This is a genomic window from Acetomicrobium sp. S15 = DSM 107314, from assembly GCF_016125955.1.
Lineage (GTDB): Bacteria > Synergistota > Synergistia > Synergistales > Thermosynergistaceae > Thermosynergistes > Thermosynergistes pyruvativorans.
Genome location: NZ_JADEVE010000415.1, coordinates 173015 through 230311 on the forward strand (window position 1 = coordinate 173015; position 57297 = coordinate 230311).

The window sequence follows — 57297 nt, forward strand, 5'->3', positions numbered from 1 at the left end:
TGGCCGGCGCCATGGCCGGAGGCGGACTGCTCGCTGTGCTGAACGAGCGCCTCGCCTATCGGAAGCTTCGTCACAGGAACGCCCCCTCCCTTTACCTCATGATCTCGGCCATGGGGTGCTCTGTCTTTCTGGAGAACATGGTCTATGTGACCATAGGCTCGCGCTTCTACGCCTTCCCAGAATTTTTCACCCGCCGAGTGGTCACGTTTTTGGGCTCCTCTGTGAGCGTGATGGACCTCTTTGCTCTCGCCTTTTCGCTCTTAGCGATAGGGGCTTTGGGGCTCTTTTTGGCCCGCTCTCGCACCGGGATAGCCGTAAGGGCCGGCGTCTGCGATATGACTATGTGTTCCCTCATGGGGGTGGACACAGATAGGCTCGTGGCCCTCGTTTTCTTGCTGGCGGGGGCCCTTGGGGGTTTGGCGGGGACGTTCATGGGGGTACGGTATCTCGTCTACCCGACGATGGGGTGGATCACGAACAAGGCCTACATCGCCGCCGTCATCGGCGGCTTGGGGAGCCTCTTGGGCGCCATCGTGGGCGGCGTCATCCTGGGCGTAGTGGAGACGTTCATATCTGCCTATGTGTCGAGCGTCCTCCGCGACGTCTTCAGTTTTACCATCCTCGTAGCGCTCCTCGTGTGCATGCCGAACGGCCTCTTCGGGAAGAGCATGGAGGAGAGGGTTTAAAATGAGCTACATCCTCTCCATAACGACCCTCGCCTGTATAAACATGATCGCTGTCTTGGGCCTCGCAATATTCACGGGCTTTACAGGGCTCTTTTCCTTCGGGCACGCGGCTTTCATGGGGATAGGGGCTTATGTCTCGGCCATACTTACGTACTATTACGGCGTCCCTTTCCCTTTGGCCCTCGCCTGCGGCGTCGCCGCCTCTTCGGCTGCCAGTCTCATCATAGGCATACCCACGCTGAGGGCGCGCCTGCGCAGCGACTACTTCGCCATCGCCATTTTGGGTTTTGGCGAGGCGTTGCGGGTGATCTTGGAAAACCTCTCCATAACTAACGGGGCCAGAGGGCTCCCCGGGATTGCGCCTTATACCACTCTCCCCGTCGTGGTATTGTGCCTGGGCCTATGCGTAATCGTGGCCAGAAACTTCCTGCAGTCCCGATATGGCGCCGCCTGTATAGCCGTCCGTGAGGATCCTGTGGCGGCCGAAATGTCGGGGATACACCTCTTCAGGACGCGCCTGTTGTCCTTGGCCTTGAGCGCCGCATATTGTGGCCTCTCGGGGGGACTTTTGGCCCATTATCTTTCCTTCATCCAGCCCGTAATGTTCACCCTCGTCCAATCGACGCAGATACTGGCGGCCGTTATAGCGGGAGGGCTCGGGAGCATATCGGGGCCGCTTGTGGCCTCATTTCTCTTTATAGCGCTGCCCGAGGCTCTGCGGGTGGCCCAGATGTGGCGTCTCGTGGCCTACGGCCTGATACTCGTGCTCATCATGCTTTTCCGGCCCCAGGGGCTTTTAGGACACCAGGAGATCTCTCGCCTGTTCAAAAGGCCGGCAGGTGAGGACCATTGACGGAGGTCCTGTCCCTTAAGGGAGTCAGCAAGCGTTTCGGCGGCATTGTGGCGGCTTCCGACGCCTCCTTTGACGTAGAAGAGGGGGAAATATTGGGCATAATAGGGCCGAACGGAGCCGGCAAGACGACGATTTTTAACGTCATAACTGGAGTCTACCCGCCCGACGGCGGTTCGCTTTCATTCCGCGGCGTGGCATTGAACGATAAGAGACCTGACGAGATCGTGAGGATGGGGATTGCCCGCACCTTTCAGAACATCAGGCTCTTCTCCAACCTGACATGCCTCGCAAACGTGATGACGCCGCTCTTGCAGCGAAAGCGTTACGGCGTATGGCCTTCGCTTTTGCGCACACGTGCTGTGCGAAGGTGCGAGAAAGAGTCTGAGGAAGAGGCATTTTCCCTTCTTGAGGCGGTTGGGCTTTCCTCCTTTTCTCATCAAAAGGCTTCATCTTTGCCTTACGGGCTTCAGAGGAAGCTCGAGATAGCCCGTGCCCTTGCCACAAAGCCGACGCTTCTGCTTCTGGATGAACCGGCTGCCGGCATGAACCCGGAAGAAGCGAGGGCGCTTTCCGGGCTCGTCCGCGAGATCCACGGCAAATTTTCCCTGACAGTGATGCTCATAGAGCATCACATGGATGTGGTGATGAGGCTCTGTTCCAGAATCCTGGTCATGAACTTCGGCGCCGTCATCGCTCAGGGTAGGCCGGAAGAGGTTAGAAGGGACGAGAGGGTGCTTTCGGCTTACTTAGGGAGGAGGGCGTAAATGATGCTGTCGGCGAAAGACCTCCACGTGCATTACGGTAAGATCCACGCCGTCAGGGGCGTTTCGTTTTATGTGGAAGAAAAGGAGATCGTCTCCATTGTAGGGGCGAACGGAGCCGGCAAGTCGACCATAATGTGGACGCTGGCTCGCGTCTTGAAACCCTCGTCTGGAAAGATATTCTTTTTGGGCCTCCCGCTCCCGGAGAAGCCCCACGAAGTCGTGCACAGCGGCATGTGCCTGGTGCCAGAACGCAGAAGGCTCTTCGGCGCGCTCACGGTGAGCGAAAATCTCGTCATGGGGGCATACATGAGAAAAGACGCCGAGGGCATAAAGCGCGACATGGAGCGGGCTTTTGAGCTCTTTCCGGTCCTCAAAGGGAGACTGAATCAGATAGCCGGGACGCTCTCAGGCGGAGAGCAGCAGATGCTCGCCATAGCGAGGGCACTCATGAGTTCACCGCGCATGATGCTTTTGGACGAGCCGTCTTTGGGGCTGGCTCCCATCTTGGTAGATCGCCTTATGGACGCCATCGTCGCCCTGAGGGAGTCAGGCATGACCATCCTTATGGTGGAGCAGAACGCCGATAGGGCTCTGGAGATCTCCGACAGGGCCTATGTGCTGGAAGTGGGCGCCATCATCATGGAGGGCCCAGGCAAAGACCTTTTGGGCGATCCCGTTGTGCGCAAGGCCTACCTCGGCGAGCTCGCCTAACCCGGCTTCCGCATCACTCATCATTCATCACTCCTCACTCCTCACTCCTCACTCATCACTCATCACTCATCACTCATCACTAATCACTACTCATCCACTCTCACATCCACATTCACTTTATGTGCTAAAATGAAATTGCAAGAGGGGGTGCTCCCATGAGCGTATTGCAGGACGTGCAGGAACTCCAGGAAACCAGAAAAGAACATGAGCTCAGGCTCGCGAAGCTGGAAAAACTGATGGAAGCCTCGATCTTGGATACCCAGCAACTGAAGCTTGAGATGCGACTCTTCAGGGACGAAATGCTGGCCTTCAAAGACGAGATGCATGCCTTCAAAGATGAAATGAAGGATTTCAAAGACGAAATGCGCACCTTGAAGGACGAAATGCTGGCATTCAAGAACGAGATGCGCACCTTCAAGGACGAAATGCTGGCATTCAAGGACGAAATGCGCACGTTTAAGAATGAGATGAATCGCCGCTGGGGAGAGCTGGCCAACAAAATGGGCACTCTGGTGGAAGACATCGTATATCCTGGACTGCCCTTTGCCCTGAAGCGCCGCTTCGACCTCGAGGTGGATATCATCACTCACAATGTGTCGATCAAGGACCCCGAGACCGGCAGCAAGCAGGAGTTCGACGTGGTGGCCATCTGCGGCGACCGGGGCTTTGTGGTGGACGTAAAGTCCACATATAAGTTTGCTCACCTTGAAAACTTCATCGAAAGGATACTTCCTAAGGCCGCTCGCCTGATACCGCTGCTCGAGGGCAAGTGCCTTCAGGGGATCATCGCCTCCTTGAGCTTGGGTGAGGACGTGATAAATGCCGCCACCAAGCGCGGGGTTCTGGCGATGACGATGTCCGGCGATTACATGGACATCGTAAACCCGGAGGCTTTCTCCAAGTAAAACTATCCTTAATTAGTTGGCATAACTTAGTCGACATAATGTAGATCCGCAGGCATCCTGGATATCAAAAGGAGTGGGACGATTGCAGCTCAAAATTTTAGGGGCAGCCGGCGAGGTGACCGGTTCGCTTTACCTGCTGGAAGCCGGTGCGAGCCATGTTTTGGTCGATTGCGGCACCTTTCAGGGCAGAGACGAGGACAGGCGCAACGCCGAAACTTTCCCATTTGATCCGATCGGTATCGACGCCGTGCTTTTGACCCACGCACACCTCGACCATTCGGGTCGCATCCCACTCTTGGTAAAACGCGGCTTCCACGGTCGTATATACGCCACATCACCCACGGTGGAGCTGTGCGATGTCTTGTGGCGCGATTCCACTCGCCTTATGAAGGAGGAAGCGGAATGGCGCACCAGGAAAAACCGCCGCCGCGGCCTCCCTGCCGTATTCCCTCTGTATGACGAAGCGGATGTAGATCAGGCGATGGTTTTGTTTCAACCCACTACCTATGACGACGTCTTCGACGTAGCGCCAGGAATTCGCGTTCGCTTTCGAGACGCGGGGCATATGTTAGGCAGCGCCATACTGGAGGTGTGGCTCAAGGAGAACGACGAAGAGGTCAAGGTCGTATTTTCTGGAGACCTCGGGCAGCAGGAATCCGTCCTCGAGCGCGACCCTGCCGTCGTCGAAGACGCTCATTTTGTGGTGATCGAGTCTACCTACGGCGACCGCAGGCATAAAAGCTGCGCCGAAACGCGAAAAGAATTCGCATCGATCATGGGAGAAGCCCTCGGCGATCGCTCGAAGGTTTTAATCCCCACGTTTGTCGTAGAGAGGGCGCAGCGCGTGCTGTACGAGCTTTTGCTCCTCCAGGAAGAGGGGGTATTGCGAGACAACGTTCCCATATACTTAGATTCCCCAATGGGCGTAACAGCCACGGAAATCTATCGCAAATATGCCTCTCTGCTCTCCGCTGAGCTTCAGGGGAGGCTTTTAAAAGGTGGAGACCCTTTTGCGCCGAAACAGCTAAAAAAAGCGATCACGCCACAAGAGTCGCGGGCCATCAACGATGTGCGCCACGCTGTAGTCTTGGCGGGAAGCGGCATGGCTAATGGCGGAAGGATCGTCCACCATTTAAAACATAGTTTGTGGGATCCCAAAAGCCACGTGATATTTGTGGGCTATCAAGCTACCGGCACGCTGGGACGTCGCATAGTGGAGGGTGAGTCTTATCTGCGCATTGCCGGCGAGGAGGTGCAAGTCAAAAGTCAAGTGCACACGGTAGGCGGATTTTCCTCGCACGCCGACAGAGGCGATCTGCTTGCGTGGGCCTCTAACTTCAAAACGTCTCCTCTGTTTTTGGTCACACACGGGGAAGCGAAGGCGTCGGAATCGCTTGCCTCAGGGCTTGAGGAGTCGGGTTTTAAAGCCCTCGCGCCTGTTGCGGGTTATACCATCGCCTTGGCGCCTGAACGCAGGGAGATTCCCATCGTGGCCACCGCCACGAAAAGGGTCAGCGACGATGCGCGGCAAGCTTTACGGGACGTAAATTCGCTCGTGGCGTCCCTCCTTGGGCAATTGAACGGCACAGAGGATTTAGACGACCTGCTTCCCCTCTTAATGGCAGCGAAGACCCTGCTTGAAACCGCCAACGCCAAGCTCTTAACCCGTTAAACGTAAGCCAGTCGAACCCCCGGTGGTTGACAGGGGGAGGGTGCATGGTATAATTGGCTCTAACATAGCTTTGGGGGTAAGAGCAGTGGCGTTGTGCGGCCGATTGAGACGAGCCAGACGAATAAGACCTGAGCTTCCCGAGTTCGTTCTTTTTAACGAAGGGCGATGAAGGGGAAGAGTAGGTTTTGTGGCTCGTTGACAGAGAGGGAACGCCGCGGCTGAAAGCGTTCCTCAATTGGCACAAAGCTGAATAGAGCCCCTGAGCCGGCTTCCGAAGAAAGGCCAAGGCCAAGTAGGAGCCCGGGCGGTCTTCCGTAAAAAGACCTAAAAGAGAGTGGGCAGACCTTAAAATCTTAAGATCTGCCAACAAGGGTGGCACCGCGGGTTAAAGCCCGTCCCTTTTGACGAAGGGGCGGGCTTTTTTAATGGGAACACAAAAGATCACAAAATAGTTAAGCAGGAGGGAGTATAAATGGCAAAGGAAAAGGTGGTATTGGCTTACAGCGGTGGGTTGGACACGTCGGTTGCGGTGAAGTGGCTCCAAGATCAGGGATATGACGTGATCACGTTTACGGCCGACGTGGGGCAGGGCGCAGTGGATCTGGCTGCCATCAAGGAGAAGGCGCTTAAGACCGGCGCGGTCAAGGCTTACGTGATGGATCTCAAAAAAGAGCTGGTGGAGAACTACGTTTGGCCAGCTCTTAAGGCCAACGCGATGTATCAAGGCGCTTACCCCTTGAGCGCGGCTCTGTCTCGCCCTCTCATAGCTGCTCATTTGGTCGAGATCGCCGAGGCCGAAGGCGCCGTGGCGGTGGCTCACGGCTGCACGGGCAAGGGACAGGATCAGGTGCGCATCGAAGTGTGCGCCAAAGCCTTGAAGCCCGATATAGAGGTAATTGCTCCCGTGCGCGATTGGCACTATACGAGGGAGCAGGAGCTGGAGATCGCCACCAAACACGGCATACCCGTGCCGCGCGCCGATTCCGGCATCTACAGCGTCGACGAGAACCTCTGGGGGCGCTCCATTGAGTGCGGACCTCTTGAGGACCCCTGGAACGAGCCGCTATCGGACGCATTCACTATGACGAAGGACCCGTGGGAAGCGCCTGATAAACCGGAGTATGTGATCATATCCTTTGAGAAGGGTATCCCCGTTGCACTTGATGGAAAGAAGATGGACGGCGTGGATCTCATTCAGAAGCTGAACGCCATAGCCGGGGAGCACGGCGTGGGCAGGGTCGACATGATAGAAGATCGGCTCGTGGGCTTCAAGAGCCGAGAGGTCTACGAGTGCCCTGCGGCTATTACACTGATCCAGGCACACAAAGCCCTCGAGAACATGACGCTGTCCAAAGATGTCTTGTCGACCAAGGCGGGACTCGAGAGCAAATACGCGGAACTGGCCTATGTGGGATATTGGTTTTCTCCCTTGAAAGAGGCGCTCGATGTCTTATTTGACCATATTGAAGGGCATGTGACAGGCGATGTGAGGGTGAGGCTCTATAAGGGGCAGGCAGTCGTGGTGGGCCTGAAGTCGCCAGAATCGCTCTACAGCCTTGATTTGGCGACCTACTCGGAAGGGGACGCCTTCGATCATGAAGCCTCCGTCGGCTTCATCACCATATGGGGGCTGCCCATAAAGACGTGGAGGCAAAAACACCCTGCTCCTTCGGCCAAGGCCTCTAAGTAGCAAACGATAGGCTGAGCTTTCTTTTGCGTAAGTGCCCGGAAGAATCCTCTTCCGGGCATCTAATCTCCTAAATTAACTCTCGCTTAGCGCCAATAGGCGCCGCTCTATGCGAGCCACTGCGCGGGCTTTGTCCGCCACCCACAGGGGGGCGACGAGGCGTGGTGGCTTCGCATCGGCCGTGAGGCGCTGGATGATCGCACCCTCAGGCAAGCTCGCGATGGCCGATGCCACGATCTCCGCATATTCGTCGAGCGTCAACGGAGCAAATCGCCCGGCTCGGTATTCCTCTTCCAGAGCCGTCCCGCGGAGCACGTACAGAGGGTGAAATTTGAACGCGCAGACGCCCCAGCTGGCCAACGCGGCGGCAGACCTGGCCAGTTGCAAATCGTCTTCCCCTGGTATGCCGGCGATGAGGTGGGCGCAAAGGAAAAACTTTCTGTCACGGCAGCGCTTTACGGCTTCTTCTACACAGCTAACGTCATGTCCGCGCCTTAGCCAGCGGAGGCTCTCTTCCGACAACGACTGGACGCCTATTTCGACCCATACGTCGAGCCCCTCGCCGGCGAGGTCGTCGAAATAGTCGAGCGCATCTTCGGGCAGGAGATCCGGCCTCGTGCCGAAGGCCAATCCGACGATCCTGGCGTGTCTTTCGGTGAGCCTTATCGCTTTTTCCACTTCTTCTGCAAGCCTGTCTAAGGGGAGGTTCGTGGCGGAGTAGCTTTGAAAGTAAAGGATGAGGGCCTGCGCTTTATATCGCGCTCTGATGGCCGCCGCGCCGCTTTTTATCTGCTCCTCGAGCGGTATGCCGGCCAGCGCCGCGCCGCTTCCGCCGCCTCGCTCGTCGCAGAAGATGCATCCTCCCCTTGAGAGGCCCTCTCTGTGGGGGCATCCTGCACCGAGGTCCAGGCACAGCTTGTGGACTCTTTCGCCGAACCTCTCCCGCAGGTAAGAAGACCAACTGCGATACGTTTTCATGTTAATGCCCCGGTCAGCCGGATGCTTTAAGTAAGTGCCTCAGTCAAATGCCTCGTCGGGGGCTGCGGGGAGGCCTTCCAGAGAAGAGCGGGCGCTCTGCACATCGCCGCTGGCCCGCGCCACATAAGAGTTGAGGCGCTCCCTCAACGCTCCGTCGCTCAGGGACAGTATGCGGGCGGCCATAAGCACCGCGTTTTTTACCCCCCCTATGCCCACCGCGGCCACCGGCACGCCGGGCGGCATTTGGGCCACAGAAAGCAGCGCATCTACCCCCTTTAAGGCTCCGGCCTCGAGTGGAACGCCTATCACCGGTATCAGTGTATAGGCGGCTATTGCGCCTGGAAGCGCAGCAGCGAGGCCAGCCATCGCGATTATTACGCCTATCCCGCGCTCCGCAGCGCGCTTGGCGTAAGATGCCACATCGTCGGGGGTCCTGTGAGCAGAAGCTATGGTTATTTCGTAAGGAATCGCCAGCTCCTCGAGCAGCTTTGCGGCCTCTTTTCCTCGCTCGAGGTCGGATTTGGATCCGATGACGATTCCCACCTTGGCGCTCATCGTGCATCTCCTCCTTTGCCTGGTGTTTTGGGCGACAGCGCCTGCCAGGCTATGTCGCGCCTGTAATGCGCTCCTTCAAAGCCTATGGCAGATACGCCTCTGTATGCCTTGGCGCGTGCCTCCTCGAGCGACGAGTCCAGTCCGACCACGGTCAAGACCCGCCCACCGCTCGTGACCAACTTCTCGCCGTCCCTTTTCGTGCCGGCGTGGAAGATCAGGACCCCTTCTGTCTTGCGGGCCTCCTCCAGGCCGCTTATCTCAAAGCCCACGTCGTAACGGTCGGGATAGCCCCCGGAGGCCATCACCACTCCAACGGCGCAGTCCTTTGCCTTGATGGCGTTTAACGACTCGGATTTTGCCACCGATAGCATGACCTCACCCCAATCGACGTCGCAGATCGGCAAGACCACCTGCGCCTCCGGGTCGCCGAACCGCGCGTTGTATTCCAGGACCCATGGCCTTTCGTCACGGTCCACCATTAGGCCGAGGTATATGACGCCTCGGTAGTCTATGCCTTTTGCTTTCAACGCGCGAGCGGTGCCATGGGCGATCTCTTCGATGCGCCCGATGAGGGCTTTGCTCGCCCAGGGAACCGGGGCATACGCGCCCATGCCACCGGTGTTGGGCCCTTTGTCACCATCGAGGGCGCGCTTGTGGTCCTGGCTTAAGGGAAGCAGGCCCGTATTTTTGCCATCTATCAGGAGCATCGCCGTTATTTCTCTTCCCGCGATGTAATCTTCGACGACAACGGTGCGGCCGGCTTCTCCCAACGCCCCTTCCTCTAAAAGCGAACGACACAGGCGCATCGCCTCGGCGAGCTCTTCTACCACGAAGGCCCCTTTGCCGGCGGCCAAACCGTCGGCCTTCACGACGAAGGGCGGGTGACGCAGGGACAGCGCCTCTTTTGCTTCGGCCACGGTGCGGCATATGTGAAAGGAGGGGGTGGGTATGCCGACGTCGAGCATGAAGGTTTTGGCGAAAGCCTTGCTACCCTCGAGGCGCGCCCCGTCAATTCCCGGACCGAAGACGGGGATACCCTCGCGCCTGAGTGCGTCCGGGACGCCCGTCATGAGGGGCGCTTCCGGTCCCACTACGACCAGGTCTGCCGATATCTTTTTGGCCAAGGCCAAGACATCATCGCCCTTTGTGGGGTTTGCCCCGTGCAGGTAGGCGACCTCGGCGATGCCGCCGTTGCCGGGCGCAGCGTGGATTTCGTCGAATGCCTTGGAGCGGGAGAGGGCCCACGCGATGGCGTGCTCCCTCGCGCCTCCTCCCAATATGAGGGCTTTCACGGCTTTACCTCCTTTAAGCTTTAAGCGGTGGCTTGGACTAATGGCGGAACGTGCGCCAGCCGCTCAAGAACATGCTCACGCCCAGGCGAAGGGCCGCCTCTTTGACTTCTTCGTCGCGCACGGAACCGCCGGGTTGGATTATGGCCGCTATGCCGGCCTGCGACGCCAGCTCCACGCTGTCTGCGAAGGGGAAGAAGGCGTCTGAGGCGAGCACGGCTCCGCGCGCCTTCTCGCCCGCCCTTTCGAGTGCCCAACGCACCGCATCGACACGGCTCGGAAAGCCGCATCCTATACCTACAGTGCCTCCGTCCTTGACGACGGCTATGGCGTTGCTCTTTCCGAGGCAGGCCGCCTTCCAGGCCAGGATCAAATCGGGCCACAGGTCGTTTCGCGGCTTGCCCACCCATTCGCCCGCCTCGGGCCTGGGGAGGGGAGGAGGGGTGTCTTCCTGAGCGAGAATGCCTCCCCACGTGCCCACCAGTTGGAGATCGTATGCCCGCCCGCCATTCCAACGGAGGAGGCGCATGTTCGGCCGCTTATCCTTCAAGAGCGATAGGGAGTCGGGTTCGAAGTCCGGCGCTATCGCGATTTCAAAGAAGCGCTCGCTCAGCGTTTCGGCCAGGTCTGTCGTCACGCGGCGGTTTAAGCCCACTATACCGCCGAAGGCGGAGACGGGATCACATTCCAGGGCTTTCGCGTATGCCTCTTTGAGGTCTCTTCCGCAGGCCATCCCACAGGGGGAGGTATGTTTGACGATGATGCAGCCAGGTTGGTCGGAGAGGAGCGCGCACCCGCGCAGCGCACAATCGGCGTCGAGGATGTTGTTGTAGGAAAGAGGTTTGCCGGAGAGGACCTCCCAGGGAAGGTTCGACAACGGCGGGAGGTAGAGGGCCGCAGCTTGGTGGGGGTTTTCGCCGTAACGCAGGTCGAGGACTTTATCCATCGCCAGAGGCAGTGCTTGAGGAAGCCCCGCCTTCTCTCCGAGCGCTTCGCAGAGGCCGGCGTATATGACCGCGTCATATCGCGCCGTATAGGAAAAGGCCTTGAGTGCCAGGCGTTCCCTCGTTGGCAAGGTGACGTTGCTTTCTGAATCGATTTCGTCCAGCACGAGCTTGTAGTCGGACGGATCGGTCACGACGACGACGTAGTGATAATTCTTGGCCGCCGCCCTGATCAGCGTCACCCCTCCGATGTCTATGTGTTCTAACAGTTCGTCCAGGTTCGCTCCCTGGCGCGCCTTCTCTTCGAAGGGATAGAGGTTGCATACTACGATATCTATGAGGGGGATGCCGTATCGCTCGACGTCGTTCAAGTCCTCCTCGAAGTGGCGTCTGGCGAGGATGCCGCCGATTACCGCTGGGTGCAGCGTTTTTACCCTTCCTCCCAAGATGTGGGGATATCCTGTAAGGTCGGCCACTTCCTTGACGGGGACCCCTGCCTTTTCAAGGCACCTCGCCGTCCCCGAAGACGAGAGGAGCTCCCACCCCCTCTGGGATAACCCCTTGGCGAACTCCTCTATGCCGTCTTTGTTCCATACAGACATGAGCGCTCTATGTTCGATCAAGCTTCATGCGCCTCCCTTCTTTCTTGTAACGGCCCGCGAAGAGGTCTTTGAGCGTCCTCCAGTAGATGTCGTGTTCTACTTCGTGGATGCGCTCCTCGAGCTCTTCCAGCGTCTGGCCTTCATCTATGGGCACGCAGCGCTGGGCCAAGATCGGGCCGTGATCCATCTCCTCGTCGACCAGATGAATGGTTACTCCGGTGACTTTGACGCCGTAATTCCAGGCTGACGCTATCGCCTCTGTGCCGGGAAAGGCAGGAAGCAGAGCCGGGTGGATGTTCACAATTCTGTCCCTGAAGCGGGATATGACGCGAGGGCTCAAGATGCGCATAAATCCGGCCAGCACCACCCACTCGACGCCCTTTTTCTCTAAATGCTCAAGGAGCAGCCCTTCGGCCTCGTCTTTGCCCTTCTCTCGGTAAGGCAGCACCAGCGTGGGCAGCGAAAGCGCTTCAGCGCGGGCCAAACCTTCAGCGTCAGGGCGGTCGCTGCCGACGAGCCGGATATCGGCGTCGAGGTCGCCCGAGGCGATCCTGCGCGCCAGCGCAACCATATTCGTGCCGCGCCCGGAGAGCATTATGGCTATCTTGGGCATGATGCGACCTTGCCTATGATTATCGCCTTCTCTCCCGTCTCTTCGAGCGCGCGCCTCACGGCGCTTTCGTCCTCGGGCGAAACGACGAGGACGAAACCTATCCCCAAGTTAAAGACGCGCCGCATCTCTTCCTCTTCGACGCCGGCTTCGGCGATGCAGCGGAATACGGGAGGTCGCTTCCAGCTTGAGAAGTCTATCTCGGCCCTCATGCCCGACGGGAGGGAGCGATTTATGTTCTCCTCGAGCCCGCCGCCCGTTATGTGAGCCATGGCCTTGACGGCGCCAGTCGAAGATGCCTTTAGGGCCTGGCGGACGTAAAGCCTCGTGGGGCGCAACAGAACGTCGGCGGCCGGCTCTTTTAGGGCCTTTTCCAGCCCTTCCATTCCCCCTGGCGGACCAAAAAATAGCCGACGGACGAGCGAGTAGCCGTTGCTGTGGAGCCCGGAGCTTTCAAGGCCGACGAGCAGGTCTCCCTCTTTGACTCCTTTCCCGTCGACGAGCGCCTGAGGGCTCACCGATCCGACCGCGAAGCCGGCCAAGTCGAACCCTCCCGGTGGATAGACGTCGGGCATCTGGGCGGTCTCGCCGCCCAGGAGGGCGCAATCGCAGGCCTTGCATGCCTCTGCGACCCCTTCCAATATCTCGCCGAAGACGTCTTCGTCCAAGGTGCCGCAGGCGATGTAGTCGAGGAAGAAGAGCGGCCTCGCCCCGCAGGTGACCAAGTCGTTGACGTTCATGGCTACCAGGTCCTGGCCGAGGCCCTTGTAGCGCCCGAAATGCCTCGCCACCTCAAGTTTTGTCCCCACGCCGTCGCAGCATCCCGCCAACAGCTCGCCGTCAGAAAATTTATAGAGGCCGCAAAACCCGCCTATTCCTTTGGCAACGTTAGGGTCTCCGTCCCCGATCACGGCTTTTATGCGCTCCACCCAAGAGTGGGCCTTCTTCAGGCTCACTCCCGACTCCTCATAGTTCAAAGCCACCCTCGTTTCCCTCCTCTAAATATTCCCCGTTGAAGCAGGCCAGGCACAGCTCATCCCGCGGCATTCCTATTGCGGCGACGAGGTCGCTCTCTTTCAGGTATGCCAGCGAATCGACTTCTATCGAACTCTTCAAGTCTTCGAGCGAGGCGAAGCGCGCCGCAGCGAGCTCTTGACGAGTCGGCGTGTCGATGCCATAGTAGCAGGGAAAACGAACCGGGGGTGAGGATATGCGCATGTGGATCTCCCTCGCTCCGCACTTGCGCATCATCGACACAACCTTGGCCACCGTCGTCCCCCTCACGATGGAGTCGTCCACCACTACGAGGGGCTTACCGTCTATCACTTCTCTCATGGGGTTGAGCTTTATCTGCACGCCCAGCTCTCGCACCTTTTGCGTCGGTTGAATGAATGTCCTTCCCACGTAGCGGTTTCTCACGATGGTTCTTTCGTAGGGCAGGCCGGAAGCGTCTGCGTAGCCTGTGGCGGCTATGGTTCCGCTGTCGGGCATGTCCGTCACGAGTTGAGCCCGTGAACATGGGGAAGCCGCGGCGAGCCGCCGCCCCATCTCCTTGCGCACGATGTAGACGCAGCGCCCGTCTATTATGCTGTCGGGCCTGGCGAAATAGACGTATTCGAAGGAGCAAAAATAGTGCCTTTTCGCCTTCAGGGGGATGCGAAGGCTCGAGAGGCCGCCGTCGTTTATGACCACTACCTCTCCCGGTTCTATGTTGCGAATGACCTCGGCTCTGATGAGGTCGAGGGCACAGCTTTCCGATGCCACATAATACGTATCGTCTCGCCGGCCCAAGACGAGCGGACGGAACCCCCAGGGGTCGCGCGCCGCCACGAGCGCGTCTTTGAAGAGCACGGCCAGACTGTAGGCCCCGTTCAGGCGCTCGAGCGCGTCTATCAAGGCATCGAGGGGGGCTTTGTGCGATTGATGTGCCATGAGATGTATGATGACCTCTGTGTCGGTGGTGGACTGAAATATCGCACCTCTGTTTTCTAAGTTAAGGCGGATGCCCTCGGCGTTGGTTATGTTGCCGTTGTGAGAAATGGCCACCGGTCCCTTGGCGTAGTTCGCCGCCAACGGCTGAGCGTTCGTTATGATCGAGGCTCCGGATGTAGAGTAACGGACGTGGCCTATGGCCCCGCGGGCCGCTATCTGAGACAGCCTTTTCTGGTCGAGAGCCTCGTGGACTAAACCCATGCCTTTGAAACTCTGCAACATCCCATCGGGGCCTATCCAGGCCACGCCTGCGGCCTCTTGCCCCCTATGCTGCAGAGCGAAAAGCCCCAGATATATGTCTTCGAGCAACAACTTGTCTTTTTGAGCGAAAGCGCCGAATACGCCGCACATTACGGTCTCCTCCAGGCTCGAATGAGCTTTTCTAACCGGACCTTGAAGAGGCCGTTTACGGATAACTCGCTCCCTCCGACCTTGCCGATGTGGCTCACGGGGAAGCCCTGCCATATATGGCAAAAGGCGGCCGCTTTATCCGGCGGGATGGCATATATGGCCCTCGGTCCCCCTTCGCCGAAGAGCAAGAGCTCCGGCTTCGCTTCCGCATCAAAATTCACTTGCGCTCCCTTGCCGCTTTCTATGGCTTCCTTCGCCAGCGCCAGGGCCAACCCTCCCCCTGCAAGCGCCAGGGCGCTTTCAGCCACCCTGCTTTTGGCCGTCTTTGCAGCGCGCTCGAGGAAGGACTTTTCCTTTTGTGCATCGAAGGGGACCGGCACGCCGCGCGGCTTTCCGGAGAAGACGTGTTGGTATGCGCTTCCGGCCAGCGAGCCGCCGGGCGAACCGACGAGGAAGAGGCGGTTCCCCTCTTTCCAGCGCCCAGATGGGAGGAAATCCTCCAGCGAGTCGACGAGGCCTACGATGCAGGCGAGGGGCGTGGGCAGTATTTTGGACTTCGACGTCTCGTTGTAGAGGCTGACGTTGCCCGAAACCACGGGGCAGGCCATCTCGCGGCAGGCCGTCGCCATTCCGCGCACAGCCTCCTCCAGCTCCCAAAACTGGTCCGGCTTTTCCGGCGAAGGGAAGTTAAGGCAATCGGTCATTCCCAACGGCACGGCTCCGCATACGGCCAGAGCCCTCAGGCCTTTGGCCACGGTCTCTGCCCCTCCCGAAAATGGGTCGAGGCGGCATTTCCACGGGTCGCTTTCCATGACCAACGCGAGGAATCGGCCGTTCGGCTTTATGCGCAACAGCGTTACGGGCGAACCCGGGCCGACGATCGTGTTTATCTGCACCATGTGGTCGTATTGCTCGTATATCCACGACTTATCCGCCCAGTTGGGGTGAGAAAGCAGAGAAACGATCGCGTCTTCCCATCCCTTGGGAGGTTTTGTCTGCTCGGCGCCAAGGCATTGTCTATCGTTTAAATCTTCGGGAGGCAGAGAAGGCCACGATATTTCGGGACACCCCCCTCCCAAGAGGGAGGCTGGCACATCGGCGACCACGTTGCCTTTATACTTGAGGACGAATCTGTCGCCAGGCGTCGTCGTGCCTATCGGTGCGCAGTTCAGCCCCCACTTGGCGGCGACGCTCTCCACGAGTTCCATGTCTTTTTTCTGCACTATCAGGAGCATGCGCTCCTGCGACTCCGAAAGCGCTATCTCCCAAGGAGCCATTCCCTCTTCTCGCAGGGGGACTCTGTCGAGTTCTATGTTTACACTGACGCCGCTCTTTGCGGCCACTTCGCTGGCGGAGGATGTGATACCGCCGGCCCCCATGTCCTGCATGCTAACTACCGCGCCGAGCCCGACGAGCTCCAGGCAGCATTCGACCAACAGCTTCTCCGCGAAGGGGTCGCCGATCTGGACCTGCGGGCGGCTGCTTTTCGTCTCATCTGCCAGTTCCACGGATGCGAAGGTGGCGCCACCGATGCCGTCTCTGCCCGTGGGGGATCCGATCAGGACCGCCACCTGCCCCGAGGCAGCCGTGGAGGACTTGATGACGCGGTCCAGCCGCACCAAGCCCAGGCAGAAGGCGTTTACGAGGGGGTTTTCGTCGTAAGAAGGGTCGTAGGCCGTCTTGCCTCCCACCGTGGGCACGCCCACACAGTTGCCGTAATCGCCGACCCCCCTTATGATCCCGTCCGAGAGCCGCCTCGTGCTTCGTGCGCCCTCTCGACCGAAGAACAGCCCGTCCATGGAGGCGGTGGGTTGCGCCCCCATCGCGAGTATGTCCCTGATTATTCCCCCTACGCCCGTGGCCGCCCCTTGATATGGCTCGACCGCGGACGGGTGGTTATGGCTTTCCACCTTGAAAGCCGCACCCCAACCGTCTCCCACGTCGACGATGCCGGCGTTCTCTCCGGGGCCCTGGACGACGCTTTTACCCTCTTTGGGGAATAGGCGGAGGAGGCGGCGCGTCGATTTATAGCTGCAGTGTTCTGACCACATGACGGAGAACAAGTGCAGCTCGGTCTCGTTGGGCTCTCTCCCGAGCCCTTCTACGATGGCATCGAATTCTTCGTCTCGCAATCCCAAGGTGCGATGGTTCAATGTGCACCACCTCCTTTGATCCATTCGCTTATGGATTGCCACATGAGCGCGCCATCTACGGAGCCGAGGACGGGCTCGCTCGCTCTTTCGGGGTGCGGGATCAGCCCGAGCACGTTGCCGCCCTCGTTCACCATGCCGGCTATGTTGTTGAGCGCTCCGTTCGGGTTTGCCTCGTCGGTCGCCTCGCCGGTCGGCGTGGCATATCTGAATACCACCTGGCGCCTTTTCTCCAAGGCGTCCAGCTCATCTTTGTCCAGATAATACAAGCCTTCATGATGGGCTATGGGGAAGTGCACCACCTGGCCGATCTTGTAGCGCAGCGTGAAAGGCGTGTCGTCGCGCTCAACCCTGAGCGTGCAGGGCCTGCATATAAACGACAGCGTGCGGTTAGGCAGGAATACACCTCGCAGCATTTTGGCCTCCGTCAAGATCTGAAAGCCGTTGCATATGCCCAAGACCAAGCCCCCCGAAGAGGCGAAGCGCTTTACGCCCTTCATTATCGACGATCTAGCCGCCATAGCTCCGCACCGCAGGTAGTCGCCGTAGCTGAAGCCGCCGGGCAATATCACGAGGTCTGTCCCGGCAGGTAGGGATTCGCTCGCATGCCATACCATTTCGACGGATGCCCCGATCGTGACCTCGACGGCATGAGCCACATCGGCATCGCAATTGCTCCCGGGAAAGACGACCACAGCGACCTTCATTTCCCTTCTTCCTCCACCACCAGAGAATATTCCTCTATGAGGTCGTTGACCAACAGATCGCTGCACATCGCCTCCGCTCGTCGGCGTGCGGCGCTTTCGTCGGCGGCCTCGAGGGTGATCCTCAGATATTTCCCCACGCGCACGTCCTGGACTTCGCCGTAGCCGAGATCGTGAAGCGATCGCAATATTGTCCTTCCCTGAGTGTCGAGGACGCCCTCTTTTAGGTATATTAGCAGGCTGGCTCTGTATCTCATGTCTATGCCTTCATTTCTTCGAGGCGACGCCAGATCTCTTCGTAGGCCTCTAAGACGTTGCCCATGTCCTTGCGGAAGCGATCCTTGTCCAAGCGGTCACCGGAGGTGCGATCCCAAAGCCTGCATGTATCCGGCGATACCTCGTCGGCGATGACGAGGTTGCCGTCTCTGTCCTTGCCGAACTCCAACTTGAAATCTACCAGGAATATGTTCAGCTTTTCGAATAGCTCCGACAATGCCTTATTCACGTCGAGGGCCAGCTTTTTCATTTGCTTGAGCTCCTCTTCCGTGGCCCATCCGAAGAGGAGCGCGTGATCTTCGAGCACCAGCGGATCGCCCAAGGCATCGTTTTTGAGGTAGAACTCAACAAGAGGCCGTGGCAGCCGCATCCCCTCTTGGACGCCCAGCCGTTTGCATATGGAGCCCGTGGTCAGGTTTCTAACCACCAACTCCAACGGCACGATAGTGACCCTTTTGACCAGCTGGTTCAGCTCGTCCAGCCGGCGGATGAAATGGGTGGGGAAGCCCAAAGCGCTCAGATGCTCAAATATTTTGGAGCTTACGAGGTTGTTGAGCTTTCCCTTTCCCGCCATGGTGGCTTTCTTCAGCGCGTTGAAGGCGGTGAGCTCGTCTTTGTATTCCATTATGCACAGCGCAGGGTCATCCGTAGCATAGAGCTTCTTGGCTTTCCCTTCGTAAAGAAGTTCCCCCTTCGTCATAGCCTTGCCTCCTTATGATCCTTCGGATATGCATACATTATTGCCAATGTGGGCATCCAGGTCAACGATGCGCCGGCACGATCATTTGTGGCGCCTAAGCGTTACAATAAATTATAGCGAGTCTATGATGTAAATTATCATTCATCGGGGGGTTGACGACCATCAAAACGCCTTGGAGAAACCGATTGAAGGGTCTATTCTACGGCTGGAAACTGGTTATCGCGACCATAGTGATCCTCTTTGTAGCTTACGGCATCAGGGGCTCCTTCGGCCTCTTTGTGCGCCCTCTTTGTGCCGAGTTTTCCTCTTCCAGAGGAGCCTTTTCTTTCGCCTTCACTCTGAGTTTGATCACCTACGGTATATCTTCCCCGCTAATTGGCAGGCTCACGGACAAATTTTCGCCGCGCCTTTCCGTGTCGATCGGCGGAGCGCTCATTGGGCTTTCTATGTTTCTCCTTTCTACCGCCACTTCACTGCGTCACTTTTATATCTATTACGGCATCATCTTCGGAATCGGTTTGAGCGGCATCTGGCCTTCGTGCACCTCTACGATCAACAGATTTTTCGTAAGGAAGCGCGGCTTGGCCAACGGCATTGCTTCTTCGGGAATAAGCTTGGGTTACTTTATGACTTTAGGTGCCGCTTATAGTATCGAGTTTTTGGGGTGGAGACAGACTTTCGTAGTCATGGGGTTTTTGAGTTTTTTGTGCGTTGCTCTGCTCGGAGCTATCTTTATGCGAAGGGATCCCGAATCCATGGGCTTGCTTCCGGACGGGGAAACGGAAGCCTTAAATGCTCCGTTAAATGGGCAAACGGGCGCCTTGCGCGGCTTGGCCCCGATTGAGGCTATAAAAAAGGCTGAATTTTGGCTCGTGGCAGCTTTGTTTTCTTTCACGGTGGCGGCTACCTATATGTTAATAATTTACTTGGTGCCCTTTGTGGAGGATATGGGTTTAGGAAGAAGAAGCGAAGCGGCGGCGGCCCTGAGCTTGCTCGGTCTAATCAGCATAGCAGGGAGGTTAGGCGGAGGCTGGCTTGCAGATAGAGTTGGTAAGCTCAAAGCCTTGACGGTTTCTTCGGTTACGGTAATAGTCTCTTTGATTTCTTTGATATTCGTGCGGGACATCCGCGCCTTATATCTGATAATAGTGCTGTTCAGCTTCGGCTACGGCATATACCCGCCCCTTATCGGCCCGTTGGTGGCGGATTATTGCGGAAGGAAGAATCTTTCCACGATCTACGGCATGATCAATATCTTCATCGCTTTGGCTGAGGGTTTAGGGCCGCTGTTTGCAGGAGTGATCTATGATCTTACTAAGAGTTATTTCTTTACCTTTTTGTCAGGAGTTTTTTTAGAAGTATTGGCGCTTGGCGTCATTTTTATCCTTCAAAGAAGGCCTAAGATGGAGAGTTGGGATTAGGAGCGAAACCAAAACCCTTTCACCTTCTTGTTTGACTTATGATTTTTGATATTTCTAAATTTACAGTATTTTTTAGATTTAAGTTTAACTTATAAAATAACAACGACAACTTTAATAGCTTTTATTCAGCTTGGCTGTCTTTAAAAGAAAGCGCTTTAACGACAAAACCGCTAAAGCCGGCATTCATTTTTCTTTAAATGGCATATATTGAAAGAAGCGTTTTTCAAATTCCGGATAGCCTTCTAAGGGGATATGCCTTATTTTCTCTCTTAATATGCGAACTGCGTCCCAAGCCTTTTTGCCGCCCAATAATATTCTTTTGCACCCTTCTCCGGCCCCGTTCCCTATTGGTATGGCGTGCCCTTCAAGCTCTGCGGGCATCATGCCGACGGCTATGGCCGACTGCGGCGACAGAAAGCTCCCGAAGGCGCCCGAAAGCAGGCATTCTTCCACGTCTTGCCATTTCAGCCCCGCCCTTTCCAAGAGTATTTCAGAAGCGGCCCTGATCGCCGCCTTGGCGAGCTGAAGTTCGCGCACGTCGTTTTGGGTCAAGCAGAGCCTTTTACCTTCGCCCGATGCCAGAAATACGCGTCTCTCTCTGCCATCCCCTTCGATGCGCGACGCGATTGCCCGATACGGCACCGACTCGCGCGGCAGTATGCGGCCCGTGCTGTCGATGGCTCCGGCGCGGAGAAGTGCCGCCACTACGTCAAGAAGGCCCGAGCCGCACAATCCCTTGGGAGCCGAGCCTCCTATGACGTCGAGCTCGATGTCGCCTCCCGCAAGTCGTGCCCCCCCTATGGCCCCATCGGTGGCCCTCATACCGCAGGAGATGCGCCCCCCTTCGAAGGCCGGGCCCGCGGCTGTGGACGTCACGAAAATCTTTCCATCGTGCATGAGTCCTATCTCGCCGTTCGTGCCGAGGTCCATCACGAGGCGACTCTTTCCGTCGAAGGAGCTTTCTATCAGGTAGAGGAGCGCCAGCATGTCCGAGCCCACAAAGCTGGCTATCAACGGAAGAAATCGCACTCTGGCGTCGGGGGCTACCGGGATGCCCAAATCCTTCGCGCGATGCGCTTTTGAATCGCGCACAGCGGGTATGAAGGGTTTGCGGCTCAAATATATGGGGCGCAGGCCGAAGAAGAGGTGATGCATGCAGCTGTTGCCCACCAGCAACAGGTCGTAGATGCTCTCCGGCGGTATGTCGACGCTGCGGGCGGCCTCTTCGATAAGGGTGCTCACCTTCAGCCTGACTGCGGCCGTCATTGCCTCTAACGCTTTAGGATCGTCTGCGGCGCGGGAGATCCGAGAGATCACGTCGGATCCGAACGGAGCTTGAGGGTTCATCCCGGAGGATGTGCCCAATTCGTCACCTGTGGCGAGATCGAGGAGATAGCAGGCTATCGTTGTGGTCCCGATATCGCACGCCACGCCGTATATGCCGCTTTCCTTTTGCTCGATCGCTATTATCTCCTCGTCGCACAATATCGCCGCGCAGGCTATGGATTTGCCTGGTTCCCACGCGCTCGAGACAGCCTTGAGGGCTTCTTCGTTTATGGCGGTTGGGGCTTTGCCCGAGGCGGAGGTTGCAGCCCGGCATAGCGACTCTGCTGCATCGGCCGCGCCGCCCAGATCCTTCCAATCTATGAGCAACTTCGTTTTCCATATGTCGCTGTTAACCTCAACACGAGATATGTCTACCTGAGCTTTCGGCTTTGACGTATCTTCGAAGGAAAAATATACGGTAACATCGCCGAGCGCTTTGGCGCGGCAAGCCAAACGCCGGCCGAGATCCAATCCCTTTTGCCCGATGAGTTTCGTCTCGACTTCATCGGGAGGCGAGAGCTTTCCCTCGGCTCTGATCTGACATTTGCCGCAGCTGCCGTTTCCCCCGCAGGGGGCGTAGAGCGAAAAACCGGCTTCCCGCAGGGCCTCGAGCAGCGACATCCCTTCCTTAACGCTGATTTCAGAGTTGTCCCCCTTGGGGGCCGATATTATGCGGATCAGAACATCTCTTTCTCCGTCCAGCTTCTCGCACCTCCTAACTTTCGAATCAGTGCTAAACTAATTATTGCTCATCATCTTTCGCTTTGGCCACGCTGGACGGCTTTCGCCGGAGGGGGAGGAGACGGTGGCCTTTGTTGCAATGGCAGTTAGCTACTTGATCGGAGCAATGCCGTGGAGCGCCATCGTAGCATATCTCTTCGCGAGAGTAGATTTGCGAAGCGCCGGGACGCACAACGTAGGCGCTGCCAACGCCTGGATTTCTGCAGGGCCGGTGGCGGGCTGTCTTGCGGCGATCGGCGATTCCGCTAAGGGCGCACTCGCTATCATTTTAGCTCAAGTCCTGGGGCTTTCCCAGCCGTGGTGGCCTCTGTGCGCCTGGTGCGCTATAGTTGGACATTCCTGGTCCTGTTTTTTGGGATTCAGAGGCGGTATAGGGGCTGCGGCCGCCGCGGGGGCTTTCTTATATCTTTTGCCCTTGGAAAGCGCCGCCGTCGGCCTGCTTGTCGCTACGTGGTGGCTCACCTTCGGCGGTGCGTTTCTTTTGGGGTTGGCCTCTCTGTGGCCGATAGCGATCGTGGTGGCTTTATCCAGGGGGAGTTTGACGCCGGGTGCGGCCTCAGGCGTTATGTGGCTTGCCGGCTGGGTGTTTGCGAGGGGATTGAACCACCTGAAATACGACGTCAAAACTTTCGGGGCAGCCTTAGGGAGCGGCGAAGTGCGCCGCAAGCTTTACCGCTATTCGGGCTTGTTCTTTCCGTGCCTGGTCTATCCCATATTCGGCATGACTGCCTTGCGGTGGATCTTCTTCTTGGGAGCCGCCGCGGCTTGGGTTTTGGAGATATCTCGTCGGCGTTGGGTTCGTCTCAACGATCTTCTCTGCGCTCTCTTCAGACCCGTGGGTAGGAAAGGTGAGGCCCACGGCATTTCGAGCACCAGCTATTACTTTCTGGGCGGGGCGATCGCTGTCGCTTTTCCGGAGCCTTTCGGCCCTGTGGCGCTGGTTATGGCCACCTTGGCCGATGCATGGGCGGCCCTGTGCGGACGCCGCTGGGGTAGGCATGCCTGGTTTAAGGGGAAGACCGTCGAGGGGAGCGCATCTTGCCTTCTGGCCGCCTTCGCCTCCGGCCTCGTATATTCGGCCCTTTCGCCCTTTTTTATCCCTTGGTATGTCATATTGGGCGGCGCTGTAATGGTCGCGCTCGGAGAGGCCCTCTTCATCGGGGAGATCGACAATCTCTTTCTGGCTCCAGCGGCGGCCTTTGCGTTGTGGTATTATGGGAAATGGTTAATTTATGGCATATAGACGTTAAAAGGGAGGCGTCTGAAGTGTCCACCATTGGATATCTCCAGGACGGTTTCGAATCTGTGCAGTCGAGGATCCGCACGACCGTAGAAACGCCCTTCTACGGCAACAACGTCGTGCCGGTGGCGACGTTAAAGGAAGCTTATTTTTTGGCCAAGGAAAGCCCTGGGAGCATAGAGCTCACCGGCATGCCTGTGTACGAGCCGGAGAAGCAGGGGTTGCCGGAAGGGGCTAACGTGCTGCTCCTCAATGACGGGGCCGTGGTGGGGCGCTGCGCCGCCGCGCGCAGGATAGTGGGCGAGCCGGGCGTCAACATCGATGAGTACGCTGCCAAACTGCGCGAGGCAGTTTACGGCACCCGCTTTCGCACGCTCTATCGCGCCGAGGCCGTGGTGGGGTTGGACCCGGACTTCATGCTGAAGGCACACCTTTTGGTCCCCGAAGGGCACGAACATATCCTCTACAACTGGCTCCTCAATTTTCAATATATAAATGAGCGCTACAGCGAGATGTATGCCAATTCCAGGCCTTATCCGGAGGGCGACATCTTCGTCTTCTCCGATCCGGATTGGCGTCATCCGGATCACCCCCTTGGCTTGGCCTTCTTCGACCCCCTACACAACTGCGCAGCGCTTTTGGGCTTGAGGTATTTCGGCGAACACAAGAAGGGGACGCTCACGTTGGCGTGGGGAGTTGCCGTCAGGAACGGATTCATCTCCTGCCACGGGGGGTTGAAGCGCTACAACCTGCCCGGGGGCAGGAGCTTCGTCATGGCCGTGTTCGGGCTTTCGGGCTCGGGGAAATCTATACTCACCCATGCCAAGCACGGCGGCAAGTATGATGTGACGATCTTGCACGACGATGCCGTCGTCGTTCACTGCGAAGAAAAATATTCGGTAGCGTTGGAACCCACTTATTTCGACAAAACTCAAGATTATCCTTTGGGCAGCGAAGCTAACAAGTTCATCATTACTTTGCAGAACAATGGCGTGACAAGAGATAAAGAGGGGAGGCTCTATCCTCTCACCGTAGATTTGAGAAACGGCAACGGCAGGGCGATAAAGTCGAGGTTGTGGTCGCCGAACAGGGTCGATCGGATAGACGAGCCTATAAATGCCATCTTTTGGCTGATGAAAGACCCAACGATGCCGCCGGTCGCGAAGATGACGAACTCCTCTCTGGGCTCAGCCATGGGGGCGACGCTCGCTACGAAGAGGACCACCGCCGAGAGGCTCGCCCCGGGAGTCGATCCGAATGCCCTCGTATTCGAGCCCTACGCCAACCCTTTCAGGACCTATCCGTTAGGGGTGGACTACGAGCGGTTCAAGGCCCTCTTGGACGGCGGCGTGGATTGCTACATCCTAAATACCGGCGACTTCATGGGCAAGAAAGTGGAACCCAAGCATACCCTGGGGATCATAGAGGCGATTGTGGAGGGTAAAGCTCGCTTTGTGCCGTGGGGGAGTTTCTCCAAGCTTCAGATCATGGAGATCGAAGGCTTTGCTGCTGATTTCAGCGATCCGAAGTATAAGGAGCAATTCGTGGCGCGCATGAGCGACAGGATTAGGTTCGTAAAGGAGAGGGAGACGGAAAAGGGCGGCTTTGACAAGCTTCCGCCTGAAGCTCTCGACGTTTTGGAAGAGGTTCTTCGTGAGGCAGGTTAGCCCATAAATAGGCATAGGGGGCTTGCAACGCGGAGCCCCCTATGCCCTTCGATCGTCACGATCACAGCATAAGCTTGCCTTCCAGTTCCCCCCGCAATTCGTTATAGCGTTTGAGGGCATATTCCATATGGCTTCGCTCCATCTCTGCCAGCTCTTTGAACATCTTCTTGGCGCCCTCTCCTGTGACTCTGTTTTGGAGCTTTTCGTACAGATCGGCCGCTTTCATCTCGGACAGATAGGCCGCCGCGGCGACGCGGAGGGTGGAGTAGTAGTTTTTGAACTCGTCGGCCTGCACCTGCAGAGCCGGATCCACCACCATGTTGGGATTGCGCTTGAAAGGCTCACCTGTGATCTCCCTGTAATACTTCTCCAAAGATGCCCTGTGGCTGTCTTCCCAATCTGCCAACTCCAAGAGTTCTTTCTTGGTGAGCTGGCTCGTGACGTTGTCGGCCCAAACTTTGTAGAACTCGTTGGCCTGAATCTCCGCGTGGATGGCATACTCGAGTGCTCCTTTGAGGTCGAACTCCTTTTCTGCCATAGGCTCTTCCTCCTTTGATGTTAGATTGAAAATCTTCAAACCGATTTTATCACAGGAATATAATTAAAACAGTGATCGGTAACGAGTGATCCGTGACAAGTGACGCGTTTACAGATCAGTGGGCTGTGCTTTGCGCAACAAGCATCACCCATTACTGATTACTGATTACTGATTACTGATCACTCATCACTCATTGCTCACCGCCTGTTGCATTTGCTGCCTTATCGGGTATAATACTTTCCGTGGGCGACTAGCTCAGCGGGAGAGCGCTTCCCTCACACGGAAGAGGTCGCAGGTTCGAAACCTGCGTCGCCCACCAAGCTTTGAATTAGTCCTCGCCCGGGTGATGTCAAAAGCCGAGCGAGGACTAATTTTTTTTATATGCCTTGATCGCCAAGCGGTGATCGGCTAAACCTACCTTCAGGTTGAACGCAAATTGCTCTAATTCTTCAGGCTTGTTTTTCATCAGGAGAGGGCTTGACTTGTCAAGATATGCAATAAGCCTATATACTTAGAGCAACGTCGGGGAACCTTTAAACCTTTGAGCTCTAACAGTCAAAAGGAGGGCGAAATGCATGGAGGTACTTAAGGTCTCAGCAACTTCACATCCTAAGTCGGTCGCTGGAGCTATTGCCGCTGTCCTTCGTGAAAAGGGGGCCGTTGAGGTCCAGGCGGTTGGGGCGGGAGCAGTGAATCAGGCGGTCAAGGCGATTGCAATCGCAAGGGGCTACGTAGCGCCGAATGGCATAGACCTCGTCTGTGTCCCTGCCTTTGCCAAAATCGAGATCGATGGCGAGGAGCGCACGGCGATTAAGTTTCAGCTTGAATCGCGTTAGTCCCTGACGGTCTGAAAAGTAGGGCGCGGTTTGACGGCCGCGCTTTTTCGATCGCGAGGTTTTGTGTTGCTTGAGGGGGATTCATGGATGGTCGCCATAAAGGCACCGAGAGGCGTTCGTGATATCCTCCCTGACGAGTCGTGGAAATGGGCTTACGTCCTCGAGGTGGCATCTGAAGTGGCAGACCTCTTTGGCTACCGCGAGGTTCATCTTCCTATTTTTGAAGATACTGCCCTATTCGCCAGGGGTATAGGGGATACAACTGACGTCGTCGAGAAAGAGATGTATACGTTCACCGATCGCTCTGGGCGAAGCTTGACGCTTCGCCCAGAGGCAACGGCTTCTATGGTGCGCTGCTACCTCGAGCACGGCATGCAGCGCGAAAAACAGCCGGCCAAGCTTTGGTGCTCAGGCCCGATGTTTAGATACGAGCGGCCCCAAAAGGGGCGATATCGCCAGTTCTGGCAGCTCGATTTCGAGGCGATCGGTGTCCAGGATCCGATGGTGGATGTGGAGATCGTGGCGCTGTCCCTCGAGCTCTTCCGCAGGCTCGGTCTTTCAAATCTCGAGGTGATGGTCAACTCCGTAGGTTGTCCGCGCTGTCGGCCGACCTACAGGGAGGAGCTGAAGGCCTACCTTGCGCCGCACTTGGACGAGCTTTGCGACAGTTGTCGGGCCAGGTTCGATAGGAACCCGCTTCGAATACTCGACTGCAAAGAGGAAGGGTGCATAGAGATCACACAAGGAGCTCCCGATGTAGTGGAGCACCTGTGCGAGGAGTGTCGTTCCCACTTCGACCAGTTCCTCAACGGACTTGAGGCCATAGGGGCTTCGTATAGGTTGAACAAGAGGCTGGTCCGGGGCCTCGACTACTACACGAAGACGGCCTTCGAGGTGACGTCGGGCAAATTGGGAGCTCAGAACGCCGTCTGCGGCGGCGGTCGGTACGATCACCTCGCTGAGGCAATAGGCGGATCTTTTACGCCGGGCGTCGGGTTTGCCGCCGGCATAGAGCGCGTAATCCTCTCGATGGAAGAGGAGGGGGCTTCTTTTGGCGAGAGGCCGTCCATCGACGCCTTCGTCGTAACGGCAGAAGCTTCGGCGCGCCCTAAAGCGGTCTCCTTCCTCCACGAACTTCGCCGCAACGGGTTGCGGTGCGATATGGATTACGCGGGCAAGGGTATGCGGAGCCAGCTCAAGGCTGCCTCTTCGAGCGGCGCGCGTTTTGCCTGTATATTAGGGAGCGAGGAGCTCTCTCGCGGCGCGGTAGCTGTCAAAGATTTAAGCAGTGGAAAGCAGCAAGAATTTCCTTTGGAGAAAGCGGCAGAGAGGATAAAGGCCGTCTTGAAAGAGCAAGCTGGAGGCTAAGGACATGGCATTTCAATATCAATTCGACCGGCAGTGGAAGCGCACGGTTTATTGCGGCAGTATATGCGAGGCTCATTGCGATAAAGAAGTGGTGATAAACGGTTGGGTGCGGAGGAGGAGAGACCTCGGAGGTCTTGTATTCCTCGAGATGTGGGACCATACGGGCCTCGTTCAAGTGATCTTCGATCCAGAAGCCAGCCCGGAGGTTTTCGAGAGGACGAAGGGATTGCGCGCCGAGTACGTGCTCGCCATCAGAGGCAAGGTGCGCAGGCGCCCTCCGGGCACAGAAAACCCCAAGCTCGCCACAGGGATGTGGGAGGTGGAGGCGAGAGACTTTTCGCTCCTCTCTCCCGCCGCGTTGCCTCCTTTCGATATGAACGAAGTCGATAAGGTCGACGAAAACCTGAGGCTTCGCTTCCGTTATTTGGATTTGAGACGGGACAGGATGCAGCGCAATCTGCGGATGAGACACAACGCCTTGCTCTTCACCAGGAACTTCTTTTCCGCACACGGCTTTATAGAGGTGGAGACGCCGTTTTTGACCAAATCGACTCCGGAAGGGGCCAGGGACTATCTCGTGCCCAGCCGCGTCAATAAGGGTCACTTCTACGCCTTGCCGCAGTCGCCTCAGATATTCAAACAGATCCTCATGGTGGCCGGATTCGACCGCTACGTCCAAATAGTCAAATGCTTCCGCGACGAGGATCTCAGGGCAGATAGGCAACCGGAGTTCACACAGCTGGATCTGGAGATGAGCTTCATCACAGAGGATGACGTTTTGGGCCTTATAGAGGAATATTTGGCCGGCCTCTTTTGGGCGATTTTGGGCATTAAGCTCGAGGTGCCTTTCCCGAGGATAACTTACGCCGAGGCGATGAGGCGTTTCGGCAGCGATAAGCCAGATTTGCGCATACCCTTTGAGATCGTCGACTTGGGGGAAATATTCTCGAAGGGCGGCATCGGCGCCTTTAAAGACGTTTTGAGCCGTGGAGGGGTTGTGCGCGGGTTGCTCCTGCCGGGAGGTGCTTCTCTTTCCCGCAGGGAATTGACGGAGTGGGAGACGTGGGCCAAGGGCCTCGGAGCGGGAGGCCTCGCTCACTTCCAATTCAAGGACGGCGCCTTTAAGGGGCCGTTGACTAAACAGATCGACGAGGAAACCCGGGCGGCGCTGATAAGTGATGCGGGTTTGCGCGACGGGGACGCGCTCTTCGTTTTGGCCTCCGATGAAGCTGCAGCGAGCAAGATCTTGGGTGAATTGCGCCTCAAACTCGCTGAGGCTTACGGCCACGTCGACGAATCCAGATGGGCTTTCCTGTGGGTGGTGGATTTTCCCCTCTTCGAATGGAGCGAAGAGGAGGGCCGCTGGACGTCCGTGCACCATCCGTTCACGGCGCCCAAAGCCGAGGACATTCCGCTCTTGGAGTCGAAACCGCAACTCGCCCGATCGCGGGCTTACGATATCGTGCTGAATGGCATAGAGGTAGGGGGCGGCTCTATCCGCATCCACGATCCCGCCACTCAAGAAAAGGTCTTTGCGGCGCTTTCGCTTTCGCCGGAGGAGGCCAAAGAGCGCTTCGGCTTCCTGTTGGATGCGCTCGCCAGCGGTGCACCGCCCCACGGAGGCATAGCGCTGGGATTGGATCGCCTGACCATGCTCCTCTCTAAAAACTCGTCCATCAGAGAGGTTATCGCCTTCCCGAAGACGCAGAAGGCCCAGTGCCTCCTCACGGGAGCGCCTTCGCCTGTGGATCCCGGGCAACTCGATGAGCTCGGGATAAAGGTTGAAGCAGGGCCCGAGGAGGGTGCCGAAAGTGAGGCGGCTTCTTGAGGCGAGATGCGCATCCTGGTGATAAAGACAGGGGAGACTGAACTCCTCGTCGATTCGCCTAAAGAAGCGATCTCCCTGGGCGAGGCTTTTCGCTCAGGCGTTATACTGTCCAGACTTTTGAAGCGTCATCGCATCTTTTGGGTGGGGCCGGAGGCGTTGAAGAGCCTCTGGCCCCACCATCCGCATCTTACGATCCTGAGCGCCGATGCCCTGTGGCCAGACGCTGACGCTGTTATAAACCTCGAGAGGGTTGGGCGATGGGCCGTCAGGGCATCTCGTGTGCCGGCGAAGGGATTTTTCCTCGATAGCGACAGCTGTTGGAAGACTCGCCCGTGCGTCGGCGCGCTCGAAGAGATGCTCAAAGACCCTGCGCTCAGGAGGATGAATCGCAGGCCTCATCCGTTTTGGCTCTTCGCGCTTTGCGGTCTCAAGTGGCGGGGTGAAAGGTATTGGAGTTATCGTCGCCTTGAGCGCACGCGGAAGAAGCCTCTTGTGGGGTTTAACTTCAGAGTGGGCAAGCGGTGGCCGGAAAAGGCATGGCCTCTATCGCGTTGGAAAGAGCTGGAGGAGGAGCTCGAAGTTTTCGGGTTTGAAATCTCCTGGCAACCACAGGGAAGCATCGAAGGGTACAGAGAGTGGATCAGGGAGCTCGATGCCGTAGTGTCTTCAGACAGCTTGGGCCTGCATTTGGCCATAGGCATGGGTGTGCCAGCAGTCGGCCTTTTTGCCCCTACCTTTAAGCAGGAGGTCCCAAAATATGGTCTTGGTATATGGCTCGACGACCCGAGAGGGATGTGCCACGAGCCGGCTCGCGTTTGTCGAGCCTTGCGCAGCCTTATCAAGAAGCGCTATTATTTAAACGGAGATGCCTCATGAAGCGATATGTTTTTCAAAAAGGAAGGAGGTTGTGAGCATGGTTAGTGTTACCTATTTGGGCCATTCGGCATTTCATATGAAAGCCGAAGGTATCAATGCCCTGATCGACCCGTTCCTTTCGGGCAATCCCAAGGCCTCGGCCGGCAAGGGGGAATTCGCTGCCGTGAACTACATCTTCGTGACCCACGGCCACGGCGATCACCTGGGCGATACCATAGACATAGCGAAGAAATGCGACGCCACGGTGGTGACGAACTTCGAGCTCTGCCATTACCTGGTTGGCAAGGGGGTTAAATGTAACCCTATGCACGTGGGAGGGAGAGCGCGCTTCCCCTTCGGCAGGGTCAAACTCACGCCGGCGTGGCATGGTTCTGGCATAGAAGAGGGCGAAAAGATGCTCTACGGCGGGACGCCCTGTGGCTTTTTGATCGAGGTGGAGGGGAAGAAGCTCTACCATGCTGGCGATACGGGGCTGACAGTGGAGATGCAGCTTTTGGCCGATGAGGGTATCGATGTGGCGCTCCTGCCCATAGGGGGAAACTTCGTCATGGACGTGGAGGATGCTGCCAAGGCCGTCAAGATGATAAAGCCAAAGACAGCAATCCCGATACACTATGGGACCTTTCCCGCGATAGATGCGGATCCTGAAGAGTTCAAGCGCCTCGTGTCCGGAGTGTGTAAGGTCGTTATACTTCAGCCGGGTGAAAGATTGGAGTTTTAGGAGCGCAAAAAAGCGGCATCGACCTCGGGCAGCGATGGGTTTATAGCGACCCCGGAGCCGATCTCAAAACCCGCGGGGGTGGTGAGGCGCGGCATTATCGTGAGGTGCCAGTGAAGATGAGGCTCGCCCCCGCGGTATTGCGGAGAGCTGTTGATGACGAAGTTGTAATCCGGGTCGCCGAGCTTTTCTCTAAGCGAACGGAGGGCATTCTGAAGCGCCGCCGAAAGGCTCTCCTCTTCTTCCTCCGATATATCCCCGAAGTCTGCCTGGTGCGCCTTGGGCATTATCCACGTTTCGAACGGCACTTCTGCCGAGAAGGGCACAAAAGTGAGAAAGTGGTCATTCTCGGCTACGAGGCGACGCCCGTCGCTTGTTTCTTGCTTTGCGATGTCGCAATACAAGCACCTGCCCCATGTGTCGTAATATCGTTGGGCGATGACCTCCCGCAGGCGGACGTGTTGCGGGACGAAGCTGGTCACGATTATCTGCGAATGTGGATGGATCAGCGAGGTGCCGGCGGTGGGACCGTGGTTCCGAAAGAGGATGATCATCATATTTTTATGAAAGCTCCTGAGGTGCCTGTAGCGGCTGGAATAGGTTTTTACCACTGCGAGCGCTTCTTGCGGTGACATGGCAGCTATATCTATATCGTGACGAGGGCTTTCTATTATCACCTCATGCTCCCCGTGTCCTTCCATGTAAAGGTATATCCCGTCGCTTTTCCTCTCGGGGTTTCCGTCGACGGTGAGGGCCGGGAATTTGTTGGGCACCACCCTGGTTTTCCAGCCCGGAGGATCGTCGGAGGGCATTTGATAAAGGATGCCGAGCAGGGCTTTTTCGTTGCCAGGACAAAAAGGGCAATTTTGATCGTGCGAGGGAAGGGCGCGCCTCTCTCTGTCTTCCTTTGCAAAATCACGAGGGCGATGTCCTCGAGATGGGGCGTATATGACCCACCTTCCGGTAGTTATATTACGTCGCAAGGTACTTTTATCCGACACAGATTACACCCCTTTGATCGATATCAATATTTGAGGCCGAAGACCGGGTGGAATATGCGCCGGTCGTGCAGATATTGGGCTTGTTCCTCCAGCGCCTTGCGCGCGCTATCGCCCAAATTGGTGGCCAGCACCGATGTCAAGACGTGCACCAAAAAGAGCGGGCTCAATATACTGCTCCCGAAGGTGGGGCTCGCCGCGGTCACGAAAAACGAGAGTGAAGCATGACGGCAGACCGGCGCCGCTGGGCTGTCCGTGATGGTTACCACGACGGCGCCTTGAACGGCAGACCGTTCCGTCACTTCCGTTACCTCTGCCACATAGCTGGGCAGCTCGCAGACGATCAACATGTCATCTTTTCTTATAGCGCGGGTTTGTTCCGTGAGGCTCAAAGAGCCGCGCTTCATGAGAGTGCCGTTCAGCCCCATCACCCGTAACCGCATGTGGAGCGACTCGGCTACGAGGGAAGATATGCCCCAGCCGAGGCAGTATATCGTAGTCGCTTTGGGGACGAGTTCTATGAATCGGGAGATTTTTTCTTCAGTGAGGAGTCGCCACGTGTCGTCCAGGTTGGCGTGCTCTATTTGCAGGATCTTTTCGGGGAGGGTCTCTTTGCTTTCGATCACCTTGGCCAGCATTGCAGCGGGGTTTACCTGTTCCAGTATTGCCTCCTGCAGTGCCAGCTTGAGCTCCGTATATCCCTTGAAGCCGAGCATCCTGGCTACGCGCACCAGCTGCGCCTTCGAGACCTGGAGCTCCTGAGCGACCTCGGCTATCGACTGGAAGGCCGCCTCCCTCATATGAGAGAGCAGGTACTCCACTACGCGCCGCGCCTTGTTGGGCATCGTTTCCATCTTTTCCTGAAACAAGGTCTGGAGCTGAGAGCTGTCCATGGTCACCTCCGCCTATTTTGTAAACCGTTGCCTTACGGCAAGTTTACATATAGCACTATAACCTGTCAACTATTTCGAGGAATCTATCGGAAATTTACCGCTCTTTCTACGGTCTTCACATAGGCAATTGGTATTAGCATCGCCTGCGGCCATGTATGTGGCTTATTTTGCAAGCCTTACACCCAACTCGAAGGCCCTCTCGCAGTCTTTTGGGAATACTTCCTCGTGGCGCTTCCTTTTTGCTTTTTCGTCAAATTTTCTTGCGGCATATTTGGAATAGTCGTCAAATTGCAGTGTATCATAACACATTAGCGATTCGCACGGGCCGAAAAATCTCTCAAGGAGAGCCTCGTTATTTTTAAACATCCTCTCATAGCCCATCTCTTTTGCGAGCTCTTCCGTCAGGTTCATAGTGTAAATCCAGGCAGTGCGAACTTTTTTAGGCAGCGCGCTTAATATATCTGGTTCATATATCGGTTTAGAAAAAAAGAGCCGTTCCAGGAAAGACCTCATCTCTCCCGTAACATCGCCAAAATAGACAGGAGATCCCAAGATAAGAGCATTCGCCTCATTTATTTCGTTTAAAACAGGAGCAAGGTCGTCTTTTACAGCGCACCTTCCAAAACTTTCGCCCCCTTTTAGTTTGCATGCAAAACAGCTTATGCAGCCTTTGTAGTTGAGGTCGTAAAGGTGGACCATTTTCGTTTCAGCACCCGATGAGGCGGCTCCTTTAAGGGCATGTTCAAGCAAGGTAGCAGTGTTCCACTTTTTCCTCGGACTTCCGTTAATCGCGATGACTTTCACTTATACGGCACCTCCTTGTTTGATTACCCAAAGAATATAAAACCTTCCCATTTTTGGCGCAAGAGCAATCATGGGCGACATCGATTGCAATGTCGTCAAGGAGGTAGAGAGATAAAAAGCACTTGTCAGACAACAAGCATCTAATTATAGACATCCAAGAAATTTTAACTGATAATTTCTGTAGGTGGTGGCATATATAACCACCACCTACACTTTTATAACAGTGTTATGGTAAAATAGCTATAGCTCTGCCGTTAGCTCCCTTTCCTCCTTCCTCTTTCAATGGTCCAAAGATGAAGAAGGCACCCTTAGGCGGTAGGTCACCGAGATTCGTCAAAAACTCTACATAGTTTATCCCTCTGCTTAGCCCGGCCCAGTGTGTTTGTATCGCTTCTTTGCTGGTTACAGCGCCCATACTTGGAGCATCTATGCCAACGCACTTAACGCCTTTCTCGGCTAAGTAGATCATCGCTTCAGCGGTAGGAGCAGGCCATCCCTCCGACTTCCCGTTCAAAGGATCGGCTGCGCATTTGTCACCATAGGGGAAGGGTAGATAATATCGATCATCATGCCCGGTCTTAAAGAGCACGACCTCTCCCTTTTCTATTGGGCCATATAACTCCTCGTGTCTTTTGATTTGATCTACCGTTATTGCGGGGCTCTTGGGCCACTCTGAGGGTTTTGTCGTCCCTATCAAGTCGGTGACATCTATAATCCTGGCTGGTCCCATCATTTCCTCTACGGGCACATCTGCTGCATAAACCGAGCTCGTAGGACGAGGCCCATACTTGGCGTTGTAATCAGCCAACACGCCTTTCACAAAATCATTATAAGCGTTGTCATCAAAGCCTGGGTCAGGCAGAAAATGTGTAGGTGAATCGAAGTGCGTACCAGTGTGAGCGTCAAATATGTGTGCTCTGGTCAAATATGGACCACGGAAGCCTGTCCAATCATTGAACGGCGCCACCATATAAATGTATGAGTAATCGCCGACTCCTGCACCTGGCCACCAGCAAGGGAGGTCTGGGGCAAGCGTGACCGAAAGATCCGCTATCTTGGCTTTTTTGGCAGAGTCATTGAGCGATGCTGATAGCTCCTTGTCCACGATAGCTACAGCTCTGCCCGGACCACCGCTTGAGCCCTCCGTTTTTACTGGAAGAAAGGCAAAGAAGGAACCATTGGGGACACTTCCCACTCCGCTCAATAGTTCGGTAAATATCATGCCTCCTCCAAGGCCTTCCCAATGGACAGCCGCTGCCCGCGAGTCGCTGTGGCCCATGGATGCACCGTCCGTTGCCACGTGCTTTACGCCCTTTGAAAGAAGGTATTTAATGCATTCAATGGAGGGGGAGGGCCACCCAGGAGCTTTGCCCGCTAAGGGGTCAGCGACCAACCTTCTGCCCTCAGGCAGCGGTTTGTAATACTTATCGCTATACCCAGAATAAAATATCACTACGTCGCCTTCACCGAGAGGGCGATGCTCTTTCTCCCACTTTTCCACCATGTCTGGGGTGATTTCAGGACTATACCCGGGAGAAGCATTGTCCAATATGCTGGTTACATCTATTACACATGCCTCACCGACAAACTGCCAAATCGGAATCTTTTCACCTGTGACTACGCCATACGCTGTAGCATGGGGCAATCCACTGGCTGGTGGCGGTACAAAATGAGGCGCCGCGTCAAAGTGCGTGCCCGTATGTTCGTCTATTATCGTCACATGTGTCCTGAAAGCTCCTGGACCGATTACTCGATAATCGTATCGTACATACTCAGCATGACCAGGCCACCAGCATGGATGTTGTTGCGAGAGTAGCACACTCAAGTCTAAAGCGTCACCTTTATTAACAGCCTTATATTCTGCATCTGCAAGCGTAGCTATACCCACAATTAAGCTCATAATAGCTACCAGGACCACTATATATCTGCGCCTTTTGGACATTACCCTACACCCCCTTTTGAGGTTTTCCATAAAATTAGCACACAAACAACTCATAGTAGTTGAAGCATAAAGTTACGTAAACAACATGCTTCAGTGCTGACACAAAGACATTCTATGTATTGTCGTTTTTCTGAGGATTAATGAACTTATCGGTTGAGCTCTGCTGAAAGGGAAGATAGAACTTAAAAAATTAGGCTGCCTAAAAAGCTTTTTCGCAAAAAATTGCTTGCTGGTCATCAACCACCTCCGTGACCTCGGCTATTGCCTTCGTGAAGGATATCCCCCCTTTTTTAAGCGACTTTTATCCAGTTTCTGAGAGTGGCTGCGCAAGAGCCTTTGTTAAAGTTAACCCTTTCAAGATGCCTTGGCCAAAACCGTAATGAAACGAGGTTATAAATCTTCTACTTGCAGTCATACCCTGAAGACTGTTATCAAAGCTATTATTTTCTTAGGACGTTGCGTAACGATAAAGCCGTGGTTGTATTTTAGCTCTTCATCTAAACTGCAAGGAATTGAGGCACATGTGGCTCAGAGTGTCAAGTCAAGTTTATGTGGCAATTCAGGCTTTTGCCGGCGTTTTGGACGGGAAATTGGCTATTATCTTTCGTTTGCTTGAGATTGCTCGAGTTCCCTCCCTTTCTCTACGAATCAATTCCGGTAGCGTGCATGCGAATCTACATAATAAATAAAATCGAGCCGTGTGTTCATCAAAAGTTTGACTGGCGAAGACTCAGCCTCGCGCTCAAAGTACGCGTTGAACGCGAGGCTGAGCTACCTATTTAAAGTCTCGGCAGACCCAGTGTATTGAGGGCATCATTATGCGCACTCTCAGTATGCGAGGCCTGCCATAGCGGCGTTCGCCATAAAACCTCTGTAAGCTTCGAGTCTCCCACGCTGTGCGGCGTCGGTTCGAATCGACCAGGTTCGCCGGGCTTTATTCGACAAACAACGCCTTTAGTTCTTTAACTGTCGCCTTGACCGAGGCTTCACCTTTAAATATTAACGAAAGACCGACGAAGAGTGCCGTTGACCCGAGTAATCCCCATAACCCCGATAGTATTCCGAGCGGGTTTGGCAGTATAAAAGTGGTAAATAGCACGATAAGCTCGCCCACTATCACAGCGATTAAGGCGGCTTTGGCGTTGGACTTCTCCCAAAATAGCGGCAAGAAAATCACCGGGGCCATTGCGGCGGTCCCGCTATTGGTCATCTGCAGTATGTTCAAGAATAAGCCTGGCTTTTGAAAGGCTATCCAGGCGCAAATGACGCCAAATATCAATACAAAGGCGCGATCTACGTGGTATAGATGCCGCTCGTCTGCGTCGCGTTTGAAATAAGGCTTGTAAACGTCAACAGTGAAAACGCTGCTGGCTGCGTGAAGTTGTGAATCTGCCGTAGATAAGGCTGCTGCCATTGCACCGGCTATAGCGAAAGCCGCCAATGCGAAAGGTGTATATCGCAGCAGCAGCTCGGGGAAAAGCATATCCGGATTTGTAGTGCTTGGATAAACTAATTTAGCGACTATCCCCACCGCAGGCACAAAAATATAGAGGAACGTAAGATAGAGAGAGGAAAAGACCGCTGACCACTTGAGCACATGTAAGGATTTTCCGGCGAAATAGCGAATGAATATGTGTGGCATCGCTATCATTCCTATCGTGATGGTAGCCCACTGGGACACCCAAAAGCGGTAAGTGTATGCCCCCTTTAAACCAGGGAGCGAGAATGCGTCTGGCGCAATTTTTACTCCTTCTGCGAACGTGTTGAGTATGCTGCCGAAGGCAGAAGAAACCACCATATACCCGCCTAACCACATTGCAACGAGCATGAAAATGCCTTGGACAGTGTCGGTCCAGGCTACGCCGCGCATGCCCCCGAGCCAAGTGATAAAGACCATTAAAAAGATAAATATTATGAGCCCTTGGGTAAAGCCTATGCGCCCATCGCTTACAATTTGAAACAGATAAGATATTCCTAAAGCCTGCATGGCAGTGTAGGGAATGACGAATACTATAGAAATTACGGCGACCAAAAGACCCAATATCTTAGCGCTTGCGCCTCCGCTTTCGTATACTCCGGCGGTGAACTGCCCGATAGAAAGATACCCGCGCTTTCTGCCCAGCGCCCAAACCCTTTTGCCAAGTATCCAAAGAAAAATGCCGGGCATTACCGTCCAGTGTATGTTGTTCCACCAGCCGATTCCATGGGTATATATAGCCCCGGTTGTACCCATAAAGGCGTAAGAACTGTGATAGGTAGCGCTGTATGTCAAAAACAGTGTCAAAAGCCCGAGAGCGCCGCCCGTTGTTGCGTAGTCAGTCACAGAGAGGCGCCTGTATTTTGTGCTTAGCCAAGTAACCGCTATCATTACAACGACCCAAAGAAAAAGTATTGCCGTGCCAATTATCCACCTTTCCATATCGATCACCTTCTTTGCGGTTTATAGCTGCAATGGCTTCTCTTTTGATACTGCGTAAACAAATACGACGATCACGGCTGTCCATACGGCAGTGAGATATACCCATAAAGTTGGCCACCCGAAGATCAAGGGCTTAGCTTTGCAAATGGCGTTGACCCAAATTAATATCGGCGGGTTAGAAAGCAATATAGCTGCTATCATGGCCAATATTAAAAACTTTTCTCCCTTGCTCATTCGATTACCCCCTTAAAATTCTTTTAATACCATTACCAATCTATTTACTAAATGTTCATGATAGAGTTTCCCTTTTTCTGCGGAAGCCTGAGAAGGTCTTCCAGAGATGGCATCACCAGTAGCTTCGACCAACCTTTTTTGATCTTCTAAGGTGCTTGGAACATAGCACAACGTGTCGCGCGCATCGGCAGGGTCTATGTAATATAGATTTTTTTCCGGCGGGACGTGGTCGTGAGCAATTTTGTCTTTTTTTATAAGTTCAGGTTTTTTGTAAAGCATGTGCGATATCTCGATTTCTTCGGCGTGGCCGACTTTGCCGAAGCCGAGATTTTTCGCAACTTCCTTGCTCATGTAGGCGGGATCGAAAATTGCCACTTTCACCTTGAGCTCTTCTTGCGCTTGAGAGGCTGCTATCTGCATCCAAGGAATGTTTACTATCCTATGCCCGTTTATCACGACGAATTTACGAAAGCCATGAGCGTGCAATGACCGAATCACATCGAACAAGAGCTCCGATAATACCGCCGGCCTAATCGTAATGGTGCCAGGCAAAACCATGTGGTGCGGACTCCATCCGAACCACAGCGGAGGAGTTACCAAAACGCCGGTCTTGCTTGCCGCGTCCTCAGCTAAGGATAAAGCGACGATGGTATCGGTCCCTAAGGGCGCAAATGCGCCATGTTGTTCGGTGCTACCGACGGGAATCATGATTCGTTCGTCGTGCGAGAGATATTCCTTAACGTCTTCCCACGTCATTTCTTGCAGTTTCGTCGTCATTCCTCTTCCTCCTTGAAGGGTATTGTATTGTTAAAGTGTATGTGGCGATCGCGCTCCCCTCCAGCTACTTGCCGCATCCTGTCTCACGTTTACCTGGAGGGAAAGCGAGCAAAACAGCTTCTCTGCTTAAGGAAAGATACCGCAAAAGGCGAGAAAGAGCAAACGATAAAGTAGCGGTGTCAAGGTGACACAAGAACATATACATTGCAATGGCGATAAGTGTAACCATAAGGATTATGAGTCAATCGAGGACGGGGCGACTTCAGAAGCCAGGAGCGCTTTCTCTTTCGTGGATGAGCGTCCAGGCTACCTCACCATACTGAGGCTGGGGAAGGTAACGCCCATGTATGACTGTCTTAAAGGCATTTGTTATGGCGGCTTTCATGCATGAATGAGCTCAAAGTGGCTTAAAAAGGCATCACGACCAAGTGTTTTGAGGTGGCCCCTGAAAATCCTACAAAAAGTTTACACGATAAAGCCGGGGAATAACTGAAAAATTTAGAGACCTCTCGGAAGGCTTTTCACGTGCTCTTTTGTAGCGGAAACCCGTTTTAAAGTTTTGGGCCCTAACTCTGTGAGCAAAATGGCAATAAAGATTAAAACGCTACCCAAAATCATTTGAGGCGTAAAGCGCTCATTCAGTAATATTATGCCGGATAAGGCCCCAAATACGGATTCAAGGCTCAGCAAGATGGAAGCATGGGTGGAAGGGGTAAATTTTTGGGCCATGTTTTGTGCGGAATAAGCAAATACAGTGCAAAAAAGAGTTACATAAGCTATGCTCAACCAAGTTCTCGGTGGTATAAACGAGGGCCAATTTTCAAAGGAAAGTGCGCATATGAGACTCAAAGCAGCCGCAACGCCTACTTTGAGAGTAGCGAAAACCAATGGGTCCATCCGTTGCACGAAATATTCGACGAGAATAATGTCGCAGGCAAAGAAAAAGGCGCAAAGCAAGGTAAGCAAATCACCTTTATTTGCGGTTGCGAAAGGGTTTTTGCTCCATTCCAAGGTAAGTAGGGCCAGGCCGATAAAGCACAAAAAAGAAGCTACAAAAGACAAATAACCGGGGAAGGCTTTTTTAACAGCCCAGGCAAGAAATGGAACGATTACCACGTACGTTCCTGTTATAAAAGCCTGTTTGCTCGCCGTTGTGTAGTTTAATCCTACAGTCTGAAAGGCGAATCCTAAAAATAAGAATATTCCTGCGAGCATTCCTGCTTTTACGTCAAGCGCTGTAAGTTTTTTGAGACGATTCTTGAAGATAACGAGCATTAGTAGAAATGATCCAGAAAAACGTATGGTTAATAACCAGTATGGAGAGAAAGTACCTAAGGCGTCTTTCATAGCGACAAATCCTATGCCCCACATAAAAGCAACTAAGGCTAAAGTGATATCTGCAATAATTATTTTTCGACGACTGATCTCTGGCATGAAATTCACCTCAATTTTGTTTTGCGCACTATAAGGACGAATACAATTAACATTATAACATCTTAGCAAGATTATTCATCGTGCTGGAGTTTATATTAAGCTTTTACTGCCACCACAATATGAGGCTTCTTGCCGTATCCGTATCCATGCCCGCCACCTGGGCGAGGCGGCGCAGCCCAAACCCCCCATGTCCCAACAGCAGAGAAGTTGAGGCGGAAGAGAGCACCCAGGGGCCACTGGAGGAGAGCCGCGTTAGTTCGAGCGCTAACGCCTCGGCTCTCGCCAGTTCGCCGAGCGCCGGGTGGTACGGTCCTCCTACGACCAATTTAGCCAAGGAAGTTGTCTCCAAAAGTCCAACGCGGAGAATCGTAAAGCCCAGGCTGCGGGCGCGCTGAAGCAATTTGCCCGACCTGCGCACGCACTCTTCCAAAGAAAGCGGGACGTAGACTTTCGAGCGGACCATCTCCGCAAGCGGTGTCCCATCTATGACCAGGCACGGATATATCCTGAGCTCCATATCCCTAGGTCCTTTAACTTGAGCGAGCCTGTCTATGTCTTCCATGCTGCTTTCTTCGCTTTGCCCCGGGAGGCCTATCATGAGTTGAACTCCGACAGGGTAGGAGAAATCCAATATTTCTTTTATGGCTTCGATCGCCTCTTGCCCGCTATATCCCCTTCGACAGGTCGAAAGTACAGCGTCGTCAAGGCTCGAAATCCCCACCTCGATACTCGCGAGAGAAAGCCCCGCGAACTCCCTCAAGATTGCCCCGTTTACGCAGAGCGGATGGGTTGAAAAGCGCAGCCTGCTTCCTTGAGGCGCTTTCAAAAAAGCCCCTATATAAGCCTCGCGTCTCTCCTTCGGCAGACACGTAAAGCTTCCCCCGAAGAAGCACACCTCGAGCGGTTCCTTCTCCATCGCCAGCCGTTTAGCGACGTCGTCTGGCGAAGGCACAGTGCTTTTGCCCGTTATGGAGGTTTGGTCACAGTAGATGCAACGGTGAGGGCACGAGGCCATGGGCAAAAAGAAAGGGAGAGGCGTCACTGATGCGCGGCCTCCTCGAATTCTTGCCACATCGCTGCCCAGGCGAACATGTCTGCCTCATATTCGAAACTGGAGAGCGGAGTAGCTGTCCTCGACCAAAATCTCTCACCTTTAGGGTGGTGAATGAGGTGGTATATCTCGTGAAAGAGGGCAAATCGCCTCCAACGCAGGGAGAGGAGGGTGTTTATGATGATTCGCGCCTTGTCGCCTCTCTTCAGATTGAAGCCCCACAGGTCAGGCGTTAGGGGCTTATATAGGAGCTCTATCGAGCAGGAACAGATAGATTCTGCTTTAATTAGGATGTCGAAATCGCTCAAGTTCTGCCATTGGCGAGCTTCGTTCCAGGCCCAGGACGGAATGAATTCGGGAGGGGATGGAATCTCAATCCTCGCGCTCATCGTTTCCGGCCTCCCAATCTTCTGTGGCAGCCTCGATTAAGCGTTGGACCAGCTGTATCTCTCTGGGAGAGAGACGCCTGCTCCGATACCACACCTCGATGTCTTCGCGCTCCAACAGCTCTTCCAGATCCATGCGGTTGGATCCCTTCGCAGGTTGAGATTGAATGAGTTCCGATACATCGACGCCTAAGGCCTCAGCCAGGCGTTCGAGCAACTTCATGGACGGGAGGCGGCGATTGGCCTCCAGCGTTTGGATATATACGCGGCTGACCCCTACTTTATCGGCGAGTTCTTGCTGCGTCAAGCCGATTGCCTTTCTTAGCGTTTTCAATCTAAGGCCGAGCTTCACGCCTGACCTCTCCTTTTAGGGAATTTATCGATACAAATAATACGCATCTGTCTTGTTTTGTCAACAATTAGTTCTCGCGCGCTTGACAGGGAGCGACGAAAGGCTGCATACTATACATGAGGCTAAAAATTATAGGTGGTGCTAAAGATGTTTGCACTTACAGTGCGGAGAGAGGATTACCTCAAAGCCATATATAAGCTCCAAAGAGAACAGAGAGTCGTGCGCGTAAAAGACCTGGCGCACGCCATGGGCGTCAGTGCCCCCACCGTCGTCGGAATACTCAACGGGCTCAAGGAGCAGGGCTTGGTATCTCAGGAACCATACGGTTACCTTGAGCTTTCAAAAGAGGGAGCCGAAGAGGCGCAGAGGCTTCTGGAAAGAGAAAGGTTGGTTCGCGACTTCTTCAGAGATATCTTGGGGCTTCCCGAGGACGAGGCCGAGCTCAATGCCTGTGCTGTGGAGCATTATATAACGCCCGCTTGTCTGGATCGTTTTGTGGCTTTTGTCAGGTTTTTGAAAGCCTGTCACCACGGCAGACCACGCTGGCTCGAGCACTATGACAGCTTCGCGCAAGATGGCGAACTTCCTGCCGAAAAAGAGGAGAAATGCGACAGTTGTGATCTCTGCAGTCCACTTTAATTATACGGACAAGGCTTAGACATAACATGAGTAAAAAGACTGCAAAATGGGTATTGGTGCTCATATGCCAGGTGATCATACTCGGCTTATGGGCTTTGCCTGCGACTTCGTCGGAAGTGGAAGGGCTATTTTGGGAGAGGAAATGGGCCGCCTTGGACGCCGTCTTTGAGGCAAGGGGAACGCATGGCCTCTCTCCCAAAGAGGCAGCTTTGATCGCCAACGCCTGGTGGATACAAGGAAAATTTGAAGCCGCGCTCGAACTCTTGGGGAAAAATAGACCCCTTTTCCCCGAGAGTATTGGCCCTTACGCCGATTTCTTCATCGTGCTCGGGAGAGAAAGGATGGGGCGCAAAGATCAGGCGAGGGCGCTGGCTTATTATTTGTGGGAAAAAGGTCCGAAGGAGTTGCGCTTTTACGTAGCCTACGCCTTAGCCCGCATGGCCATATCCGAAGAGGAAAAAGCGGAATGGCTCCTCGCGATGAGACAAGAAGCCTCTGACGATGGACAGAGAAAGCAGGCGCTCGAGGGGTTGCTTTCTCTTGCTAACCCATCTTATGTATATGCCCTCGAGATGCTCGAGATTGCCCCTCTTCACGGCAAGGCGCTCTCCATCCTCAAGAGTTTGCCAAAGCCCTATGATCCTACCGTGTCTTTTGCCCTCGGATACGCCGCTTATCTTCAGGGCCGCAGGAGCGAGGCTATATCGCTACTTGAGGCCGGAGAATCCGCACCCGGCAAGGAGAGAAAAGCCCGTTATTACAGGGCTTATGCCCTTTATCACCTTGGTGAAGTGAGCGGCGCGGTGAAGCTGTGGGAAAGTTTAGCCTCGACGGCGGGCGGATACAAACTTTCCTCTGTAAACCGTATAGGTATAGCTGCACTTGGAGGTAACGCTGAGGCGAGTACGGCGCTTCATCGCTTGGCCGATATGGACGAAGAAGCGGGTGCGGCGGCCATCTCGTTTTTAGCCTCCCTCCACTTGAAACTGGGCGAAACGGATAAAGTAGAAGGTTTTTTGGATCGATTGTCGGCCAGAAGCGATGGAAAGAAATACGCTGCTGAAATCCTGTGGCAGCTCGGATGGACAAAATGGAAAGAGAAGGATTACAAAGCTGCCAAGGCCTATTTCGAACGGGGCATTGCCATTGGCGGTAACAACACCAGGCAGGCTGCCTTTCTATATTGGCTTTCGCGCTCCGAAGAGCGCCTGGGCAACGATCAAAGGGCCGTGTCTTTACGACAAGAGTTGGTGAAAAATCACCCTTTTAGTTTCTATGCGCTCATTCCTCTGGAGCATCGGGATCTGGCCTTTTCCGACGGATTGCCCGATGAACTCAAGGGTGAGCCGGACGAACTGGAAAGTTGGGGTTTCGTTCATTGGGCACAGAGAAGGCTTGTGTCGCGCGGAGATCTTCCTTCAACTCTGAGAGCTGCGCAGCTTTCCGCATGGCTCGGCAGACAGGAAGAGGCCTACAGGTTCGCTACTCCGCTTTCTTCCTTCCTCGACGGCGCTTCCGCTCTCTCCAAACCTCTCATGGAACTCCTCTACCCGCGCCCTTTCGCGGATATCGTCCTCGCGGAGGCGAAGCGCTTCGGCGTGGATCCGCTGCTCGTGTGGGCTATCATGCGCCAGGAAAGCGCCTTCGACCCGAGTGCCACCAGCTGGGTTGGGGCACAGGGCCTAATGCAACTCATGCCGCCTACGGCTGAAGACGAGGCGAGCCGTTTAAAGATATCGGCTACCGATTTTTACGACCCAAAGATTAATATACTTCTTGGGACCGCGCACCTATCGAGGCTCATCGAGCGCTTTGGGGTGACAGAATATGCAGTGGCAGCATATAATGCCGGGATGGGTTCGGTTAGTCGCTGGCTGAAAGAGCGTTCTCCGGTCGACGAGTGGATCGAAGATATCCCTTATGGGGAGACCAATGACTATGTGAAAAAGGTCATGGCCAATTATGCCATTTATAAGTCTTTGTATGGCGGTTAAGGAGGATGACGAGATGGCCGAAGGAGGCGCATCCGCAAACGACTTAGAGGCAGTGGAGCGCGTGCGGCTCTATCTTGAGGAGCATGGCTACGGCGGGAAGATCACGGTCACCGATAAGACTATTTTTACTGTTAAAGATGCAGCAGACGCCATCGGCGTAGAAGAGGGGAGCATCTTAAAGAGCCTGTTGCTTTTGGTCGACGGCTCTCCAATGCTCGCCTTGCTTTCCGGCTCGAGTCGTTTGAGCTCTCAGAAGGTGAAGAAGTTGTTGGGCGTCAGGCGCGTCCGCATGGCTCCGCCGGACTTCGTCTATAACTATGCCGGTTATAAAATCGGCGGCGTGCCGCCCGTGTGTTACCCGGATAAGTTGGAGGCCTTGCTCGATGAAAATGTACTGAAGTATGACGTAGTTTGGGCCGCTGCGGGAAGCGATCACGCCTTCTTCCCCGTTTCACCGGAAGAACTGGCGAGGCTCACTGGAGGGCGATGGGCCAATATCTGCAAAGACGATGTGGAATTGGAGGAGGACAAATGACGATACTTTCTGCCGGGCTTGTCATCGGCGTTGGATTTTGCTCTGGATTTTTAAATGTGTTGGCTGGGGGCGGAAGCTTGCTTTCCATACCTCTCTTGGTGTTTATGGGTTTAGACGTATCCGTAGCAAACGCTACCAATCGCGTAGGTGTCCTCTTTCAAAATGTGGTAGCGGCGCATCAATTTCATAAAAAGTCGCTGGTGACAGTTGAAGATAGCGCCTTTTTTGGCTTGCCGGCTATGGCCGGTGCTTTGGTTGGCACGTTCGGCGCCGTAAATCTCGATGAGCGATACCTGAGCGTCGCAGTGGCCATTTTAATAACTGCAATGGCCGTTCTTTTATTGGTAAAACCTGATATGTGGGAGCGAGAACGAGAAGTGCCCGTCTCTAAATGGATCATCGCAGTTTTCATGTTCATCATAGGTATATACGGAGGGTTTGTGCAGGCAGGGGTCGGCTTTTTCTTGTTGTGGGCGATAGTGGGAGCTGCCGGCAAGGATTTGCTTCACGCTAACGCGCTAAAAGTAGTGATTGTGGCCCTATTCACTACCTTGAGCCTCGCTATTTTTCTATATCATGGCTTAGTGGACTTTTACCTCGGCACACTCTTGGCTATCGGAAACTTCGTCGGTGGCGCAATGGGTGCCCGTTTTGCCATTTTGAAGGGAAACCGGTGGCTCCGTTGGATATTGTCCATTGTCGTAACGGCAAGTGCCGTTCAAATGCTGGTAAATGTGCTAAGATAAGTACGGTAATATAATGCTTTCGATTGCACAGTTTTTGGTTCTGTCAATTGAGACGATCACGGGAGGTGAAAAAGAATGGGGAAGCATTGGCTCTTTGAACCCGGTCGCAAACTTACAGAGGAGGGGAGAGGCATGCTTATGAAGCTGGACAGGCTTCAGCAGGACATCTCTACGATGATAGATGAATTTACGAGACACATGACTGTTCGCTCTCCCGAGGGGGCTCCCGCAGTGAATGTCGACCTGTATCGTGACGATGGTTATTTAGTGGCGGAGATGGAATTGCCAGGGATTGATCCGCAAAACGTGGAGTTGAAGGTTTACGAAGACCGCATGACGATCAAAGCCGAGCGCATCCAGGAGAAAAAGGTCGAGTCCAAGGACTATTACTGCTCGGAGCGCTACTTCGGAAAGATCGCACGCGTCATTTCGCTCCCAGTTTTGGTTGACCCTGATAGCGCCAAGGCTACCTTCAAAAATGGTGTCTTGACAGTTAGAATGCCCGAGAAGACAGAGGTTGAAGAGGGAGGCAAAAAGGTCAAGATAGAGTAGCAAAGCGTAAGGCGTGAGATGTGAGACGTAATATGTGAAATGCAAGACTTAAAAAAACGCAAGATGTAAGTGGGGTGGGAATTATTCCCACCCCACTTAGCTTGAGTTGCTAATCGCTTACCGCTCTTTTTTGTAAACCTTAATTAAGGTCGCGGCCAGACTGCTCTGAACGTCTCTTTGAAGTTGTCGTAAGACTCAAGCACCTTGGCGAGGAAGGGATCCTTCTTGGACTCCTCGGCGTAGTAAGCATCGGCTTCCTTCAAAAATGCTTCTTCAATGGCTTTGGGGAGTGGGAGGATTTCCACGCCGGCGTTACGGAAGTTATCCAGCGCCTTCAGGTCTGCCTGAATGGCCTTGGCGTAATATGTGAATGCCTCTTCTCTCCACGCCGCTTCGATAACGTTCTTTAAGTCGTCAGGAAGCTCCTCCCATTTCTTTTTGTTGAAGAAGAAGGGGTTCCACTCGTAAGGGTGGCGCACAGGAGAAAGATATATGTATTTGCCGGCTTCTTGCAAGCCCATCGTCCAGTTGACTGCGGGGCTTGCGACTTCGTAGGCGTCGATTACGCCGCGGTGCATGGCCTCAAAGACCTCGCCCACCGGCATGAGCGAGCACGCAGCGCCCATCCTGTCCATGATGGCAGCGCCATCGCCGGCTGAGCGAATTCTTAAGCCCTTAAAATCCTCGGGCTTTTCAAGGGGCTTGTTTGTCGTAAGGAAGATCTCTGGCGGGGCCATTTGACCTGCGCCATTTATAAATTTCACGTTATAGTCCTTCGTCATCTCATCGACAAAACCTTGGCCGCCGCCCTCAAACATCCAGGCCATGGTTTCCATAGGAGACATTCCGCCCGGCTTAGCGGTTAAAATTCCAGCAGCACGCCATCTATCTTTGTAGTACATGTAGCAAGTGTCCGCAAAGTCTAAAACCCCTCTGTGCACGCCATCGAGCTCTTTTGTAGCAGGGTAGATTGCACCCTCAGGGTTAACTTTCATTACCAATCTTCCGCCGCTTGCCGCCTCAGCTCTTTTGCAAGCTCTCAACAATGACTCGTAGAACACGTTTCCCGCCGGCATCCTCGACTGCCCCGTGAGCGTAATCGCCTTTTGCTGTGCTGCAGCCTCACTGGCAATTAACGCCACAAACATCAAACACACAACTAATGCTAAAAACCATGACTTTCTCTTCACCTTCGCCTACCTCCTTTTGTTGAGCTTCTCAAGCTATTAAAATTGCGTCCTACTTTATCGTGTCAATAGCACCCCCCTCCTTTATTATTGTCATGCTTAAAACCTTAACCGCCGGCCATCCTGCTTGGCAACCACAGAATTATCTGCGGGAAGATTGCGCATAGCACCAAGCTGACCATTATCAGTATGACAAACGGTATTACACCACGGATTACGTCAGTAGTTTGTATTCCCAACTCAGGTGGGGCTGAGCCCTTCACGAAGAATATGGCGTAGGCGAATGGCGGTGTGAGGAATGACATCTGCAGGTTGACGCATATCATCATGGCGAACCATATAGGGTCAAATCCGAGTTTTGCGGCTATCGGGGTCACTATGGGGACCAAAAGCAGGACAATCCCTATCCAGTCTATAAACATCCCCAAGAAGAAGGCTACCACCATTATGATGAGGAATGCTCCCCATCTTCCGCCCGGGGCTCCCAGAATGATGTTTCCCACCACATCGCCGCAACCGGCCCTCAAAAAGACCCCTACGAAAGCGGTGGCCATGGCTATTATGAGGTAAACCATGCCGCTCAAACGTATGGTGTCTACGGCTACTCCTTTTAGTATATCCCAGCTGAACTTGTGGTAAATAATTGCCAAGACAGTAGCGGCAAAAGCGCCTACGGCGGCAGCTTCCGTGGGGGCAGCTATGCCGAAGAAGATGCTTCCCAAGACAGCCAAGATCAATATCAGTGGAGGAAGTAGCGAAACGAAAAGCATGGAGAACTTCCTTGAAAGCGGTATGCCCTTGACCTCTTCTTCAGGCACCGGAGGGCCAGCCTTCTTGTTGATAAGACAATATATTATGATGTATACACAATATAGAGCAGAGAGCAAAAACCCCGGTGTGAAAGCTCCAAAGAAGAGCTTTCCTACGGAAACACCCGCGGCAGGGCCGTACACGACGAGCATTATGCTCGGTGGAATTAAAATGCCGAGCGTTCCACCCGCGCAAACCGCACCGGTAGCCAAGGCTTTGTCGTAGCCTCGAGTAACCATTGGGGCGAGGGCAAGAAGGGCCAACGTGGTGACAGAAGCGGCTATGACGCCCACGCAGGCTGCGAGGATCGTGCCGATTAATATCGTAGCTACGGCGAGGCCCCCTCGTAATTTGCCGAGCCAGACGTAGAGGGCGTCAAAAAGCCCCTCTGTGATCCCTGAACGTTCCAACATATTGCCCATGAAGGCAAAAAGTGGCACGGCCAACATCGTGTAGTTTGTGAGCTGGGCAAATATGCGACCGTAGTATAGTTCCAATGTGCTCGGAACGCCGAAGACCAACGAGCCGATGAAAAGCCCCATCGTGCCGATCCCTAAGGCGAAGGGAAAGCCTGTAAGGACTGCTACAAATACGCCGCCCAACATGAGGGCTGTGGTGATTTCAGGCGTAAGCGTCATAGCGGTTCACCCTTTACTGCAAAGTAGAGGTCGCGAATGAAGGTAGCTACTCCTTGGAGGAAAAAGAACAAAAACCCCAGGAAAACTATCGTTCTGAGCGGGTATAGCGGAGGGTAGACATAAGTGGCGGAGGACTTTTCGTTTATAGAGAAGGAAAATAGCATCCACGAATATGAAGCTTTGAGGAGCAAGCCGATCAGCGGAAAGAACAAGAAGATCGCGCATATGGCATCAAGCTTGGCTTTCCCCCTGGGAGAAAGGCGACTGTAAAATACGTCCACTCGCGTGTGCGCCTGGTGAAGCAAGATATAGCCCCAGGAGAGGGCATACATGGCCGCTCCTGTCATTATTATGAGTTCGTATTCCCACACCGTGGATTGATGAAGGGCGTATCTTCTTACAACGCCGGTAACGCCGATTAACATCAAGGCTACGGAAAGCCACCTTGTTTGCACTCCTACCCACTCGTTGATGGAATCGATGACCTTGAGCACTTTCTTCACGGCATATCACTTTCCTTTCGCGCACTTTGAGTTGTTTCGATGACCGTCCATCTCGGTAGCGCTATATGATTAACCCTCCCCTATGCTTTATTTCACCTCCTCGCTCGTCCTGAATCGCAACTGTGTTATCCCTTCATGGGCGTGATAGGAACTGCGCACGAAGGGTCCCGATGCCACAAAGGAAAAGCCCTTCTCCAAAGCAATCCTTTTATATCGTTCAAACTGCTCCGGAGTTACGTATTCCGCTATAGGCAGATGGGCAGGCGAAGGCTGCAGGTATTGGCCTATGGTGAGCATGTCGCACCCCGCGTCTACCAAGTCACCCATCACGGAGATCACCTCTTCAGTCTCTTCTCCGAGGCCTACCATCAACCCAGATTTTGTGATTATGGAACTGTCGATTTCCTTCACGCGGCGCAAGAGTTCGATAGATCGCTCGTATTTTGCCTGAGGGCGGACGAGCGGATAAAGGGAAGGGACCGTCTCGACATTATGGTTTAGGACGTCGGGACGCTCGTTTACTATGATTTCGAGGGCTTCCCAATTGCCCTGTAGATCTGGTATGAGAAGCTCTACTGTGGAATTAGGACAAGCCTTTCTTAGGCACCTTACTAATGAGGCAAAATGACCTGCACCACCATCTGGAAGATCATCTCTCGTGACGGAAGTGATCACTATATGTTTTAGGGCAAGCTTTTGCGCGGCTTCGGCCACGTGTTCGGGTTCGTTCGGATCTAAGGAAAGGGGTTCGCCCTTTTTGACGGCGCAAAAACGGCAGTTCCTGGTGCACGTATCGCCTAATATCATAAATGTGGCCGTCCTTGAGGCAAAACACTCTCCCGCATTGGGACAATTGGCTCCCTCGCATACGGTGTGTAAACTTAGGCCTCTGAGGAGAACCTCCATCTCCTCGATAGATCTTTTATTTGGAATGCGCTTCTTCAGCCACTCCGGTTTTGGCAAGGATATCATCACTCTCCAGCCATCCTCTCGAGACCTCTCGGAAATTGGCCTCGAAGACTTTGGCAAATTTCTCCTTCACTATGCCCATAACTTCGCCGAAGTCTACGGATCCTGCCAAATCTTCGAGGGACACGATGCCGAACTCCGTAATGCCGCAAGGGTTTATGAGGGCAAAGTGCTCTTTGTTTACGTTTATGTTGAAGGCGAAACCGTGCATAGTTATCCATCTTTTGACGGCTATACCCATGGCTGCGATCTTTTTATCGCCCACCCAGACGCCCCTGTATTTGGGTTTTCTTCCAGCCCTGATGCCGTATTCCCTTAAGGTCTGGATTACGACTTCCTCCAGGGATGTGACGAACCATGGCAGATCCATCTTCCATTTCTTTAGGCTGAATATGGGGTAGGCCACGATTTGCCCAGGCCCGTGATATGTGATATTTCCGCCCCTTGTGGTGTCATATACGTCTATGCCGAGCTGCCTCAAGGTTTCTTGGTTGGCCAGGAGGTTATCCCTTCCGCCAGACTTGCCTATGGTAAAGACGGGGCTATGTTGCAGCAATATGAGTATGCCATCGACTGTGCCCCTTCTTACCCTCTCGAAGGCGGCCTCTTGTAGAGCTAACCCGTCGGCATAGCTCGTCAAGCCCTCCAGCTCCACAAGAAAACAGCGTCGTTCTTCCATCGCAGATCACCTGAATTTGGTCGCCCTTTAGTACCGCGTCATTTCTTTCTTACCTGTTCCGTAATCTGTAATGCGTAGCATATAGCGAAGACAAGGGGTTGTCAATGGTCCGAAGCAGCGTATTTCATGTGCGCAAGATTATACACAAAATAACGGGCAGCTATGTTGGCATTTGAGTTCATATGTGCTATTATCTGCTAATAGCAGATAGGAGCTGATCATGATGGAAAGAGAAGAGCGACTGCACCGCATCGAAATGATGCTTAAAAGTGCCCAGGAGCCGATGAGCGGTGCTGCGTTGGCTGAGGAGCTCAGCGTGAGCAGGCAGGCTATAGTTCAGGACATGGCCATTCTGCGCAACAGGGGGCTTTCGATAAGATCCACCCCGAGGGGGTATTTGTTCGAGAGGGAGAGGGCCTCTAAGGTGAGACGAATCTTGGCAGTCCGCCACAGAAGGGAAGAAGTTTACGACGAATTGGTCACCATCGTCAATCTTGGAGGCCGTGTTTTGGACGTAATTGTCGATCATCCTATTTACGGAGAGATAAGGGGCAATATAGAGGTCTCCACCAAAGAGGAAGTGGCCAGGTTCGTCAACATATTGGAGAGCTCTGACACGGAGCCGTTACTGCAGCTTTCTAAGGGCTTTCACCTCCACACCGTCGAGGCTGACGACGAGGAGACCCTTTCTGCCATAGAGAAAGCGCTTCAAGAAAAAGGCTATCTCTCATGGAGCACCGTATGAGACGAAGAGGAGGTTGTGCCGTGGTCATCTCGAAAGGGGAGTTGTGGTGGCTTTTCTTCAGTGCAGTTGCGATCGTCTTGGATGTAGTCGTCCCATTCGTTTTTTTGAGGGAAGACGGCACTTTGGGTGGGGCATTTTTCTTTTGGTCTTTTCTTACCGTTGTGGTCATAGCTGGTGGATGGATATACACGAATCCTTGGCTCGATAGCGTCAAAAGAGAGAGAGGGTCACGATCTTGAGCGCTCTCATGCTTTCGACGGGTATTGCAGTATGGTTCGCGGCAGGTGCTGCACTTTCGCACTTGGCGAGGAGGAGAATGGGCTATGGAATAGAAGAATATTTCCTCGCCAACAGGCGTCTGGGCGGCTTCATATCGGCCATGACCTACAGCGCCACCACCTACAGCGCTTTCATGATGGTGGGGCTTGTCGGACTTACCTATGCCAGCGGCGTAGGGAGCCTCGGATTTGAGCTGACTTACCTCATGGGCACCGTAATCCTGCTCGTGCTCTTTGCGCCGCGCTATTGGGTGGCAGGAAGATTGTTTGGTTGTGTAACGCCGGCTGAGTTGCTGAGGGTGCGCTATCAGAACAAATGGGTAGGGGGCGTAACTGCTCTGCTTTGCCTCGCCATGCTCATTCCCTACGCTTCAGTGCAGCTCATGGGAGTTGGTTACCTCATGGAGACGCTTTCCGGTGGGACGATTTCGTATATGACAGGCACCGTTATCGCAGCTTCCATCACTGTCGTTTATTCCTGGTGGGCGGGTCTGAGGTCGGTGGCGTGGACTGATGCGCTTCAAGCGTGCATAATGTTCATAGCCAGTTGCATACTACTCCTTTTCGTATGGCTGCGCTTTTTCCCAGGAAGCGCTTTTGTCTTTGAGAACGTTAGACCCGAGATGTTACGGGTCAGCTGGTCCTTCCCGATGTTTTTGGGCCTGACGTTGCCCTGGGCTTTTTTCGCTCTCACAAACCCCCAGGTTGCGCAGCGCATGTATGTGCCCAAAAACGTCCAAAGCCTGAGACGCATGATCTTAGGCTTTGCTGTTTTTGGCTTCGTTTACACCGTCATATGCGTCATCCTGGGTTTGGCGGCGGCGGTTGTGGTGCCCGGCTTGAAAGTGGCGGATAACGCCATGCCAGAGCTCTTGAGGAGAGTGCCACCTTTGCTCGCACTCGTGGTTTTTTTGAGCATCACCGCGGCCGCAGTGTCTACACTGAACTCCATAATTCTAACGCTGAGCTCTATGTTCGGCAGGGACATCATAAAGGCCTTTGAGCCGACCATGAGCGAAAGCCGGGAGCTTTTTTGGGGGAAGTTATTCATCCCCATTCTCACGATTGCGTGCCTCATGTTTGCCCAGCTAAAGTTGGGTTTGATAGCGGTGATGTCGGCTATGGCGTCTGGAGGGCTTTTGCTTCAGCTTCCGGCGATAGTGGGCTGCTTCTTCTGGAAGAGGGCCACGGCGGCAGGGGCTATCTGGAGCATGGCGGTAGGCGGAGTCTTGGTGGGCAGCATGTATGTCCTAAACCTTAAGCCGTTGGGTCACTGGCCTGCGATATGGGGACTTTTGATCTGCACCGCCATATTTATTTCGGTGAGCTTGGCCACATCTCCTCCGAAGGATACTGCGTCATTTATGGAAAAAGTGAGCGAGGGTCTTAAGGCGCACTTTTGGGGGTAGGCGCTATAATAATTGCAAAAAAGGGGGAGTTTTTGTGTATAAGCCACTTTTGGGCATAACGATCGGCGATCCTTCCGGGGCTGGCCCCGAGATATCCGTAAAGGCGTTGATGCACGGCGAAATAAAGGAGATGTGCCGTCCGATCCTCATAGGAGATGAGGCTGTCATACGTCGAGTGATGCCCATCGTCCGTTGCAGCGAAAAGCTCACCGCCATCTCGACGCCTGCCGATTATTCTCCCGACTCTGTAAACCTCATCTCCCTCGGCGTAATAAGCGAGCCTGGCGAATACGAGTTCGCCAAGGTCCAGGCGAAATGCGGCAAGGCCGCCTTTGAATATATAAAGAAGGGCATAGAGCTCGCCATGGCCGGTCATATCGACGCCGTGGTGACAGGGCCCATACACAAAGAGGCGCTGAGCCAGGCCGGGCTTCCTTATCCCGGGCACACGGAGATCTTCGCCGACCTAACCGGCACCTCGGATTATGCGATGATGCTCGTCGGTGGCCCGTTGCGCGTGATACATGTGACTACCCACGTGTCGCTCCGCGAGGCCTGTGACCGCGTGAAAAGGGAGAGAGTGCTCAGGGTTATCAGGTTGGCTCACGAGGCGGTTAAGGGATTGGGCATAGAGCGCCCCAAGATTGCCGTGGCGGGGTTGAATCCTCACAGCGGCGAACATGGCCTCTTCGGCGACGAGGATATGAAAGAGATAGCGCCTGCTATCCAGCAGGCCAAGGAGGAGGGCTTGGACGTTGCAGGGCCCGTCCCCCCAGACACTGTGTTCTATCATTGCAAGGAAGGGCGATACGACATCGTCGTAGCCATGTATCACGACCAAGGACACATCCCCCTCAAGCTCTTGGATTTCATGGGAGGCGTAAACATCACCGTAGGCCTTCCCATAATTCGCACCTCCGTGGACCACGGCACCGTTTACGGCAAGGCTGGGAAGGGCACGGCAGACGAGTCGAGCATGGTGAAGGCCATAGAGATGGCAGTAAGGTTTGCGGTTTCTAAAAGAGGTGCTGTATAAGCTTAAGTAGGCACAAGATTAAGCAGTTCGGCTACTTTTTTTGAGGATTCATCTTATCTTGCTTGTCTTATGTTATAATTTTGTCACAAATCGTGGGATTTTCCTTCGGGCGTGCTCATGCAGCACGCCTTGGTTTTAGTCGAAGTGTTCGGTATTTCCTGCTTTGATTCCCAAAGAGCTTTAAGGAGGCTGTTGCTGATGAGGGAAGGCGAGATGCTTTTCATACTCTGCACCGAAGTGATAATTATGATGATGGGCATCGGCATTGTAGGGCCTATTCTCCCTCATTACGCGCGCCTCTTCGGCGTGAGCATAACGATGATCGGCCTCCTGATCACGGTCTTCGGGGTGGCGCGCATCGTAATGGATATCCCGGCCGGCAGGATGACGGAGCATTTGGGTCGGCGACCTATCCTCATAAGCGGCCCCATCGTCTTGGGAATGGGGTCGTTGGCCTGCGGCTTGGCCGGGAGCTATTGGCAATTGCTGATTTTCCGCTTCGTCCAAGGAATAGGTTCGGCTATGTATACAACCGCCGCTATGGTGATGTTGGCCGACATCAGCACTCAGGAAAGTCGAGGGCGGATGATGAGTTTTTACCAGGGTTCGATCCTGCTTGGTGCAGGACTTGGGCCGACCCTCGGAGGGTTTGTCGCTGAGCTGTGGGGGATAAGGGCGCCGTTTTTCGTCTTCGCCGTTATGGCTGTAGTGGCAGCGTTGTGGGCATATGCGCGTCTGCCGGAGACCCGACCGACCTTAGCGTCAAAGGCGATCAATGGCGGCGAAGGCGCTCTCCAAAAGCGCCCTCGCCTGGGGCCACTTCTTCGCGACCGAGACTTCCTTCTCGTTTCCTTCGTCACGTTCGGAATATTCTTTACCCGCACCGGCACCCACAACCAACTCATACCCCTTTTAGGAGCCGATCGCCTTGGCCTCAGCATTTCTAAGATAGGCGTAGCTCTGACGCTCATCGCAGTGACCCAAATAGGAGCGCTGCTCTTGGCGGGTGCGATGGCGGGCCGTTTAGAGAGAAAGAAGCTCATAACGCCCGGATGTCTGCTCTTGGGGCTTGGGTTGGCCGTAGCGGCCAAGAGTTTCGGTTACTCCCTTTTCATCGTCAGCTGCATCGTCATGGGCTTTGGCATAGGGCTTGCCGGTCCGATCCTTTCGGCCTACGTTGCGGATATCCTTCCGAAAGAAGAATATGGGATAGGTATGGGTTTATATAGGGCAGTTAGCGATATCGGCTTCGTAACTGGGCCGGTCCTCTTGGGTCGGTTGGCCGATTTAAGGGGATTTACGTTTCCCATCTTCTTCAACGCCGTTTTAATCTCCCTGGCTGCTCTGATCTTTTTCTTCTGGGCGAAGGAACCGACGCTGCGCCGTCGGGACGAGCGTTGCGACGAAGAGCAAGAGGCGTTAGTTCAAGTGAGTGAAACATCGCATGAGCGTTATTGACATGGAGATGGCAGCCGCATAGAATAGCCTTACGAGGTGGGGTGGCCGAGCAGGCTTAAGGCACTCGCCTGCTAAGCGAGTAGAGTGGCAGAAACCGCTCTCGAGGGTTCGAATCCCTCCCCCACCGCCAAACATCTCGCGCGCCGGTAGCTCAATTGGATAGAGCAACGGACTACGGATCCGTAGGTTGGGGGTTCGAATCCTCTCCGGCGCGCCAGTTTTAGTTCCCGACCTGATTCTTGCTATGTCGGGAATTTTTATTGCTATTTTTAGAGCGGGAGCGACGGCCCATCTTTTAGAGCATCTTTAAAGTTGATGTATTGCCTCTTTGGTTCGCTCTTCAGAGTTATTGACAAGGCTGTGCTCTGTGGTAAAGAACCTGACCGGCGCGCACGCCCGTATGTTTTCCCATCTCAACTGTCACGTGACCGGCAAGCAGCACATAAACGATGCCCTGTGGATACTGGTGCGGTTTCTCAAAGGTTGCAAGGTCTCTTACAGTCTCAGGGTCAAATATTACAATATCCGCCACCATGCCTTCGCGAAGAATACCTCTGTCTGTAAGCCCCAAGCGGTTGGCTGGTGCAGAAGTCATTTTACGAACAGCCTCTTCTAAGGAGAGCACGCCCTTTTCTCTAACGTAAAGCCCCAGTACGCGTGGGAAGGTGCCGTAATAGCGCGGATGAGGAACGCCCTCGCCGAATTCCACCAAACTGCCGTCTGAACCTATCATGCCATACGGACTCTGCATAATGAGCTCCAGATCTTCTTCTTGCATGTTGAAGGAAACGATATCGGCACCTCCGGCGATCTGGATTTCAATGGCTGCATCCACCGGCGC

Annotated in this window: 55 protein-coding genes, 3 tRNA genes and 1 other annotated feature (2 of these 59 only partly in view); of the genes, 28 read left to right on the forward strand and 30 right to left on the reverse strand. The window is 54.4% G+C overall.

The window, feature by feature from the left end; translation table 11 throughout:
• From EZM41_RS12835 to EZM41_RS12865, 7 genes are all read left to right on the forward strand, one after another.
• Positions 1-686, forward strand: the 3' portion of a protein-coding gene (locus tag EZM41_RS12835; protein ID WP_198471552.1) for an ABC transporter permease subunit. The gene continues 187 nt to the left of window position 1, outside the view; the window shows 686 of its 873 coding nt (coding positions 188-873); the start codon falls outside the window, past its left edge; its stop codon occupies positions 684-686.
• Between the two features lies 1 nt (position 687).
• Positions 688-1539 carry a branched-chain amino acid ABC transporter permease gene (locus EZM41_RS12840; protein ID WP_198471554.1) on the forward strand — a complete coding sequence of 284 codons (852 nt, stop codon included), beginning with the start codon at positions 688-690 and terminating at the stop codon, positions 1537-1539.
• Positions 1536-2303 carry an ABC transporter ATP-binding protein gene (locus tag EZM41_RS12845; protein WP_198471556.1) on the forward strand — a complete coding sequence of 256 codons (768 nt, stop codon included), beginning with the start codon at positions 1536-1538 and terminating at the stop codon, positions 2301-2303. Before EZM41_RS12840 ends, EZM41_RS12845 begins: the two co-directional genes overlap by 4 nt.
• Positions 2304-3014 (forward strand): ABC transporter ATP-binding protein, encoded by a 711-nt coding sequence (locus tag EZM41_RS12850; protein ID WP_342449333.1) that lies wholly within the window; start codon positions 2304-2306, stop codon positions 3012-3014. It begins immediately after the preceding gene.
• Positions 3015-3169: 155 nt separating this feature from the next.
• Positions 3170-3919 carry a hypothetical protein gene (locus EZM41_RS12855; protein WP_198471558.1) on the forward strand — a complete coding sequence of 250 codons (750 nt, stop codon included), beginning with the start codon at positions 3170-3172 and terminating at the stop codon, positions 3917-3919.
• A gap of 82 nt (positions 3920-4001) precedes the next feature.
• Complete coding sequence (locus EZM41_RS12860) at positions 4002-5591, forward strand: MBL fold metallo-hydrolase RNA specificity domain-containing protein (protein WP_198471560.1); 1590 nt, start codon at positions 4002-4004, stop codon at positions 5589-5591.
• Positions 5592-5747: 156 nt separating this feature from the next.
• Positions 5748-5994 (forward strand) — a binding site (T-box leader).
• A gap of 69 nt (positions 5995-6063) precedes the next feature.
• Complete coding sequence (locus EZM41_RS12865) at positions 6064-7281, forward strand: argininosuccinate synthase (RefSeq protein WP_198471562.1); 1218 nt, start codon at positions 6064-6066, stop codon at positions 7279-7281.
• Positions 7282-7353: 72 nt separating this feature from the next.
• Here EZM41_RS12865 and EZM41_RS12870 read toward each other — a convergent pair whose 3' ends face one another.
• The 11 genes from EZM41_RS12870 to purC are packed head-to-tail and all read right to left on the reverse strand — an operon-like array spanning position 7354 to position 18429.
• Positions 7354-8256: a TIGR01212 family radical SAM protein gene (locus tag EZM41_RS12870; protein WP_198471564.1), complete on the reverse strand. Its 903-nt coding sequence runs from the start codon at positions 8254-8256 to the stop codon at positions 7354-7356.
• A gap of 39 nt (positions 8257-8295) precedes the next feature.
• Positions 8296-8811 carry a 5-(carboxyamino)imidazole ribonucleotide mutase gene (gene purE / locus EZM41_RS12875; protein ID WP_198471565.1) on the reverse strand — a complete coding sequence of 172 codons (516 nt, stop codon included), beginning with the start codon at positions 8809-8811 and terminating at the stop codon, positions 8296-8298.
• Positions 8808-10103 carry a phosphoribosylamine--glycine ligase gene (purD, locus tag EZM41_RS12880; protein ID WP_198471567.1) on the reverse strand — a complete coding sequence of 432 codons (1296 nt, stop codon included), beginning with the start codon at positions 10101-10103 and terminating at the stop codon, positions 8808-8810. Before purD ends, purE begins: the two co-directional genes overlap by 4 nt.
• Before the next feature lie 37 nt (positions 10104-10140).
• Positions 10141-11646 (reverse strand): bifunctional phosphoribosylaminoimidazolecarboxamide formyltransferase/IMP cyclohydrolase, encoded by a 1506-nt coding sequence (gene purH / locus EZM41_RS12885; protein ID WP_198471679.1) that lies wholly within the window; start codon positions 11644-11646, stop codon positions 10141-10143.
• Between the two features lie 7 nt (positions 11647-11653).
• Positions 11654-12259 carry a phosphoribosylglycinamide formyltransferase gene (gene purN, locus EZM41_RS12890; protein WP_198471569.1) on the reverse strand — a complete coding sequence of 202 codons (606 nt, stop codon included), beginning with the start codon at positions 12257-12259 and terminating at the stop codon, positions 11654-11656.
• Positions 12247-13239, reverse strand: a complete 993-nt coding sequence (gene purM / locus EZM41_RS12895) for a phosphoribosylformylglycinamidine cyclo-ligase (RefSeq protein ID WP_198471571.1) — start codon at positions 13237-13239, stop codon at positions 12247-12249. Before purM ends, purN begins: the two co-directional genes overlap by 13 nt.
• The gene (gene purF / locus EZM41_RS12900) at positions 13223-14599 is read right to left on the reverse strand and encodes an amidophosphoribosyltransferase (RefSeq protein ID WP_232619383.1); all 1377 of its coding nucleotides are present in this window, start codon (positions 14597-14599) and stop codon (positions 13223-13225) included. The genes purM and purF overlap by 17 nt, the downstream gene beginning before the upstream one ends.
• Positions 14599-16752 (reverse strand): phosphoribosylformylglycinamidine synthase subunit PurL, encoded by a 2154-nt coding sequence (purL, locus tag EZM41_RS12905; RefSeq protein WP_198471573.1) that lies wholly within the window; start codon positions 16750-16752, stop codon positions 14599-14601. The genes purF and purL overlap by 1 nt, the downstream gene beginning before the upstream one ends.
• Positions 16749-17456, reverse strand: a complete 708-nt coding sequence (purQ, locus tag EZM41_RS12910; RefSeq protein ID WP_198471575.1) for a phosphoribosylformylglycinamidine synthase subunit PurQ — start codon at positions 17454-17456, stop codon at positions 16749-16751. The genes purL and purQ overlap by 4 nt, the downstream gene beginning before the upstream one ends.
• Entirely contained in the window at positions 17453-17710 is a 258-nt protein-coding gene (gene purS, locus EZM41_RS12915) for a phosphoribosylformylglycinamidine synthase subunit PurS (RefSeq protein ID WP_198471577.1), read from the reverse strand. The genes purQ and purS overlap by 4 nt, the downstream gene beginning before the upstream one ends.
• Positions 17711-17712: 2 nt before the next feature.
• Positions 17713-18429: a phosphoribosylaminoimidazolesuccinocarboxamide synthase gene (gene purC / locus EZM41_RS12920; protein WP_198471579.1), complete on the reverse strand. Its 717-nt coding sequence runs from the start codon at positions 18427-18429 to the stop codon at positions 17713-17715.
• Positions 18430-18614: 185 nt separating this feature from the next.
• Here purC and EZM41_RS12925 point away from each other — a divergent pair, with 185 nt between their 5' ends.
• A complete protein-coding gene (locus EZM41_RS12925) occupies positions 18615-19850 on the forward strand; it encodes an MFS transporter (RefSeq protein WP_198471580.1) in 1236 nt (411 codons plus the stop codon).
• Between the two features lie 183 nt (positions 19851-20033).
• On the opposite strand, the gene EZM41_RS12930 is transcribed toward EZM41_RS12925, so the two are convergent.
• Positions 20034-21878, reverse strand: a complete 1845-nt coding sequence (locus EZM41_RS12930; protein ID WP_342449338.1) for an ASKHA domain-containing protein — start codon at positions 21876-21878, stop codon at positions 20034-20036.
• 103 nt (positions 21879-21981) lie between these two features.
• Between EZM41_RS12930 and EZM41_RS12935 the strand changes: the two genes are divergently transcribed.
• Together EZM41_RS12935 and EZM41_RS12940 are read left to right on the forward strand one after the other, a co-directional pair.
• Positions 21982-23160 carry a glycerol-3-phosphate acyltransferase gene (locus tag EZM41_RS12935; protein ID WP_198471584.1) on the forward strand — a complete coding sequence of 393 codons (1179 nt, stop codon included), beginning with the start codon at positions 21982-21984 and terminating at the stop codon, positions 23158-23160.
• 23 nt (positions 23161-23183) lie between these two features.
• Positions 23184-24824, forward strand: a complete 1641-nt coding sequence (locus EZM41_RS12940) for a phosphoenolpyruvate carboxykinase (ATP) (protein ID WP_198471586.1) — start codon at positions 23184-23186, stop codon at positions 24822-24824.
• 61 nt (positions 24825-24885) lie between these two features.
• On the opposite strand, the gene EZM41_RS12945 is transcribed toward EZM41_RS12940, so the two are convergent.
• On the reverse strand, positions 24886-25362 hold the full coding sequence (locus EZM41_RS12945) for a ferritin family protein (protein ID WP_198471588.1): 477 nt from the start codon (positions 25360-25362) through the stop codon (positions 24886-24888).
• A 244-nt stretch (positions 25363-25606) separates the two neighbouring features.
• On the opposite strand from EZM41_RS12945, the gene EZM41_RS12950 reads away from it, so the two are divergent.
• The 6 genes from EZM41_RS12950 to EZM41_RS12975 all read left to right on the forward strand — a co-directional run bounded on the left by EZM41_RS12950 (position 25607) and on the right by EZM41_RS12975 (position 30991).
• Positions 25607-25681 (forward strand) — tRNA-Val (locus EZM41_RS12950).
• Between the two features lie 256 nt (positions 25682-25937).
• The gene (locus EZM41_RS12955; RefSeq protein WP_198471591.1) at positions 25938-26198 is read left to right on the forward strand and encodes a stage V sporulation protein S; all 261 of its coding nucleotides are present in this window, start codon (positions 25938-25940) and stop codon (positions 26196-26198) included.
• 87 nt (positions 26199-26285) lie between these two features.
• Positions 26286-27566, forward strand: a complete 1281-nt coding sequence (gene hisS / locus EZM41_RS12960; protein ID WP_198471592.1) for a histidine--tRNA ligase — start codon at positions 26286-26288, stop codon at positions 27564-27566.
• 4 nt (positions 27567-27570) lie between these two features.
• Positions 27571-29394, forward strand: coding sequence for an aspartate--tRNA ligase (gene aspS / locus EZM41_RS12965; protein WP_198471593.1), 1824 nt, complete (start codon positions 27571-27573; stop codon positions 29392-29394).
• 6 nt (positions 29395-29400) lie between these two features.
• Positions 29401-30270 (forward strand): glycosyltransferase family 9 protein, encoded by an 870-nt coding sequence (locus tag EZM41_RS12970; RefSeq protein WP_198471594.1) that lies wholly within the window; start codon positions 29401-29403, stop codon positions 30268-30270.
• Between the two features lie 37 nt (positions 30271-30307).
• Positions 30308-30991, forward strand: coding sequence for a metal-dependent hydrolase (locus EZM41_RS12975; RefSeq protein WP_198471595.1), 684 nt, complete (start codon positions 30308-30310; stop codon positions 30989-30991).
• Here EZM41_RS12975 and galT read toward each other — a convergent pair.
• The 11 genes from galT to EZM41_RS13030 form a co-directional block, all read right to left on the reverse strand.
• Positions 30988-31989, reverse strand: coding sequence for a galactose-1-phosphate uridylyltransferase (gene galT, locus EZM41_RS12980; RefSeq protein WP_198471596.1), 1002 nt, complete (start codon positions 31987-31989; stop codon positions 30988-30990). The genes EZM41_RS12975 and galT overlap by 4 nt on opposite strands.
• Positions 31990-32012: 23 nt before the next feature.
• Positions 32013-32879, reverse strand: a complete 867-nt coding sequence (locus tag EZM41_RS12985) for a MurR/RpiR family transcriptional regulator (RefSeq protein ID WP_198471598.1) — start codon at positions 32877-32879, stop codon at positions 32013-32015.
• A 162-nt stretch (positions 32880-33041) separates the two neighbouring features.
• Positions 33042-33683, reverse strand: a complete 642-nt coding sequence (locus EZM41_RS12990) for an NAD(P)H-dependent oxidoreductase (RefSeq protein WP_198471599.1) — start codon at positions 33681-33683, stop codon at positions 33042-33044.
• A gap of 226 nt (positions 33684-33909) precedes the next feature.
• Positions 33910-35625: a cyclase family protein gene (locus tag EZM41_RS12995; RefSeq protein WP_198471601.1), complete on the reverse strand. Its 1716-nt coding sequence runs from the start codon at positions 35623-35625 to the stop codon at positions 33910-33912.
• A gap of 934 nt (positions 35626-36559) precedes the next feature.
• A complete protein-coding gene (locus tag EZM41_RS13000) occupies positions 36560-38044 on the reverse strand; it encodes a sodium:solute symporter family protein (RefSeq protein ID WP_198471603.1) in 1485 nt (494 codons plus the stop codon).
• 21 nt (positions 38045-38065) lie between these two features.
• Complete coding sequence (locus EZM41_RS13005; RefSeq protein WP_198471604.1) at positions 38066-38278, reverse strand: hypothetical protein; 213 nt, start codon at positions 38276-38278, stop codon at positions 38066-38068.
• Between the two features lie 12 nt (positions 38279-38290).
• A complete protein-coding gene (locus EZM41_RS13010) occupies positions 38291-39055 on the reverse strand; it encodes a creatininase family protein (protein ID WP_198471605.1) in 765 nt (254 codons plus the stop codon).
• A 498-nt stretch (positions 39056-39553) separates the two neighbouring features.
• Positions 39554-40489: a DMT family transporter gene (locus EZM41_RS13015; protein WP_198471606.1), complete on the reverse strand. Its 936-nt coding sequence runs from the start codon at positions 40487-40489 to the stop codon at positions 39554-39556.
• Between the two features lie 103 nt (positions 40490-40592).
• The gene (locus EZM41_RS13020; protein WP_198471607.1) at positions 40593-41531 is read right to left on the reverse strand and encodes a radical SAM protein; all 939 of its coding nucleotides are present in this window, start codon (positions 41529-41531) and stop codon (positions 40593-40595) included.
• A complete protein-coding gene (locus EZM41_RS13025) occupies positions 41528-41929 on the reverse strand; it encodes an ImmA/IrrE family metallo-endopeptidase (RefSeq protein WP_198471614.1) in 402 nt (133 codons plus the stop codon). Before EZM41_RS13025 ends, EZM41_RS13020 begins: the two co-directional genes overlap by 4 nt.
• The gene (locus EZM41_RS13030) at positions 41913-42278 is read right to left on the reverse strand and encodes a helix-turn-helix domain-containing protein (protein ID WP_198471616.1); all 366 of its coding nucleotides are present in this window, start codon (positions 42276-42278) and stop codon (positions 41913-41915) included. The genes EZM41_RS13025 and EZM41_RS13030 overlap by 17 nt, the downstream gene beginning before the upstream one ends.
• 147 nt (positions 42279-42425) lie before the next feature.
• On the opposite strand from EZM41_RS13030, the gene EZM41_RS13035 reads away from it, so the two are divergent.
• From EZM41_RS13035 to EZM41_RS13055, 5 genes are all read left to right on the forward strand, one after another.
• Complete coding sequence (locus tag EZM41_RS13035; RefSeq protein ID WP_198471618.1) at positions 42426-42917, forward strand: metal-dependent transcriptional regulator; 492 nt, start codon at positions 42426-42428, stop codon at positions 42915-42917.
• 26 nt (positions 42918-42943) lie between these two features.
• On the forward strand, positions 42944-44911 hold the full coding sequence (locus tag EZM41_RS13040; RefSeq protein WP_198471620.1) for a lytic transglycosylase domain-containing protein: 1968 nt from the start codon (positions 42944-42946) through the stop codon (positions 44909-44911).
• Between the two features lie 13 nt (positions 44912-44924).
• Positions 44925-45446: a YbaK/EbsC family protein gene (locus tag EZM41_RS13045; protein ID WP_198471622.1), complete on the forward strand. Its 522-nt coding sequence runs from the start codon at positions 44925-44927 to the stop codon at positions 45444-45446.
• Complete coding sequence (locus EZM41_RS13050) at positions 45443-46192, forward strand: sulfite exporter TauE/SafE family protein (protein WP_198471624.1); 750 nt, start codon at positions 45443-45445, stop codon at positions 46190-46192. The genes EZM41_RS13045 and EZM41_RS13050 overlap by 4 nt, the downstream gene beginning before the upstream one ends.
• Positions 46193-46267: 75 nt before the next feature.
• Entirely contained in the window at positions 46268-46744 is a 477-nt protein-coding gene (locus EZM41_RS13055) for an Hsp20/alpha crystallin family protein (protein ID WP_198471626.1), read from the forward strand.
• Positions 46745-46887: 143 nt separating this feature from the next.
• Here the strand turns inward: EZM41_RS13055 and EZM41_RS13060 are convergent, their stop codons facing one another.
• From EZM41_RS13060 to lipB, 5 genes are all read right to left on the reverse strand, one after another.
• Complete coding sequence (locus EZM41_RS13060) at positions 46888-47934, reverse strand: TRAP transporter substrate-binding protein DctP (protein WP_198471627.1); 1047 nt, start codon at positions 47932-47934, stop codon at positions 46888-46890.
• A 104-nt stretch (positions 47935-48038) separates the two neighbouring features.
• Positions 48039-49379: a TRAP transporter large permease gene (locus EZM41_RS13065; protein ID WP_198471628.1), complete on the reverse strand. Its 1341-nt coding sequence runs from the start codon at positions 49377-49379 to the stop codon at positions 48039-48041.
• A complete protein-coding gene (locus EZM41_RS13070; protein ID WP_198471629.1) occupies positions 49376-49882 on the reverse strand; it encodes a TRAP transporter small permease subunit in 507 nt (168 codons plus the stop codon). The genes EZM41_RS13065 and EZM41_RS13070 overlap by 4 nt, the downstream gene beginning before the upstream one ends.
• An 87-nt stretch (positions 49883-49969) precedes the next feature.
• Positions 49970-50854: a lipoyl synthase gene (lipA, locus tag EZM41_RS13075; RefSeq protein WP_198471681.1), complete on the reverse strand. Its 885-nt coding sequence runs from the start codon at positions 50852-50854 to the stop codon at positions 49970-49972.
• Complete coding sequence (lipB, locus tag EZM41_RS13080) at positions 50805-51530, reverse strand: lipoyl(octanoyl) transferase LipB (protein ID WP_198471630.1); 726 nt, start codon at positions 51528-51530, stop codon at positions 50805-50807. The genes lipA and lipB overlap by 50 nt, the downstream gene beginning before the upstream one ends.
• A gap of 223 nt (positions 51531-51753) precedes the next feature.
• Here lipB and EZM41_RS13085 point away from each other — a divergent pair, with 223 nt between their 5' ends.
• The 7 genes from EZM41_RS13085 (at position 51754) to EZM41_RS13115 (ending at position 56673) form a co-directional block, all read left to right on the forward strand.
• Positions 51754-52275, forward strand: a complete 522-nt coding sequence (locus EZM41_RS13085) for a transcription repressor NadR (RefSeq protein ID WP_198471631.1) — start codon at positions 51754-51756, stop codon at positions 52273-52275.
• A 20-nt stretch (positions 52276-52295) separates the two neighbouring features.
• A complete protein-coding gene (locus EZM41_RS13090) occupies positions 52296-52514 on the forward strand; it encodes a hypothetical protein (protein WP_198471633.1) in 219 nt (72 codons plus the stop codon).
• The gene (locus EZM41_RS13095; RefSeq protein WP_198471634.1) at positions 52511-53962 is read left to right on the forward strand and encodes a sodium:solute symporter family protein; all 1452 of its coding nucleotides are present in this window, start codon (positions 52511-52513) and stop codon (positions 53960-53962) included. The genes EZM41_RS13090 and EZM41_RS13095 overlap by 4 nt, the downstream gene beginning before the upstream one ends.
• Before the next feature lie 34 nt (positions 53963-53996).
• Positions 53997-54998: a 4-hydroxythreonine-4-phosphate dehydrogenase PdxA gene (gene pdxA, locus EZM41_RS13100; RefSeq protein ID WP_198471635.1), complete on the forward strand. Its 1002-nt coding sequence runs from the start codon at positions 53997-53999 to the stop codon at positions 54996-54998.
• Between the two features lie 198 nt (positions 54999-55196).
• A complete protein-coding gene (locus tag EZM41_RS13105) occupies positions 55197-56456 on the forward strand; it encodes an MFS transporter (RefSeq protein WP_232619384.1) in 1260 nt (419 codons plus the stop codon).
• Positions 56457-56491: 35 nt separating this feature from the next.
• Positions 56492-56586 (forward strand) — tRNA-Ser (locus EZM41_RS13110).
• 10 nt (positions 56587-56596) lie between these two features.
• Positions 56597-56673: transfer RNA gene (locus EZM41_RS13115), tRNA-Arg, on the forward strand.
• Positions 56674-56802: 129 nt separating this feature from the next.
• Here EZM41_RS13115 and EZM41_RS13120 read toward each other — a convergent pair.
• Positions 56803-57297 carry the end of an N-acyl-D-amino-acid deacylase family protein gene (locus EZM41_RS13120; protein ID WP_198471636.1) on the reverse strand. 1095 nt of this gene lie beyond the right edge of the window, so only the last 495 of its 1590 coding nucleotides appear in the window; its start codon lies beyond the right edge, outside the window; it ends in the stop codon at positions 56803-56805.

What these genes read in the sequence shown, in the direction of transcription:
- purQ (WP_198471575.1), bottom strand. Translation starts at nt 17,456, where the DNA reads ATGAAGGTCGCTGTGGTCGTCTTTCCCGGGAGCAATTGCGATGCCGAT.
- purE (WP_198471565.1), bottom strand. Translation starts at nt 8,811, where the DNA reads ATGAGCGCCAAGGTGGGAATCGTCATCGGATCCAAATCCGACCTCGAG.
- purF (WP_232619383.1), bottom strand. Translation starts at nt 14,599, where the DNA reads ATGTGCGGCGTATTCGGCGCTTTCGCTCAAAAAGACAAGTTGTTGCTC.
- EZM41_RS13045 (WP_198471622.1), top strand. Translation starts at nt 44,925, where the DNA reads ATGGCCGAAGGAGGCGCATCCGCAAACGACTTAGAGGCAGTGGAGCGC.
- EZM41_RS12840 (WP_198471554.1), top strand. Translation starts at nt 688, where the DNA reads ATGAGCTACATCCTCTCCATAACGACCCTCGCCTGTATAAACATGATC.
- EZM41_RS13000 (WP_198471603.1), bottom strand. Translation starts at nt 38,044, where the DNA reads ATGGAAAGGTGGATAATTGGCACGGCAATACTTTTTCTTTGGGTCGTT.
- EZM41_RS12985 (WP_198471598.1), bottom strand. Translation starts at nt 32,879, where the DNA reads ATGGACAGCTCTCAGCTCCAGACCTTGTTTCAGGAAAAGATGGAAACG.
- EZM41_RS13010 (WP_198471605.1), bottom strand. Translation starts at nt 39,055, where the DNA reads ATGACGACGAAACTGCAAGAAATGACGTGGGAAGACGTTAAGGAATAT.
- EZM41_RS13055 (WP_198471626.1), top strand. Translation starts at nt 46,268, where the DNA reads ATGGGGAAGCATTGGCTCTTTGAACCCGGTCGCAAACTTACAGAGGAG.
- EZM41_RS13040 (WP_198471620.1), top strand. Translation starts at nt 42,944, where the DNA reads ATGAGTAAAAAGACTGCAAAATGGGTATTGGTGCTCATATGCCAGGTG.
- purN (WP_198471569.1), bottom strand. Translation starts at nt 12,259, where the DNA reads ATGCCCAAGATAGCCATAATGCTCTCCGGGCGCGGCACGAATATGGTT.
- hisS (WP_198471592.1), top strand. Translation starts at nt 26,286, where the DNA reads ATGGTCGCCATAAAGGCACCGAGAGGCGTTCGTGATATCCTCCCTGAC.
- EZM41_RS12870 (WP_198471564.1), bottom strand. Translation starts at nt 8,256, where the DNA reads ATGAAAACGTATCGCAGTTGGTCTTCTTACCTGCGGGAGAGGTTCGGC.
- EZM41_RS13025 (WP_198471614.1), bottom strand. Translation starts at nt 41,929, where the DNA reads ATGAGCGCGAGGATTGAGATTCCATCCCCTCCCGAATTCATTCCGTCC.
- lipB (WP_198471630.1), bottom strand. Translation starts at nt 51,530, where the DNA reads ATGGAAGAACGACGCTGTTTTCTTGTGGAGCTGGAGGGCTTGACGAGC.
- EZM41_RS12975 (WP_198471595.1), top strand. Translation starts at nt 30,308, where the DNA reads ATGGTTAGTGTTACCTATTTGGGCCATTCGGCATTTCATATGAAAGCC.
- purH (WP_198471679.1), bottom strand. Translation starts at nt 11,646, where the DNA reads ATGTCTGTATGGAACAAAGACGGCATAGAGGAGTTCGCCAAGGGGTTA.
- EZM41_RS12995 (WP_198471601.1), bottom strand. Translation starts at nt 35,625, where the DNA reads ATGTCCAAAAGGCGCAGATATATAGTGGTCCTGGTAGCTATTATGAGC.
- purS (WP_198471577.1), bottom strand. Translation starts at nt 17,710, where the DNA reads ATGAGATACAGAGCCAGCCTGCTAATATACCTAAAAGAGGGCGTCCTC.
- lipA (WP_198471681.1), bottom strand. Translation starts at nt 50,854, where the DNA reads ATGATATCCTTGCCAAAACCGGAGTGGCTGAAGAAGCGCATTCCAAAT.
- EZM41_RS12865 (WP_198471562.1), top strand. Translation starts at nt 6,064, where the DNA reads ATGGCAAAGGAAAAGGTGGTATTGGCTTACAGCGGTGGGTTGGACACG.
- EZM41_RS13065 (WP_198471628.1), bottom strand. Translation starts at nt 49,379, where the DNA reads ATGACGCTTACGCCTGAAATCACCACAGCCCTCATGTTGGGCGGCGTA.
- EZM41_RS13015 (WP_198471606.1), bottom strand. Translation starts at nt 40,489, where the DNA reads ATGCCAGAGATCAGTCGTCGAAAAATAATTATTGCAGATATCACTTTA.
- EZM41_RS13105 (WP_232619384.1), top strand. Translation starts at nt 55,197, where the DNA reads ATGAGGGAAGGCGAGATGCTTTTCATACTCTGCACCGAAGTGATAATT.
- EZM41_RS12855 (WP_198471558.1), top strand. Translation starts at nt 3,170, where the DNA reads ATGAGCGTATTGCAGGACGTGCAGGAACTCCAGGAAACCAGAAAAGAA.
- EZM41_RS13005 (WP_198471604.1), bottom strand. Translation starts at nt 38,278, where the DNA reads ATGAGCAAGGGAGAAAAGTTTTTAATATTGGCCATGATAGCAGCTATA.
- EZM41_RS13085 (WP_198471631.1), top strand. Translation starts at nt 51,754, where the DNA reads ATGGAAAGAGAAGAGCGACTGCACCGCATCGAAATGATGCTTAAAAGT.
- EZM41_RS12970 (WP_198471594.1), top strand. Translation starts at nt 29,401, where the DNA reads ATGCGCATCCTGGTGATAAAGACAGGGGAGACTGAACTCCTCGTCGAT.
- EZM41_RS12955 (WP_198471591.1), top strand. Translation starts at nt 25,938, where the DNA reads ATGGAGGTACTTAAGGTCTCAGCAACTTCACATCCTAAGTCGGTCGCT.
- EZM41_RS12945 (WP_198471588.1), bottom strand. Translation starts at nt 25,362, where the DNA reads ATGGCAGAAAAGGAGTTCGACCTCAAAGGAGCACTCGAGTATGCCATC.
- purC (WP_198471579.1), bottom strand. Translation starts at nt 18,429, where the DNA reads ATGACGAAGGGGGAACTTCTTTACGAAGGGAAAGCCAAGAAGCTCTAT.
- aspS (WP_198471593.1), top strand. Translation starts at nt 27,571, where the DNA reads ATGGCATTTCAATATCAATTCGACCGGCAGTGGAAGCGCACGGTTTAT.
- EZM41_RS13035 (WP_198471618.1), top strand. Translation starts at nt 42,426, where the DNA reads ATGTTTGCACTTACAGTGCGGAGAGAGGATTACCTCAAAGCCATATAT.
- EZM41_RS13050 (WP_198471624.1), top strand. Translation starts at nt 45,443, where the DNA reads ATGACGATACTTTCTGCCGGGCTTGTCATCGGCGTTGGATTTTGCTCT.
- EZM41_RS12850 (WP_342449333.1), top strand. Translation starts at nt 2,304, where the DNA reads ATGATGCTGTCGGCGAAAGACCTCCACGTGCATTACGGTAAGATCCAC.